Genomic DNA, 57217 nt, shown 5'->3' with positions numbered 1-57217 from the left:
GTACGGCACCGAGGCGAAGGTCAGGTCGGCCTTGTCGGTGGTGATGCCCTTGGCCACCGCCTGCTCCGAGTACAGCCCGCCCAGCGCCAGTTCCATCAGCGATTCGGACGGCGCGATATGGGTCGAGCTGCGCTGGACCATGGTGACATCCGCGCCGTTCTCCCACAGGTCGGCGCAGATGTCATGGGCCGAGTTGTTCGCGCCCAGCACCACCGCCTTCTTGCCGGCAAAGGCGGCGCCGCCGGGATGCTTGCTGGAGTGATGCTGCACGCCCTGGAAGTCTTCCGCGCCCTCGATTTTCGGCACATTCGGAAAGCCCGACACGCCCAGCGCAAACACCAGCTGCTTCGGGCGCAGCGTCACCTCCTCGCCATTGCGCCTGACCAGCACTTCCCATTCCTTCTTCTCTTCGTCGAAACGTGCGCTGACGGCCTCGGTGCTGCTCCAGTAGTTCAGTTCCATCACCTTGGTATACATCTCCAGCCAGTCGCCGACCTTGTCCTTGGGCGCGAACACGGGCCAGTCGTCCGGGAAGGGCAGGTAGGGCAGGTGGTCGTACCAGACCGGGTCATGCAGGCAGAGCGACTTGTAGCGGTTGCGCCAGGAGTCGCCGGCGCGCGGGTTGCGCTCGACGATGATGGTCGGCACGCCCAGGCGCTTCAGGCGCGCGCCGAGCGCAATGCCGCCCTGGCCGCCGCCGATGATCAGGCAATACGGCTGGGTGCCGTAGCCCAGCTCGCGTTCTTCCTGCTGGCGCTTTTCCAGCCAGGAAAGCCGGCCCTTCTGCACGCCATGCTCGGCGCCCTTGGCGCGCCGCTCGCCGGTCTTTTCCTCGTGGCCCTTCAGTTCCGTCATCGTGGTCAGGAGCGTCCAGGCACGGCCGTCCTTCAGGCGCAGGTGGCCGCGGCCGCGCGCCACGCCGGTCTCGAAGGTCAGCCAGGCGTCGACCACGCCATCGGCTTCGGTGGGTTCGCCTTCAAGGCGCCAGTTCGACGGCGCGGTGTCGGCCAGCCGCGCCGCCAGCATGTCGCGCACCTGCTGCCGGCCTTCCATGGTCTTGATGTTCCAGGTGAAGCTGACCAGGTCGCGCCAGTAGCAGTCTTCCTGGAACAGCGCGGCCGCCGCATCGGGGTCGTTGCTCTTCAGGGCCGCGCCGAATTGTTCCAGCCAGTCTGCCGCCGCTTGGGTAGGGTTGTTCGTCATTGTCTGTCTCCGTGATGTCGATAGCCCGGCTCGTGCCGGTCATCCTCTTTCGCAAGCGGCGTGCCAGCCTTGTCGCCGCCTGGCGCCGCCGGTGAAGGGGAATGCAAGCGGTTGAATCGAAAGGATTTGTCAGCGAGGCAAGGCGTGGCGCAGCACCAGCAGGCGGAGTGCTGGCCCGGCTTGTGCTGCCCTTGCGCTGTCACCCGGCCTGTGACAGGTGTCACAGCTGTGACAGCCGCAGGCTCTCCGTGGCAGGCTCAGCCAGCGCTATGGTTGGGACTGACGATGCCCAGCCGTTTCATGCGCCGGTACAGCGTCATGCGCGCCACGCCCAGCCGCGACGCGGCCAGCGTCACGTTCCAGCGGCATTCGCGCAGCAGCCCTTCGAGCTGCATCGCCGGCGTGTCGGCCCCGTCGGCGCCGCCGGGCGCTGCGAGCGCGCCATGCGTCGCCAGGCCGTCCGGCAGGTCGGCCGGCTCGATGCGATTGCCGCTGCAGACCGCGGCCGCATACTCCAGCACATTGCGCAGCTCGCGCAGGTTGCCCGGCCAGTGATGGCTGCGCAGCAGCTGCGCGGTGTCGGCAGCGAGCTCGGGCGCATCCTGCATGCCGTTGCGCCTGGCATGGGCGCGCAGCATGCGGCCCATCATCCAGCCCAGGTCCTGCCGCAGCCGCAGCGGCGGAAGCACGAGGCGCGCGCCGTTGAGGCGGTAGTACAGGTCGTCGCGGAAGCGGCCTTCCCGCACCAGCGCTTCCAGCGCGCAATGGGTGGCGGCGATCACCCGGATGTCGACCTGCACCGGCCGCGACGCGCCGATCGGCAGCACCTCCTTTTCCGCCAGCACCCGCAGCAGCCTGGCCTGAAGGTGGCGCGGCATGTCGCCGATCTCGTCCAGGAACAGGGTGCCGCCGTGCGCCTCGGCGATCAGGCCGCGCTTGCCTTTCTGCGCCGCCCCGGAAAAGCTGCCGGGCAGATAGCCGAACAGCTCGCTCTCGATCAGCGTCTCGGGTATGGCCGCGCAGTTGACGGCGATGAAGGGGCCGCGCCGGCGCTCGCTGCTTTCATGCAGGGCCTTGGCGAAATATTCCTTGCCGGTGCCGGTTTCGCCCGTCAGCAGGAGGCTCACCGGCGTGTTGACCAGCCTGGCGGCACGCTCGATCTGCCGGTCCAGCAGCGCATCGCCGCCGGAGAGCGCGGCCAGCGGCGCCGGGATCTGCCGCGCCTGCAGGGCTTGCACGGCCTGCGCCTGGCGTGCCGGCGGCGGCGACGCCAGCAGGAACAGGATGCGCCTGCTGCCATTGACCACCACCGCTCGCCGGTCGGCCGGCTCGGTCTTCAGGTAGCGGCCGAGGTGGTTGGTATCGAGCTGCAGCAGCTGCCCGATATGCCGGCCCAGGAGCGGCGGCGCGCCCGGCGCTTCCAGCAGCAGCTGGGCGCGGCGGTTGTAGCCGGCGACATGGCCGGCCGCATCGAGCGCCAGCAGGTATTCCGGGCTCACTTCCAGGAACTGCGGCGCCGACGAGAGCCGCAGCACCCATTCCTGCGCGAAGCGGCGCAGGAAGCCCGCATCCTCCACCCGCTGCGCGGCCATCTTCACCAGTTGCAGCGCCAGGTGCTGGCTGGCCTTGGGCTGGGGCGAGGTGAGGGCGGAGATATCCAGCACCGCATTCAGGCGGCCGTCGCTGCCATAGACCGGCGCTGTGCTGCAGGTGAGCGGAATGTGGGTGGCGTCGAAGTGGTCGCCCTGGTGCACCGTCAGCGCTTCGCCGGTGCTGATGCAGGTGCCCACGCCGCAGGTGCCGGCATGGCGCTCGCTCCAGTCGGCGCCGAGATAGAGGCCGGCCTTGCGCAGGCTGCGGTCCAGCTGCAGGTCGCCCATGAAGTCGACCGTGACGCCGCGCGCGTCGGTGAGCAGCACCACATAGCCCAGGCCGGCCACCTGCTGGTACAGCGATTCCAGGCCATGGCGGGCGATGCGCAGGAAATCTTCCATCTGGTCCTGGTGCTCGCGCAGCACCGGCGCCGGGAGTATCACGGCCTCGCGCATGCAGGTCGGGTCGAGCCGGTGGTCGTTGACGCAGCGCAGCCATGAGCTGCGTATCACGTCGTCATGCGGCACCGCGTCAGGCGCGGCTGCAGCGGCCGCGCCGCCGGGGTCGGCCACGCGCAGGACGGTGTCGATGTGTTCGCGTTGCTGATGCCGCATGCTGGTCTCCTTGCGCCGGATCGGCGTCCGGCTGCGTTGTCAGGCTAGGCAAAGTCGCAGGTCCCTAGTGTAAGGGAGTTTCTGCATGCTTTTCCGAAAACACCCGCAGCGCTTGCCTGGCGACGCCGGCTGCGACAGACTTGGCCTGTCGCTTGGCCCACCGCCGCCAATCCCACAGGAGCCCGCCATGGATGTGAACGCGCTTTTATCCCAGCTGGGCGTGCAGCCCGCCACCCTGGACCCGGCCGGCCTGCAGTCGGTCTCGCCGATCGACGGCATGCCGCTGGCCGCGGTGGCGGCCAGTTCGGCGGCGCAGGCCGATGCCGCCATCGGCCGCGCCCACCAGGCCTTCCTCGCCTGGCGCGAGACGCCGGCGCCGCGGCGCGGCGAGCTGGTGCGGCTGTTCGGCGAAGTGCTGCGCGAGAACAAGGCGGCGCTGGGCCGGCTGATCACGCTGGAAACCGGCAAGATCCTGCAGGAAGGCCTGGGCGAGGTGCAGGAAATGATCGACATCTGCGACTTCGCGCTGGGCCTGTCGCGCCAGTTGTACGGGCTGACGATGGCATCGGAGCGGCCGGGCCACCGGCTGATGGAGACCTGGCATCCGCTGGGCGTCGCCGGCGTGCTGTCGGCCTTCAACTTCCCGGCGGCGGTATGGGCCTGGAATGCCGCGCTGGCCTGGGTCTGCGGCGACAGCGTGGTGTGGAAGCCCTCCGAAAGAACGCCGCTCACGGCGCAGGCCTGCGCCGCCCTGTTCGGCCAGGCCTGCGCGCGCTTCGGCGCCGCGCCCGCCGGCCTGCTCGAAGTGCTGCAGGGCGGGCATGCGCTGGCGGCGCGGCTGGTGGAGGATGGCCGCGTGCCGCTGCTATCGGCCACCGGCTCGACCCGCATGGGCCGGGAAGTGGCGCCGCGGGTGGCGGCGCGCTTCGGTCGCGTCATCCTTGAACTTGGCGGCAACAATGCAGCCGTGGTGGCGCCCAGCGCCGACCTGGCGCTGGCCCTGCGCGCCATCGTCTTCGCCGCCGCGGGCACTGCCGGCCAGCGCTGCACCAGCCTGCGCCGGCTGTTTGTCCATGCCGACGTGCATGAGCGCCTGATGCCGCCGCTGAAGGAGGCAATGCAGGCGCTCTACATCGGCAATCCGCTGCTGCCGGAAACGCTGGTCGGCCCGCTGATCGACGGCGCAGCGTTCGACGCGATGCAGCGCGCCCTGGCGACCGCGGCGCGGGAAGGCGGCACGGTGCATGGCGGCGAGCGGGTCATGGTGCCGGGCTGCGAGGGTGGCCATTATGTGCGGCCGGCGCTGGTGGAGATGCCGTCCCAGACTGGCATCGTCCGAGAGGAAACCTTTGCGCCCATCTTGTATGTGATGCGCTACCGCAGCCTGGACGACGCCATTGCCTTGAACAATGCGGTGCCGCAAGGCCTGTCGTCCTCGATCTTCACGATGGACATGCGGGAAGCCGAGCGCTTCATGGCCGCTGCCGGCAGCGACTGCGGCATCGTCAATGTGAATGTCGGGCCGTCGGGCGCCGAGATCGGCGGCGCCTTCGGCGGCAACAAGGAAACGGGCGGGGGCCGCGAATCGGGCTCGGACGCATGGAAAGGCTACATGCGGCGCGCCACCAACACCGTCAATTACTCGGACCAGCTGCCGCTTGCCCAGGGCATCGCCTTCGACCTGTAGGACATGGCACGAGAGGGCTGCTCTGCAGGTCGAAGGCACGCATCCGGCATGGCCATGCAAGCCACCGACGGAAACTTTCCCTCATCCGGGTGACGAAGCCTGTTCATGCCCGAACGACGCCTCTGGCGCGACCGCGTCAACAAGCCGCGCCGGCCAATCTGGTAAACCAATGTCTTGATCACCCAGGAACACGCCGAAATGGACACCGCAAGCGCCATGACCGCCACGCATCCGATGGATGACCGCAGCCGCATCTTCGCCATCGTCGCCGCCTCCTCGGGCAACCTGGTCGAATGGTTCGACTTCTATATCTACTCCTTCACGTCGCTGTATTTCGCGCATGCGTTTTTTCCGTCCGGTAATCCGACCACCCAGCTGCTCAACACGGCCGGCGTGTTCGCCGCCGGTTTCCTGATGCGGCCCATCGGCGGCTGGATGTTCGGCCGCATCGCCGACAAGCGCGGCCGCAAGACGGCCATGCTGATCTCGGTGTTCATGATGTGCGGCGGCTCCTTGCTCATTGCCTGCCTGCCGACCTATGCCACGATAGGCACGCTCGCGCCGGGCCTGCTGCTGCTGGCGCGGTTGCTGCAGGGCTTGTCGGTCGGCGGCGAATACGGCACCAGCGCGACCTACATGAGCGAAGTGGCGCTGAAGGGCCGGCGCGGCTTCTTCGCTTCCTTCCAGTACGTGACCCTGATCGGCGGCCAGCTGCTGGCGGTGCTGGTGCTGGTCGTGCTGCAGCAGCTGCTCACCACCGAACAGCTGCGCGACTGGGGCTGGCGCATCCCCTTCGTGCTGGGCGCTCTGGCCGCGCTGGTGGCGCTCTACCTGCGCCGCACCCTGTCCGAGACATCCACCGCCGAAAGCCGCGGCGCCAGGGAAGCCGGCAGCTTCGCCGGCCTGATGCAGCACAAGGGCGCCTTCTTCACCGTGATCGCCTTCACCGCCGGCGGCTCGCTGATCTTCTACACCTTCACCACCTACATGCAGAAGTACCTGGTCAATACCGCGGGCATGCATGCCGAGACCGCCAGCCTGGTAATGACCTGCGCGCTGTTTGTCTACATGCTGATGCAGCCGCTCTTCGGCGCGCTGTCGGACCGCATCGGGCGCCGCACCTCGATGCTCTGGTTCGGCGGCCTTGCCACGCTATGCACCGTGCCCATCCTGTATGCGCTGGCCGGCGTGCGCAGCCCCTATGCCGCATTCGCGCTGGTGGTTGGCGCGCTGGCCATCGTCAGCTTCTATACCTCCATCAGCGGCCTGATCAAGTCGGAGATGTTCCCGCCGGAGATCAGGGCGCTCGGCGTCGGCTTTTCCTATGCGCTGGGCAATGCCATCTTCGGCGGTTCGGCCGAGTATGTCGCGCTGTGGCTCAAGTCGGCCGGCCATGAAGCCAGCTTCTACTGGTACGTGACGGCGATGTGCGCGATCGCCTTCGTGGTCTGCCTGAGGATGCGCGACCCCGCTCGCGTCGGTTATCTGAAGGATGCTGCCTGAGCGGAGCATTCCGCGGGCAGGGCAGGATCATCCGGGGGATAGTATAAATTCCGACTCGGGAGCGTGCTGCTGCCGCTGGGTTCACCTCCACTTCAGCGGGTTGGCAAGGTTCGCCGAAATAAAGATGCCCCCGAAGGGGCATCGAACGATTCTGGAGTCTGCTTTACCAGCCAGGCAGGGTCAGAACTCTTCCCAGTCGCCGTTGGCGCGGGGCGCTGCCAGCGCTCGCGCCGCCGGTACTGCGGTGCTGCGGGTATGGCTCTGTCCACCCGGCTTGTGCATCGGTGCGGCCATGCGGCTTTGAGCCTTGGCTACAGCCAGTGCCGATGCGCCTTGCGTATCCATATTGCTGACCTTGAACACGGAGACGACCTGCGCCAGGCTGGCGGCTTGCTCCTGCATCGACTCCGATGCCGCAGCGGCTTCTTCCACCAGCGCTGCATTCTGCTGCGTGACCTGATCCATTTGCGTTACTGCTGCATTGATTAGCTCAATGCCGGCGGTCTGCTCAGCACTGGCAGCACTGATCTCGGCCATAATGTCAGTGACGCGTTTGACGCTTACCACGATATCCTGCATGGTCGCGCCCGCGTCGTTGACTAGCCGGCTGCCAGTATCAACCTTTTCTACCGAGTCGCCAATGAGACTCTTAATCTCTTTGGCAGCAGCGGCCGAACGTTGTGCCAGGGTGCGTACTTCACTGGCCACGACTGCAAAACCCCTTCCCTGCTCGCCGGCACGGGCTGCCTCGACCGCTGCGTTCAGTGCCAGGATGTTGGTTTGGAAGGCAATGCCATCAATCACGCTGATGATGTCGACCACCTTTCTCGACGATTCGTTGATCGAGTCCATCGTCGTCACTACCTGAGAGACGACTTCGCCGCCCTTGATCGCTACTTGCGAGGCTGCCACAGCCAATTCATTGGCTTGCCTGGCATTGTTTGCGTTCTGCTTAACGGTAGCTGTCAGTTCTCCCACTGAAGAGGTGGTTTGCTCCAGGGCGCCGGCCTGTTGCTGGGTGCGAGCGGATAGATCCTGGTTGCCGATGGCTATTTCCGCAGACGCTGTAGCAATCGTTTCAGTGCCGCCGCGCACCTGCGCGACGATCTGCACAAGGCTGTCACGCATCTCCTTCATCGCGTACAAGACGCTGGAGCGGTCATCTTTTCGGGTATGAATCGGCACCGCCAGATCCCCGGCCGCAATGCTTTTGGCCAATGCGCTTGCCTGGCTGGGCTCGCCGCCCAAGGACTTCAGTATCCCTCGTACGATAAATCCAGCAATGCCCACGCCAATTGCCACCGCCGCTACAGTGATGATCAGCATCAGGGTCTGAAATCCACTTGCCAAGCCACGGGCTTCGCTGGAGACGGTCTGATTCATTTTTTCCTGCAGGTCGATGAATTTGTTGATGCGCGCCAGCCATTCGACGAACGCTGGTCGTGCTTCCTTGAGCATGACCTCTTTGGCCTGCTCGAGTTGTCCTGCTTTCCGCAGTTCGATCACCCTGTTGATCATCGGTAGCGTACGCGCCTCGATGTCTTTAATGCTCGCCAGAATTTGACGTTCGTCCTGGCTAATATCGGTACGCGTCTTGAACATGTCGTCCATGCGCACCGCTGACTTGGCATAGTCGTCGGCAAGTTTAACGATGTCATTAAGCGCTGCTTGCAGTTCAGTGGGACTGTCAACCAGGGTAACGTCGCGCAAACTGATAGCCCGGTCATGCACGCTGCCGCGAAAGTTGATGGCATAACGCTGCTTGACGCTGTTGACGTCGCCGATGGTGGTCAAACCGTCGGAAATCGAATTGACCCGAAAAATCCCGACTGTGGTTAATGCAATCATGATGGCAAGAACGACAGCAAATCCCAGGCTGACGCGTGCCTTGACGGTGAGGCCGTTGGTGCGAGTAGAGTTCATGGACTTCCTTTCTTTATCCGTAACAGGCGAATTCAAGCCGCAACCGGCTCGCAAAAATCAAGGCCAATGCTTGCCAGCATGGCGCCGATGTCGATGAGAATGAGGGTGCGCTCCGGGAGCGTGCCGATCCCGGTGACATAAGGTACGGCATGCGTCCTGCCTAACTCTGGCGGCGGCAGCGTCTGTTCCGCCAGCAGAATGACGACGTCCGAGACGCTGTCGACAACCATGCCGACAGTTCGCTTGCCAAGGTCAAGGACAATGACAGCAGTCCGCGCGTCGCAAGTTGCCTCGACATTCAACGCGATGCGTAGATCAACGATGGGCACGATGGCGCCGCGCAGGTTCAACACCCCCATGATGAACTCGGGCGCATTGGCGATGCGGGTCACGGTTTCATAGCCCCGGATTTCCTGCACCGTCAGAATATCGATTCCATACTCCTCCGTTCCTGCGCGGAAGGAGAGGTATTCACCTGCTTGGGCTAAGTTCAACTTCTCATGTGGCTGGTCCAAACCGTGACTCCTATGTTGTATTTTGTAATTCTTGTAGCCATGGGAGCGTCTGATCCCTTTATGCGCCAAATCGAATTAGGAAAATTGATGAAAGTGACGAATACTCCAACAAATATTTCCGTTAGTCAACTTTATTTATCAATTTCGTCATTTCTCTCGATGCGCTTTAAAGTCGGTTATGATCTCGCCTCGCTTTCAAGAACGCTCTCCGAGTCATGAGTCAACCAAAGGCAATAGAAGATCTCGCTGATCCCATTCTGACTAGCCGCGCTGTGGCAGCGCTACTTGGTGTATCCGTTAGCACAGCACAACAATGGATCGAGAGCGGCGCGATCGCGTCATGGAAGACGCCCGGAGGACACCGGCGTGTAAGACGCAGCGCCGTGATGGCAGTCATGGGACGTTCAGCTCAACCGCAGAACATCGAGACAGGCGCTGCGAGCCATCCTGATGACAACCGAGGGGAATTTGATCTGCCTGCCGGTCCGACTTATCCGATTGCCCCCGACGAAGGCAAACGGCTGAACGCGCTGCTTGCAAGTGGCTTGATCGACACTGCGCCAGAGCAGGTTTTCGACCGGATTACTTGGCTTGCCACCCGTATTGCCGACACGCCCATGGCGCTGGTTTCGCTACTCACCGCGCGTCGGCAGTGGTTCAAATCCAGGATTGGTATCGACGTTGTCGAAACGCCACGAGAGTGGGCGTTCTGTGGGCATGCAGTTTTGCGCGATACGCCTCTCATCGTTTCAGATGCCAGAGACGACGACCGATTTTCCAGCAATCCGCTTGTCCTCAATGATCCGTTTATCCGCTTCTATGCGGGCTTTCCCGTGTCCGACCGAGAAGGCTATCGTCTAGGTACGCTCTGCGTGCTGGATCGACGGCCAAGAGTTCTTGATCAGGAACAGCGTCGCGGTTTGTCCGAACTGGCGGCAATAGCAAGCGAGGAAATAGCGCGGCGTTCTTAAGCAGGTTCTGAGAGAACCAGCTTTCGCGCGCAATCGTCGTCAAGTGGACGTCAAGCCGCGCTGCCAACTGGCGATGCGGAGGTGGACGGTCACACGGTTTCAGCGCTCCGTCTCCCGCCGCCGCCTGCAACGCATCTGCAATCTGCAAAAACGTGGCCCGCCGTGCACCGCCAATCGCGGCAAGCAGATTGGCAAATTTTCATCTTGTATGGTCTTCAACTGGGACATTTTGTCTCGATGCTTGGAAATGCTTTTAAGTAGAATGCTTCGGAACGTGCGGCAGCATCCTACTTGCATCGTGGTCGCTGATGTTTTCTCCTCCCATCTGCATTCGGTAAACCACTCCGCTGAATGCCATTGTTATTTCATCGGCGGATGTAATGAAGGATTCAAACATCTCGGGCAATCGGCTTCGATGGCTTGAACAAAACATGAAGTTGCTGAAGCAGCGTTTTAAGGTAGTGCTCCTCACGATGGATAGCGTCAAGCAATAGACTGGAAATACTCAAAAAATGGAATGGATTCCTATAGTCCTGGTTACGTTCAAGGTTCTCGTGCTAGGCACGGGCATGTTCTTCGCCGTCAAGTGGCATTACGATCAGGGGAAGAAGGGCAAGGAGAAGGAGAAGCGCGGAGTGCTGCGCGCGGGCGGCAAGGTGGCTGCAGTCTTTGTGCTATCGCTCCTGGGCCTGGGGGTCGTCACCTTCGTCCTTATGAGGACGCTCGGTTTGGACTGGATGCTCGGTTTGGATTATTAACCGGCAAGCCACCAGGCATTACATCGATGCGCTTCATAGCCCTTGCGATGGGCATTTGCAAATTGCCGCTGGATTCGAGTCGGGGTCATATCCGATGATGGTTCGATCCGCCGCGTGCTGAAGGACTTCCCTGATGCCGATGACTCATTACGAAACATTGAGCCTTGCTCCGACGAGGCCAGCTACGGCCAATTGGCGTATTTCCGGGCACTGGAGTACCCATTCAGGTAATCCATATGCCGGCACGGCGAAGAACCTTTAATATTGGCGGGCCGTCCCAAAATGCGGCAACATCCGGTTGAACGAAATTAAAGGTTTGCAATGATTGCCATTTCTCGGGCAGTGGTTTTCCTTGTCCTTGCCGCCGGGCTGGCGCAGCCGGTCCTGGCCCAAGGCAGCGCGGCCGGGCTTCAGGCCGCCATCGATCCGCGCTGGACGTCGAGCTTCGACGCCTTCGCCAATGCCGACAAGCAAAAGATGCCGGCGCCAGGCGGCGTGCTGTTCGTGGGCAGTTCGTCGATCCGCCTCTGGGACAACCTGGAACAACAATTCAACACCGCGCCCATCGTGGTCAAGCGCGGCTTTGGCGGTTCCCGCATGGAGGACTGCGCTGCCTACCTGAGCCGCCTGGTGATTCCCTACAAGCCGCGCACGGTGGTGGTGTATGCCGGCGAGAACGACCTGGCCGAAGGCCGCCGGCCGGAGCAGGTGCTGAAGAGCTTTAGCCGCTTCGTCGAAGGCGTGCGCGCCGCATTGCCCGCCACCCGCATCGCCTATGTGTCGATCAAGCCCAGCATTGCCCGCGTTGGCCTTTTGGCCGACATCCGTGCCACCAATGCCCTGATCAGCGAGTATGTGTCGCACCTGGACAATGCCCGCTATATCGATGTCTTCACGCCCATGCTCGACAGCAGCGGCGCGCCGCGCCCGGAATTGTTCCGCGAAGACAGGCTGCACATGAACCAGGCTGGCTATGCGCTATGGCATGACCTGATCTCGCCGTCGCTCAGGTAGGCAGGTCGGATTCGGCCGCATGGGCGGCCCTGGACCGGCGGCGCCCGGCGCGTTGCAGTTCCTGCGCCTTGCGCGCGGCCAGCATGCGCTGCTGCTCCTCGCGGTCGATGTACAGGGTGATGAGGGCGGTTGCATAGAGCGCGGCCAGGCCAGCCGCCATCATCAGCACATCCAGCAGCAGTGGACGGCCGGGCCGGTATTCCCCGGCAATCGACAGGGCGGCAAGAACCACAACCAGGTGCATGCAGAACACCGGCAATGATGCCGACCCCAGCTTTTCCAGAAAGCCGATGCGCGGCAGCCGCTCGCTCAGGCGCGGGCCGACATGCATGATCACCACCAGCAGCGCGAAGAGGTTCAGCATGCGCAGCGGCCCCAGTTTCCATTTGTCAAACAGCTGGTTGACCACGGATTCGGCATGCCCCGGCACCGGAATCTGCCCGGCCGTATGTCGCCACACCAGCCCAGCCAGCACCACCAGGAAAGCGGCCACTACCAGGGCTTGCGGAAAGGGCTTGCGATGGTCCAGCCTGCCCTGCGCGGTGGCGGCGCCCATCCACAGGCCGAACAGCCAGAGGAATTGCCAGGACAGGGTTTCAAACGAGCCGGTTTCACTGAACGGCACCCGCAGCCCGGTATGCCGCGCCAGCACCTCGTACAAGCCCTGCGACAGCGGAAACTGGCCGCATGCCCACAAGGCCACGCTGATCACGAATATCCAGGTCCAGCCGCGCTGCATCGCAAAGGCGAGCACGAAGGGGCTGGCGAACAGCAGCAGGATGTAGAGCGGCAGGATATCGAGCAGCGGCGGGTTGTAGATCAGCAGCAGCGCCCCCGGCAGCGCGGCCCAGGGGTCGGAAAGATAGAAGCCGATCAGGTTGGTCAGCGCCGGCTGGTCGAGCTTCAGGCCGAGCATGGCAATGGCCGAGAACAGGAACAGCAGCAGGGTGGCATGGCAGGCATAGACCGTGGTGACGCGCCGGAAGAAGGCCTTCTTCATTGCCGGTATGCCTGCCTTTTGCGCCCGCCCGGTGTAGATCAGGCCCGCCATGAAGGCCGACAGCATCACGAACCCCTCGGCGGCCGACACATAGCCGAAAGGCTGGCCAAGCTTGTCGGAAAACCGGGTCGGCAGATGCGTGGTAAACATCATCACCAGCATGAAGCCCCGTAGCAGATCCAGTTCCCACCGTCGATTCATGGTTTTCTACCTGTCGATTAACGGGACAGTCTGCCGGAAAAGGGCAGGGCGGGTTTTGATCGAAAACACCGACGCAAAGTGCATGGATGGCGCGCCTATTGATGCATGAAAAATTGCATGAAGTTAATAATGACACTGAATAAATAAAAGAATGAATTAGGGAAACATCTAATAAAAATTCAAATATGTTTCCTGCAGTAATTATGACTGCGTTCGATAATCTGGTAAGAACTTGCTCATGCCCACAGTTCACAATCATGGCTGATACGGCGCCGACACTATGAATGCTTGTCTGGATCGCTTTCAAAAGAAGGGAAAACGCCAATAATTCTCATTAATTCCTATTTACGTGCGCAAACGCACATACATTTCGTGCATTCCATGCATATTGTAAAATTGTTGTGTCGGATAAATTTACAATATTGAAACTAGTTACATTCAGTAACTTGTTAAGTCGTTGATTTTAAAAAACGTTGATCAGGTGGCACGGTTCCTGCTGAATAAGCCATGAGAGCAATCTCGCCATAATTAATCAAACTGGAATCGGAAAAATGAAAAACGCAATTCGCAAGACCCTGATCGCATGCGCAGTCACCGCCTCGTTCGCCGCCAGCTCGGGCGCCATGGCACAAAGCTTCCCTGATTTCACCGTGAACGAAGGCGCCATCGCCGGCGCGCTCGGCCAGACCTTCACCGCCGACAAGATTACCGGCAACTACGTGGAAGTCATCACCTTCGCCGGCTCCGAAACCAGCGGCACCTTCAATGTGTCCCTGAAGTGGAATGCAGGCCAGTTCGTCGCAGGTAACGGCTCCACTCCGGTGGCAAGCCAGCTCGGCGGTTCGGCCAGCCAGTATGGCCTGTACGCGCTGTACCAGGGCACCGGCACCTTCAACACCACCGGATCCGGCACCGTGTTCAGCTTCACGCCAGGCGGCACCCTGAACCTGTTCGCCGACGCACAATCCAACACCGTGTTCGGCCAGCCGGCCAATGGCGCGCTGGGTTTCTCCACCACCAACACCGCGGATGACGTGCTGATCGCCACCGGCACCCCGACTTCCGGCGAAGGCCGCCTCGACCCGAGCCTGAGCACCTGCGGCGCCACCAACGGCATCAACTGCGGCAGCTTCGGCGCCTCGTCGACCTTCAACCTGACCGCTGCCGGCAGCGAATACTTTGTTGCGCCCAACCCGTTCTATAACATTTCGTTCCAGTCGGGCCAGCTCAACAACTTCAACCCGACCGGCACCCAGGTCATCAACGGTTCGCTCGACGTGATCTTCGGCGGCTCTTCGGAAGTGCCGGAGCCGGCAACCGTGGCCATGGTCGGTCTGGGCCTGCTGGGCCTGGGCCTGGCCCGTCGTCGCAAGCAAGCCTGATGATGCCCGCCGCCGCCTGCACGGCGGTGGCGGGGACAGGCTGCAATCCGAAACCACGGCGCTTCCCGGCCGTGGTTTTTTCTTGCCTGCGCGCGCATGGCCAGGCCCCCGTGCGGACGACATTGTGAGAGGGCGGCGACCTGCCCGGATGCAACGCAAGGGCGGGCAATGCGCCAATACATCAACGCGCCGGTCAGGGCCGCACACATGTACTGTTTCTTGCGGGCGCGTACTTTATACTGCGTGACGTCCAACGAGGTGTTCATATAAGAGACAGGCCCGCGCGGAGAGCCCCGGCGCGAATCAGGCCAGCGTTACCAGGGCAACCCACACCAACCACAACAGCCCGAGATGCAGCCTTCCCACCGCCTGCGACGTTATTTTCCCTTCCTGTCCTGGCCGCGTCCGACGCGGCAATCCCTGAAACGCGATGTGTGGGCCGGCATTACCGTCGGCCTGGTGCTGGTGCCGCAGGCGCTGGCCTATGCGACGCTGGCCGGCATGCCGCCGCACACGGGCCTGTATGCCGCACTGCTGCCCAGCATCATCGGCATGCTGTGGGGCTCGTCGCCGCTGCTGGCAGTCGGACCGGTGGCGCTCACTTCCATCCTCGTGTTCGGCTCGCTTTCATCGCTGGCCGCGCCGGAAACAGGCACCTGGACCGCACTGGCGATCTGGCTGGCGCTCTACTCGGGCCTGTTCCAGATGCTGCTGGGCGTGTTCCGCATGGGCAGCATCGCCAACCTGGTGTCACAGCCGGTGGTCACCGGCTTCATCAACGCCGCCGCGGTGATCATCATGCTTTCCCAGCTGCCGCAATTGCTGGGCATTGCCTTTCATCCGCGGCAGTGGTCCGCGCCCGCCGAGTTCATTACCTTCTCGCGCGGCACGCCCATCACCGCCGCCTTCGGTTGCAGCGCCATCCTGTTGCTGGTGCTGTTGCGGCGTTACGCGCCACGGCTGCCGGGCGTGCTGCTGGTGACCGTGCTGGGCATACTCGCCAGCCGGCTGCTGGACTACGCCGGCCACGGCGGCGCCATCGTCGGCAAGCTGCCGGCCAGCCTGCCAACGCTGGCGCTGCCGCCCGCGATCTCCTTCGACAGCCACCGCGAGCTGTGGCTGGGCGCGCTGATCCTGGCCATCGTCAGCTTCACCGAGGCGATGTCGAGCTGCCGCGTGATCGCCCGCAAGCAGCGCGAGCGCTGGGATGAAAACCAGGAACTGATCGGCCAGGGCCTGGCCAAGATGACCAGCGGCTTCTGCGGCGCCTTTCCCGTCAGCGGCTCGATCTCGCGCTCGGCGCTGAACCTGTATGCCGGCGCCACCAGCGCCTGGTCGTCGCTGGTGGCCGCGCTGTGCGTGCTGTTCTCGCTGCTGTTTTTGACCGGCTTCATCCACGACCTGCCCTACTCGGTGCTGGCGGCGATGATCATGGTGCCGGTGTTCAACCTGCTCGACTTCGGCGCCTTCCGCCGCCTGTTCCATATTTCGCGCGACGACGCGGCGGTCGCCGCCGTGACCTTCATCGTCACCCTGTCGTTCTCGCCGCGGCTGCACTTCGGCGTCTTCGCCGGCCTGGGCCTGACCATGGTGACCTTCCTGTACCGCCGCGCCCACCCCCGCATCATCGAAGTCGCGCTGCACCCCGACGGCACGCTGCGCGACCGCGCCCGCTTCGACCTGCCGCCGCTGGCGCCCGACCTGCTGGCGGTGCGCATGGACTCCGCCCTGAACTTCCTCACCGCCGCCGCGCTGGAGCGCTTCATCGTCGAGCGCCAGAGCGCCGACCCGCGCGTGCGCCGGGTGCTGCTGTCGGCCTCGGGCATCAATGATATCGACGCCAGTGGCGTGGACCTGCTGGAGGCGCTGGCGCTGAACCTGCAGGCGCAGAACGTGGAGCTGAACCTGGCGGCGGTGAAGAAGCAGGTGTGGGAGGTGATGGAGCGTGCGGGGTTGATTGCGATGATCGGGGAGGGGCGATTGTTCAGCACTGACAGGGAGGCGGTGGGGGTGCTGGCGGGGGAGAGGGTAGGATGATGTGCGGGGCGTGCTTTGCACGGCTTGGTTATCGTGGCCTATGACGCATGCTTTGACGGCGCTGGCAGACTGTTGCGTTGCATTTGCTGTGCCGTGCTTCCAGGCGACTGTCGGCCGCGATTGGCAGCCGGCGGAAAGAGCGCAATGCTCAGGACTTTGGATTGGCAAGAGCCAGTAAATCGATATAGCGCTGATATATCGCTATTTTTGCGTCATTGCCGGTAGTGGTTGCTTCGACGAGCGCTTTGCGAAAATAGGCCAGTGCTTGGGCATACACGCCCTGTTTCTGCAGAACCATTCTCAGGGGGAGACGGGACTTGGTGGTAACGGGATGATCGGCGCCGAGGACCCTTTCCCTGATCGTGATCACCTTGAGAAGGTATTCCAGTGCCAGGACATCCTTGCCTTGACCATGCAGCAACGCCCCGATGTTGTCATACGATGCGATGGTAAGGGGATGGTCGATGCCCAGGACCTTCTCCTTGATCACAAGCGCCTTGAGGAGGTACTCCAGTGCCTGGTCATGCTTGCCCTGGCGGTGTAACAGCACGCCGATGTTGTGGTACCCCAGGGCAGTATTAGGATGTTCGGTGCCGGCGACTTTTTTGTTGATGGCGAGCGCCTTGAGAAAGTACTGGAGCGCCTGGGCATGCTTGCCTTGATCTTGTAGCAGCCCCCCAATGTTGTTATACGATGTTGCCGTAGATGGATGGTCAGTGCCGTGGACTTTTTCCCGGATAGCAAGCGCCTTGCAATAGTGCTCCAGCGCCTGGGCATGCTTGCCTTGCGCATCTAGCAGACTTCCGATGTTGTTATGCGACTCGGCGGTCTCGGTCTCATCGATGCCGAGGATCTTTTCCCGGATGTCGAGTGCCTTGCGATAGTGCTTTAGCGCCTCGGGATGCTGACCTTGAGCCTGTAGCACCAAAGCGATGTTCTCATGTGCTTTGGCGGTATAGGCATGGTCAGTGCCGAAGCCCTTTTCCAACAAAGGAAGTGCCTTGAGAAAGTACACCAATGCTTCGGCATGCCTGGCCTGACCGTATAGCAGGGCGCCGATCTGCATATATAACGGGGCGGTAGCGAAAGGGTCAGTGCCGGAGCTCTTTTCCCGGATGGCGAGCGCCTTGAGAAGGTACTCCATCGCCTCGGCGTATTTGCCTTGCGTGTGTAGCGCTGTACCGATGTCATGATATGACGTGGCGGTATCGGTATCTTGGGCACCGGCTACAGGTTTCCCAATGTGGAGCGTTCCGATGGTCGAGAACGGCTTGTCGATGCCGCGACCGTTGCCGGCATCGTCGTTGTCTTCGCCGTCGCTTTCCCTGCCCGTGCCGGGCGGGGGCGCGTCCTTCCTGGATTTCTCCGGTGTTGCGGATGCCGGTGTGCCATTGTCTGTGGGAATCAGCACGGGATGGCTGGTCGACGGCGGTGGGTTTTGCTGGCCTACATGGTCGGCCGGCTGGTGCAGCGCGGACGGATTGCGGCCCGGCACGGTGGCAAGCACCGGGGCGTGCTGGGGGTGGTGGCGGTGGACGTGGTGTCGGTTGTACCTGTGGTGGGAATGAAAACGCCTTTGCCGGCAATTGCGGAAGCGGGGATGGGAGTCGCCATTTTAAGAAGCCTCTTACAAGGGATGCGTTGTGAAGGAAAAGGAGAATGCCGTGGAAATGCCTGGGTGCCGGAGCATGTCGTTCGTGGAGCGGCTAGAGCGAATTTGGCCAGACTAGCCTCATGCCGCAGACCCAGGTGCGGCGCACCTCGCGTCCTGCGCCCTTGGCATGCCCCTGGTGCCGTAGGGTGGAATACCCCGAAGGGGCATTCCACCTTGCGTGGACCAGCGAAGGTCCTTGAGATGATCTTTACGGTATGCGACCGCGGTGCAATGCCCTTCGGGTATTGCACCCTACTCACCCCTGGGCGAATCTTCCAAAGGCAATCTTGCTTGGCCGGCTGATGCCAGTCAGGTTGGAAATGCGCTAGAGGGCAAGGCCGTGGGTGGCTTGTAGCGAGAGATGGTTCAGTGCGGCGCAGAGGAACTGAAAATAGGTTGCGCGGTGAAAGATTAATTAACGTAACGGAAGCGCGTGGAAAGCTGGCGTGATGCGATGGCTTGCCCGCCTCAGATAGGCAGATTGCGTGCCAGCAGCGCCATCATGCGCATCGCATCATGCGGCGCATGGCCATGGATGTCGTTATTGAAGAACACATAGGCCCTGTCCGTTGGCGCAACGCGGTGCGCGCGCAATTGGTCCAGGTCGGCCAGCAGCGCATTGTCGTCGTAGCTGCTGGCATACAGCGCTCCCGGCCCATGGCGGCGCAGGTACAGGAAGTCGCAGGTTGGCACCAGCGGCGTGCTGAACTCGGGCCAGTCGGAGGCCACCAGCGCGGCGCCGTAGCGTTCGAGCAGGGACAGGGTGGCGGCGACGAACCAGGAGGCATGCCGGATTTCCAGCGCTGCCCGCAGTCCGTGTTCGGCAAGCAGCGCCAGCACCGGCTCCAGCCGGGCCAGGTCGATCTGCATCTGGCCGGGCAGCTGCAGCAGCACCGGGCCGCGCTTGTCGGTCGGAATGCGCAGCGCGCCGCTGATGAAATAAGCCAGCAGGTCGGCACCCTGCCGGACCCCGCCCTCGCTGTGCAGCTTGAGGCGCCGCCGGTGCGTGACCGACTGCGGCGCCTTGAGCACCATGCTGCTGCCATCGGGCATCGCAGCGGCCCAGGCCGCCACCGTGTCGGGCGGCGGTATGCGGTAGAAGCTGGAATTGATTTCGATGGCCGTCATGCGCTCCAGCGCATAGGCCAGCCGGTCCTTCACGCCGCGTGGATAGAAGACGCCGTTGTTCCAGTGCTTGTACTGATAGCCGCTGGTGCCGATGTAGATGCGCATGCCGGGCAGGGATCGCTCAGGGCCTGCGGAAGATCACCACATGCTGCCAGGGCAGGGTGGTGACGGTCTGCTGCCAGACCAGCCCGCTGGCTTCCACCTCGCGCCGCATGCCGGCCTCGCTCATCTTGTGCAGCGGCTTGATCGGCACCCGCTCGTCCTCGGCGCGGTACTCCACCAGGACCAGCCTGCCGCCCGGCCTCAGCGCCCGCGCCACGCTTTCCAGGATTTCCCGTGGATGGCTCAGCTCGTGATAGACATCCACCATCAGCGCCAGGTCGATGGCGCCCGGCGGCAGGCCGGTGTCGGTTGCCGTGCCCAGCACCGGCTGCACATTGCGCACGCCGCGCCGGCGCATGCTGTCTTCCAGCAGGGCCAGCATCTGCGGCTGCACATCCACCGCATACACCCGGCCGTCGCCGCCGATGCGCTCGGCGATGCGGCCGGCATGGTAGCCGGTGCCGGCGCCGACATCGGCCACGGCCATGCCCGGTGCAAGACCGAGCGCAGCCAGCAGCAGCTCGGGCCGCTCCTCGCGTTCGCGGCTGCCGCGCTCCAGCCAGTCGGCGCCGGGATAGCCCATCACCTGGGCAATCTCGCGGCCCATATAGGTCTTGCCGATGCCGTCGCGGCTGGGCTGGACGCTGCCGTAGGCCGCCTCGCGGGCGGCGCCTGGCTGCAGCGCGCACAGCAGGCACAGCGCCAGGCAGGCGATCGATCTGCGCATTGCAAGCTCTCCCGGTTCCAGTCTTGAAAGGCAAGCTTAGCCCAAGCGCGCCTGCCGCCGGGCGAGCCTGCGCAATGCCTGCGCGGCCTGGCCATGGAACACTGGGCGGCGACCGCGTCGCCGACGGATGCAACGCGGTCAGGCGCCACTGCAGTTGCTGCACAGGTTTGACGGAGCAATGCGCGGTGGTGGGTAACCAAGCAAGCTGGTCCTGCCACACGGCGGGGCCGGCTGCATGATGCAGGTCTTGCCGCGTTCAGATAGAACCGCGGCGACTGCCTTGCGGGCTTAAGATAAGGCGCGCATCACAACGCAAAAAGGGAGACAGCATGGCATCGAAAATCGGATTCGCAACGCTTGTTCTGGCTGCGCTCGCCGGCTGCGGCGGCGGCAGCGCCTCTGTATCGGTCGACGGGCCGGAGCCATCCAGGCGCACGTTCATCTTCTGGAGCGGCAGCAGCAGCGGCGAACGCGTGGTCGACGTAAACAATGACGCATTCGCTTTCTTCAGCGATACGGGTTGCCTCTATAACTTCCAGACCGGGCGCGAGAACCAGGGATTTTGCCTGAACGCCGGCGGCGACAGGGTGCGTTATGGCGTGCTGGCGATGCGCATCGTCAATGTCACATCAGCTGCCGGCACCTGCATCGCCGCGCTGGTGGAGGAAAGCACTGCCCAGTTCGTCGACATCGCGACCGATGCCTTCGACCGGGAAGTGGTGGCCGTCACCGCGCTGCGGCCAAGTCCCTGCTTCTGAGGCGCCGGGAGGCCGAGGCTGAGCCGGGCAATCCCGGCTTTGCGCCTCGGCGCAGCCAGCGCAGGTCGCCGCGCTCTGGTCGCTCAGGGCGTAATGTCCGAGTCTCCACAGTGCGGATGCTGGAAGCCGGTTGGCGTGCCCGAGGCATAGATGATGTTGTCAGTCTTCCCCGGCCCAACGCCGTTGGGCACTTTTTCGAAGCCTGCGGCGGCCCGCATGCGGTAGGCAATCGCATGGTCGGCGCAGGCAGTGTCGCCGGACAGGCCCAGGCCGCCGATCACCTTGCCACCCACATATAGCGGCACGCCGCCGCCGAAGGTAATGATGCCGCCCGGTACCCGTCCTATGCCGCTGCCTTGCGCCAGGTAGTCAGGATTGAAGGGATTGGAATTGTTGAGCCCATACAGCGAGCCGCCGGGCTGGGTGGGTGCATACAGGTTGGCCGTGGAGAGGGCCAGTGCATCGTTGCTGAAGGCGTTCGCGGTGTTGGCCTTGGCGATCGCAATGGCGCGGCTGCCCGGCCAGGCGTCTCCCAGCCGGATCACGGAGCACAGCACGCCCTGCCTGTCGACCACGGCCGACCACATGCGGCTGGGGCTGGGCGAGAACAGGCCGCCGTTGTCCTGCGCGGCCACGCTGGCGAGCTGATGCTGCAGCCGCGCCACGGTCGCATCCGGGATGCCACAGGGCTTGTTGCCCTGTCCGTTGCCGTCATCGGCCAGGGCAAGGGTGCTGAAGCCTGCCAGTGCAATGGCAAGCAAAGTGCTCGGTGTTCTTGACTTCATGTTGTTCTCCTGATCCAGGTTTTGACACGATGGGTGCAGAGTCGAGACTCTGCGGACGCAACCCGGCACGCCGCCGCGCCGACGGCCTGTCTGGTCGAATGGAAGCGTTGATGCCGGCAGGTGGAAGATGCAAAAAAGAAACCGGCGATCAACTTTAGGATGAAATTAATTGTCGATCACCGAACGAAAAAGCGTTTGTGAAAGATCAAGTTGCACAAATTCGCCCGTAAGGGCTCCAGACGCGCCGACTTCGTCATGATTGTTGGAGATGGATGCGGAAATCACCTGCTTGTGTTCGCCGACGCACCGTGCACCTCGGCATTAAAGGCTATGTTCCACGGCAGAAATCAAATCACCGGTGCCAATCAACGTGGAACAACTCAACTCCCCGACGCCTTCCATGGCGGCGCAGTGCCTGGGCGAACTGGATGAAGACAGCACGCCAGGGGCGATGCTGCGCTGCCTGGCCGACGCCGGACTGGACCGGCTGCCCTTGCCTGGCAGCGGCGCCACGCTGCTGCGCTGGCGCATGCTGGCCGCAGTGTCCGGGTGGGACCTGTCGCTGGCCAAGCTGTACGAGGGCCATGCCGATGCGCTGGCCATCCTGGCCGAACTGGGCAGCCGGGCGCCGGCCGGCAGCCTGTGGGGCGTCTGGTGCGCCGAGGCGCCGTCCGCCCGCGCCATCGTCAGCGGCCATGCCGCCGCCGGCGCGCCGGTGCGGCTGGACGGCGCCAAGGCCTGGTGTTCCGGCGCGGCCGACCTGAGCCATGCGCTGCTGAGCGCCTGGGATGCCGACGGCCGGCCGTGGCTGGTGGCGCTGGACCTGCGCCAGGACGGCATCCGGATCGACGACAGCGGCTGGGAGGCGGTCGGCATGGCGCGCACCGGCACCGCCTTTCTCACGTTCTCGGGCGTGCAGGCCCATTGCGTCGGCGACAGCGGCGCTTACCTGCGCCGGCCCGGTTTCTGGCACGGCGGCGCCGGCATTGCCGCCTGCTGGTATGGCGCCGCCGCCGAACTGGCGCGCATGCTGCACGCCGCCCCGGGCACGCCCGATGCGCACCGGCTGGCCCACATGGGCGCGGCCGATGCCTGCCTGAGCGCGGCGCGGTCGCTGCTGCATGCCGGCGCGCAGGCGATCGATGCCCGGCCCGGCGACGATGCGGCGGCGCTTGCGCTGCGCCTGCGGCTGGCGGTCGATGCCTGCGCCGTGGAAGTGATGGCCCAGGTCGGCCAGGCGCTGGGCGCGGCGCCGTTCTGCCGCAACCGGCGGTTTGCCCGCCTGATGGCCGACCTGCCGGTGTTCCTGCGCCAGGGCCATGCGCGCCGCGACCAGGCAGCGCTCGGGCAGATGGCCCTCGACGCGTCGCATTGGGAGCACAGCCTGTGACGGCCGCGACCGGCCGCGAGATCCGGGGCCCGGGCACCGACGAGCTGCGCTGGCAGTCCTGGGCTGGCCTGCGCCGGCTGCCGCAGGCCAGCGCCGGCGAGCTGGTGCCGGCCGGATCGCGGGCGCTGGTGCTGGCGCCGCATCCCGATGACGAGCTTCTGGGCTGCGGCGGCCTGATCCGGCAGCTGGTGGCGCTGCGGCGCGAGGTCATCGTTCTGGCCGTGACCGACGGCGCGGCCAGCCATCCTCATTCGACGCTATGGCCCGCCGCGCGCCTGGCGCGGGAGCGGCCGCGCGAAAGCCTGCGCGCGCTGCGCCGCCTGGGCGCGGGCAGCGTCACGGTGGAGCGCCTCGGGCTGGACGACGGGCGCATCGGCGAGCAGGCGCCGCGGCTCGATGCAGCGCTCGACAGGCTGCTGGTGGACACCGACGTGCTGGTGTCCACCTGGCGGCTGGACGGCCATCCCGATCATGAGGCAAGCGGCAGGGCAGCCGCGCAGGCGGCGGCGCGCCACGGCGCTGCGCTCCTGGAGATGCCGGTCTGGATGTGGCACTGGGCCGCGGCCGGCGACGCGCGGGTGCCGTGGGAGCGCGCCTGCCGCCTGGAGCTGGACGACGATAGCCATGCCGCGAAATGCGCGGCGGCAGAGGCTTACCGCAGCCAGCTACTGCCCGATCCGTCGACCGGGAGCGGACCAGTGGTCGCGCCCGGCGCGCTGGCGCGCCTGATGCGGCGCGAGGAGGTGTATTTCCGATGAACGCCACCGGCCTTTCCTATTTCGACGGGCTGTACGCCCACAGCGCCGATCCCTGGTCCATGGACCAGCGCTGGTATGAGCGGCGCAAGCGCGAGCTGCTGCTGGCCGCCTTGCCGCGCCCGCGCTTCGGGCGGGTGTTCGAGCCCGGCTGCGGCGCCGGCCACCTGACCGAGGCGCTGGCGCCGCGCTGCGCCCGGCTGCTGGCCACCGATTTTTCAGCCGATGCGGTGCGGCTGGCGCGGCTTCGCCTGCAAGCTGCGCCGCATGTGGAGATCGACCGCCTGCATACGCCGCGGCAGTGGCCGGCCGGCCGCTTCGACCTCGTGATCCTGAGCGAATTTGCGTTCTATCTCGACGATGCCGACCTGGCGCTGCTGCAGCAGCGCAGCGTCGATGCGCTGGCCGATGACGGCGTGCTGCTGGCCTGCCACTGGCGCCGGCCCTTCGCGGAACGCACCCAGGACAGCGAGGCCATCCATGCCTGGTTCGACCAGGCTCCCGGCCTGGCCCGGCTGGCGCATCACGAGGAAGCCGATTTCCTGCTCGACCTGTGGGGCCGGCAGCCGCAGTCGGTGGCGCAGCGGGAAGGCTTCGCATGATCGGCGTGCTGATCCCGGTTCATGACGAGGAGGACGGCCTTGCGTCCTGCCTGGAATCGGTGCTGCGCGCGGCCACGCATGGCGACCTGGCCGGCGAGCCGGTGATGATCGCGGTGGCGCTGGACGCCTGCACCGACCGCTCGGCCCAGATCGCCGCCGCCTATCCCGTGACGGTTCTGCGCCTGGAGGCGCGCAATGTCGGCGCCGCCCGCGCCGCCGCGGCAGCCTGCCTGCTCGCCGCCGGCGCGCGCTGGCTGGCCTGCACCGACGCCGACACGGTAGTGGCGGAAGACTGGCTGCAGCGCCAGCTGCAGCTGCATCATGAAGAGGGGGCCGACGTTGTCTGCGGCACGGTGGGCGTGTCCGACTGGACGCCGCACCTGGCGCGGCTGCAGCAGCTGCTGCAGCGCTTCCATGCGGCCTATACCGATGCCGACGGCCATGCGCATATCCATGGCGCAAACCTAGGCGTCTGCGCGCGCGCCTATCTGCGCGCAGGCGGCTTCCCGTCGCTGGGCTGCAGCGAGGATGTGGCGCTGGTCAGGGCGCTGGAGGCGGCCGGCGCCCGCATTGCCTGGAGCGCGGCGCCGCGGGTGGTGACCAGCGCCCGCATCGCCAGCAAGGCGCGGGGCGGCTTCGGCGACACGCTGTCGGCCTGGAGCCAGGCGCTGCCGCTCTGAACCCGGCTGCGCGTCAGCGCCGCACGCTGCTTTCCACCAGGCAGCGCGTCACCAGCGGCGGCGCGTCGCCGACATGGAAGGCCAGCTTCCTCTCGCGCAGCGCGACGTCCGCCGCCGTCACTCGGTCGAAGCGGCGCAGGTGCTCGGTCCAGGACTCGTCGACGATCTGCTCCACATAGCGGCCCGGCTCGCCGAGGTCGCGCAGCAGATCCCAGGACAGCGCGCCCTGGCGCAGGCGGCTGCGCCGGCTTTCCTGCATCAGCGCCATGAACTCGGCCGAGCGGGCCGGATCGATCAGGTAGGCGATCGTCACCTGCACATGGCCGGCGCGCGGCGGGTCGCTTGCCACCGGCACCTTGAATTCACGGGACGGCGTCAGGTCTTCCTCGATGCCGAGGTCGGTCACCAGCAGGTGGGCGCCCAGCATCGCGGTCACGCCGGTCACCGAGGCGATCAGCAGGCTGGTCTGCACCGAGGTGACGGTTGCCACCTGGCCCCACAGCGCCGCGCCGAGCGCGCTGCCGCCCATGATGGACATCTGGTAGATCGACATGCCGCGCGCCCTGACCCAGTCCGGCAGCGCCAGCTGGGCCGATACGCTGAGCGAGTTGGCGGTGGTGATCCAGGCCATGCCGGCGACGAACATCGCGGTGGCCGCAAGGTAGATGTTGGGCGCCAGCGCCACCGCCGCGGTGGCCAGCGACTGCAGCGCCGCACCGCGCATCACCAGCGTGTCGCGCGCCATGACCTGGCGCAGCCGCGGCAGGAACATCGCCGCCACGATGGCGCCGCTGCCCATGGAGGCCAGCAGCACGGTGTAGGCCGCGGCATTGCCGCCGCCGAGGCCGCGCGCCACCAGCGGCAGCAGCGCCAGCAGCGCGGTGGAATGCAGGAAGAACAGCGAAATGCGCAGCAGCACCGACTTCAGCCGGCCGGACTGCAGCACGAACTGCACGCCGACCCGCATTGCGGAAAACAGCCGCTCGCGGCCCAGCGGGCTGGGCTTGTGCTCGCGCCGCCAGCGCATGATCACGAACGCCGACGCCACCGACAATGCCGCGTTGAGCACGAACACATAGGCGCTGCCCACGCTGGCGATCACTGCCCCGGCCACCAGCGGGCCGACGATGCGCGAGGCATTCATCGCCACGCCGTTCAGGGCCAGCGCGGCCGGAAGCTGGGGACGCGGCACCAGCTCCGGCACGCTGGCCGCGAACACCGGCCAGCGCATCGCCAGGCCGATGCCGTTGGCAAAGGTCAGGGCCAGCAGCAGCGGCGCGGTCATCGCGCCCGAGAGGACGGTGACGCACAGCACCAGCGCCACCGCCGCCACCCAGAACTGGGTCAGGATGAAATAGCGCCGGCGGTCGAGGATGTCGGCCAGCGCGCCGCTGGGCAGGCCCAGCAGGAACACCGGCAGGGTGGACGCGGTCTGCACCAGCGCCACCCAGATCGGCGAGGACGACAGCGAGGTCATCATCCAGGCCGAGGCCACGTCGTTCATCCACATGCAGATGTTGGCCGCCAGCCAGACGCACCACAGCATGCGAAACACAGGCTGGCCCAGCGGCGCCAGCGCCGACTGCGGCCGCGCCGCGGGGCTGGACGCTGCGGGCGCTTCGGCCTCGGGAGTCTCCGGCATGGCCATGGTCAGGACTTGTAGCCGGGGTCGGTGCGGTCGAGTTTCCTCAGCAGCGCCGGCCATTCCATCAGGCCGTAAGGGCGGCGGGTGCCGGGCTGGTAGTTGTTCCAGGTTTCCTCCAGCACCTGCTGCGGCACCCTGGCATAGGGGCTGTTGGCCGCCATCGCCGCCAGCTGCGAGCGGCAGGCCAGTTCCAGCCGGTGCATCCAGTTGAAGGCCTCGCCGACCGAGCGGCCCACCGTCAGCACGCCGTGGTTGCGCAGGATCAGCGCCTCGCCGGTGCCGAGGTCGGCGATCAGCGACTCCTGTTCGGATTCATTCAGCACCACGCCCTGGTAGTCGTGATAGCCGATCTTCAGGAAGCGCATCGCAGTCTGGGTCAGCGGCAGCAGGCCGCATTCCAGCGACGACACCGCCATCGAGGCCCAGCTGTGGGTGTGGATCACGCAGCCGACATCGGGCCGGGCCGCATGCACGGCGGTATGGATCACCGCGCCGGCCTTGTTGACGCCGTACTTCAGTTCGCCGAAGTCCGGCCCGGACAGGATCTTGCCATCATGGTCGACCTTCAGCAGGCAGGAGGCGGTGATCTCCTCGTACATCATGCCGTAGGGATTGATCAGGTAAGTGCCTTCCTCGCCCGGCACGCGGGCCGAGATATGGTTGGCCATCATGTCGGACATGCCATACATCTCGACCAGGCGATAGCAGGCTGCCAGGTTGACCCGCGCTTCCCATTCCTCGGGCGAGCACTGCCCCTTCATCGATGGAATCTGCAGCACGCCGTCTTGCACCATGTCGTCTCCTCCAGTGTTGTGTTGATTTGTGGTTCGCCTTCAGGGCGCCAGGTTGTTCATGGCACGGCCGTCGCGCCAGCGCGCCAGGTTGTCCAGGAAGATCTCGGCCACCGCCGCATAGTGGCCGCTGGTATGGCCGGCGGTATGCGGCGACAGCAGCACATTGCCCAGCTCCCACAGCGGCGACGCGGCCGGCAGCGGCTCGTGCGCATACACGTCCAGGAAGGCGCCGGCCAGGCGGCGCTCGCGCAGGGCGGCGACCAGGTCGGGCTCGACCACGACCTCGCCGCGCGCCACGTTGACCAGGTGCGCGCCTGGCGGCAGCAGCGCCAGCCGGCGCGCGTCGATCAGGTTGCGGGTGTCGTCGGTCAGCGGGCAGGTCAGCACCAGCCAGTCGGCCTGCGGCAGCGCCTCGTCCAGTCGCGCCAGCGGCAGCACCTGGTCGCAGGGCGGCGCCGCGGCATCGCTGCGGCGCACGCCGATGACCCGCAGCCGCAGCGCCTTGAACAGCCGCGCCGTTTCCAGGCCGATCGGGCCCAGGCCCACGATCACGGCGGTCTGGCCGCGCAGGTCGCGCGGCGCCCGGTCGCCCAGCAGCGGCTCCCAGGCGCGGCGGCGCTGGGCGTCCAGCAGTTCGGGCAGGCGCCGGTTCAGCGCCAGCATGCCGGCCAGCGCCATCTGCGCCACCGCTTCCGCATTGGCGCCGGACGACGTGGTGACGGTCACGCCGCGCCCGCGCAGTTCAGGATAGATCGGCCGGTCCGCGCCGGCCGAATGGGCATGCACCCAGGCCAGGCGCGGCGCGGCCCGCAGCACCCGGTAGAACTGCTGCAGCGATTCGGTCAGTTCATGCTTGGTCGACTTGCCGGTCACGTCGCGGCTGATGAAGGCGATGTCGATGTCCTTGCCGGCGCCGTCCTGCGCCGCCTGTTCCGGGGTGACCAGGCGGTAGGGCATGCGATTGAAGAGTTGCGCGATGCGCGGGCCCAGGTAGCGTGCCGCCTGGTCCGACAGCAGGATGACCGGCGCCTGCCGGTCCTGGCCATACAGATTCATGTTGCTTTTATCGGGTTGGTGTTGCGGATGAGCGTGGCCGATTGTACAGACCGCGGGTTGGCCAGAGTTGACGAAACGGAAAAGCAGCGTTCTCGCTTGCGCCTCGATCGGCGATAATCGCGTCTGCCGCGGCGCCGCGGGATCTCCCATGCATCACGGCCCGCCAAGCACCGGCAACTTCCCGAACGGCACAATCACATCAATCGCATGACCAAGAAGCTGGACACCCATCTGCTGGAAATCTTCGTTGCCGTAGTGGAGAGAAAGAGCCTGACCCAGGCCGGCATCGACATGCACCTGGTGGTGTCGGCCATCAGCAAGCGCATGGACGAGCTGGAGCGCCATGTCGGCAAGGCCTTGCTGAAGCGCCATGGCCGCGGCATCGTGCCGACCGCCGCCGGGGAGCTGCTCTACCTGCACGCCAAGCGCATCCTGAAGAGCCTGCGCGCGGCCGACCAGGCGCTGGCCGAATTCGACAGCAGCGGCGTGCACAAGATACGGCTGTTGGCCAACCAGACCAGCATCGTCCAGAGCCTGCCGGCCGAGATCGCCCGCTTCCTGGCCAGCCATGCCAACACCTCCATCGAACTGACCGAGGGCCACAGCGCCGACATCCCGGCCGCGGTGCATGAAGGCCATGCCGATGTCGGCATCTATCATGCGCAGCATCCGGCGGCCGGCGTGCTGTCCTGGCCTTACCGGCAGGACCGGGTAGGGCTGGTGGTGCCGGCCGGCCATCCGCTGGCGTCGCGCCGCCAGGTGCTGTTCGAGGAGGCGCTGGACTTCCCGCTGGTGGGCGCCTTCCCGCGCCACAGCCTGGACCGCTTCCTGGAACTGGCCGGCAATTCCCTGTCGCGCCCGCCCACCGTGGTGCTGTCGGTCTCGAACTTCGAGGCGCGCTGCCATATGGTCCGGCACGGCGTGGGCATTGCAATGCTGCCGGAAGACATTGCCAGTCGCTATACCGGCGGGCTCGGCCTGGCGCTGGTGCAGATCGCCGATGCCTGGGCGCGGCGCCAGTTCTATGCCTGCATGCGCGAGCCCGAGGCAGGCGACAGCCATGCGGCCAACCTGCTCGGGCATCTGTGCGGCGTCGGCAGTGGCACCGGCAGCGTTAACGCCACGCCGGCCTGAAGCCGTGCCGCTTAAACTTGGTTACAGGCGCAGCGCTGACTTAAGATCCGCCAAGGCCCGCGCCTAGGAACCTGCGCGGCAGCAATCCATTACAACAAACCAGGAGACAGCTTGATGGGACAGATCATCGTGCGCCGCGACGGCGCCGTCGGCACCGTGGTGATATCCAACCCCGCGAAATTCAACGCGATGACGGCCGAGATGTGGCGCATGCTGCCGATCCGGGTGGCCGAGCTGGATGCCGACCCCGAGGTGCGGGTGATCGTTTTGACCGGCGACGGCGACCGCGCCTTCGTGTCCGGCGCCGACATTTCCCAGTTCGGCGACGAGCGCACCGACCCCGAAGCGCTGGCCGTCTACAATGCGGCGCTGGACGACGCCTTCAGCGCGCCGCTGAAGGCCGGCAAGCCCACCATCGCGAAGATACGCGGCATCTGCATGGGCGGCGGCCTGGGTCTGGCCGCCGGCTGCGACATCCGCATCTGCGCCGACGACGCCCGCTTCCGCATGCCGGCGGCGCGGCTGTCGCTGGGCTACAACCAGGCAGGCGTGCATCGCTTCGCCGCCCTGATCGGCGTGCAGAACACCTACGACATCTTCTTCACCGCGCGCATCTTCGACGCCCAGGAGGCGCAGCGCATGGGCTTCGTTGGCCGTGTCGCCAGCACCGATGGGCTGGATGCGGCGGTGGCCGAATTCACCGGCGCCATCGCCGAGAATGCGCCGCTGACCGCGAAGTCGGTGAAGCTGACGATGAATGCCTACCTGGACCGGCTTGGCGAAGTGCAGCGGCCCGAGGTGCAGGCCGCGATCGATGCGGCCAACCTGAGCGAGGACTACCGGGAAGGCGTGCGCGCCTTCGGCGAGAAGCGAGCGCCGCGCTTCACCGGCCGCTGACGCCGCGGCCGCCGGTGGCCTGCACCGCCGCCGGCGTCTCCCAAACCGTCCGCCTTACTTTCACGCTTGCACTGGACAGCGCCTCAAGACCATGACCACCAGACCCACTCCTGTCCAATGAAGACCCGGACCCCTTCCGGCGCGGCGCCGGCCCCGGCGCCGGCGGGCACCGCATCCCCGGTGTCGCCCTCCCACAACCTGCGCGCCCAGCTGGTGCTGACCGCGGCCATGGCCCTGTGGGGCCTGAACATTCCGGCGGTGCGGGTGCTGGCCGGGCGCTTCGACTTCACCACGCTGGCGGCGGTGCGCATGTTCTTCACCTGCTGCGTGTTCGCGGTGCTGGCGCTGCGCGCCGGCGGCCGCCTGCCGCGCATGGCGCGGCGCCACTGGCCGCTGCTGCTGGCCTGCAGCATGCTGATGGTGTACGGCAACCAGGTGTTCTTCACCAGCGGCATGGCGCGCACCAGCGCCACCAACAGCGCGCTGATCGTGGCGCTCGGGCCGCTGGTGTCCTCGCTGCTGGCCGCCATCGCCTTCCGCGAGCGCCTGGCGCTGCCGCGCCTGGCCGGCATCGCGCTCGGCCTGGCCGGCGTGGCCGGCGTGATCCTGCATCGTCCGGGCGCCGGCGTTGGCGCGGCCGGCATCGGCGACCTGCTGGTCGGCGCCTCGGTGCTGAGCTTTGCGCTGGGCGGCGTGCTGGTGCAGCGGCTGGCGCGCCAGCTCGACGTGCTGTCCATCAGCCTGAGCATCTACCTGGTCGGCACCGCGCTGCTGATGCTGCATGCGGCGCTGGCCGGCTTCGACCAGCGCATCCTGTCCTCCGGCTGGCAGTCCTGGTCGCTGATCCTGTTTTCCGGGGTGTTGGCATCGGCCATCGGCAACCTGATCTGGAACCGGTCGATCGGCATCCTCGGCATCAGCCGCACCGCGCTGTTCCTGAACTGGGTGCCGCTGTTCGCCATCGCCTTCGCGGTGGCCTTTCTCGGCGAGCCGTTTTCATGGTGGCTGCTGTTCGGCTTCGGCTGCGTGGTGTGCGGCACCTGGCTCGGCGCCTTGCGGAGGACCTGATGGAACTGCGCCAGCTGCGCTATTTCGTGCGCGTGGTCGAACTGGGCAGCATGGGCCGCGCCGCGCTCGACCTCGGCGTGGTGACCTCGGCGCTGAGCCAGCAGATCAGCCGGCTGGAGGGCGAACTCTCGACGCGCTTGCTGCAGCGCACGTCCACCGGCGTGGTGCCGACCGACGCCGGCCTGGCCTTCTGGCGCCAGGCCCAGCTCGCGCTGCGCCATGCCGACGACGCGGTGCGCGCGGCCCAGCTGGCGCGGCTGTCGGGCCATGTCAGCGTCGGCCTGCCGCCCAGCACCAGCGCGGTGCTGGGCCTGCCGTTCATGGCGGCGATGCGCGAGCGCTATCCGGAAGTGCGGCTGCACCTGGTGGAAAGCCTGTCGGGCAACCTGACTTCCATGCTGCGCGCCCGCCAGCTCGACCTGGCCGTGCTGTTCCAGGCCGACCGCGGCCAGCGCTGGAGCGTGCTGCCGGTGCTCGACGAGCGCCTGTTCCTGATCGCGCGCCCCGGCCTGGCCGGCTTGCCGGATCGTGAACGGGTCGAGGTCGGCGAGCTGGCCGACCTGCCGCTGATCCTGCCCAGCAACCAGCACGGCCTGCGGGCCTTGCTCAATGCCGCCTCCAGCCGCGGCCGCTATGCGTTGAACGTGGTGGCCGAGATCGATGGCCTGGCGGTGCTGATGGACGCGGTGCGGGCCGGCTATGGCGCCACCATACAGCCGGGCGCGGCGCTGGCGCGGCTGGGCGGGGAGCCGCTGGTCACGCTGGAGATCGCCGACAGCGCGGTGCGCCGTCCCAACCTGCTGACCAGCCTGTCGGACGATGAACTGTCGCCGGCCGGGCTGGCGGCGCGGGTGGTGCTGCAGAGCGTGATGCGCGACCTGGTGCTGCAGGGACGCTGGCCGGGCGCCACCCTTCACGAATCCTGAAGGCCCGTTGCCGCCGGTGGTCTGGCGGCAAACCGCATGGGCCGCTACAGTCCCCGCCATTGAGCCGGGAGACTGACGATGTACGACGTACTGGTAATTGGCGGCGGAAACGCCGCCCTGTGTGCCGCCCTGATGGCGCGCGAGGCGGGCGCCTCGGTGCTGATGCTGGAATCGGCGCCGCGCGCATGGCGCGGCGGCAATTCCCAGCACACCCGCAACCTGCGCTGCATGCACGATGCGCCGCAGGACGTGCTGGTGGACGCCTATCCCGAGGAAGAGTACTGGCAGGACCTGCTGAAGGTGACCGGCGGCCTGACCGATGAAAAGCTGGCGCGGCTGGCCATACGCGCCTCGTCGAACTGCCGGCCGTGGATGCAGAAGCATGGCGTGCGCTTCCAGCCGCCGCTGTCGGGCGCGCTGCACGTGGCGCGCACCAACGCCTTCTTCATGGGCGGCGGCAAGGCCCTGGTGAACGCCTATTACCGCAGCGCCGAGGCGATGGGCGTCAAGGTGCTCTACGAGACGCCGGTCGATGCGATCGAGCTCGATGAAGGCCGCTTCGCCGCCGCCCGCAGCGGCGAGCGCCGCTTCGAGGCCCGCGCCTGCGTGCTGGCGGCCGGCGGCTTCGAGTCCAACCGCGAATGGCTGCGCGAAGCCTGGGGCCAGAACGACGCCGGCGAATGGCCGGCCGACAATTTCCTGATCCGCGGCACCCGCTTCAACCAGGGCGTGCTGCTGAAATACATGATCGATGCCGGCGCCGACGTGATCGGCGATCCGTCGCAATCGCACTGCGTGGCGATCGACGCCCGCGCGCCGCTGTACGACGGCGGCATCTGCACCCGCATCGACTGCGTCTCGCTGGGCGTGGTGGTGAACCGCGATGCCGAGCGCTTCTACGACGAGGGCGAGGACTTCTGGCCCAAGCGCTATGCGATCTGGGGCCGGCTGGTGGCCGGCCAGCCCGGGCAGATCGGCTACTCCATCATCGACGCCAAGGCCGTGGGGCGCTTCATGCCGCCGGTGTTTCCGGGCACGGTGGCGGGCAGCCTGCCTGAACTGGCCGACAAGCTCGGCCTGCCGCGCGAGCAGTTCATGCGCACCCTGTCGGACTACAACGCCGCCTGCCGCGTCGGCACCTTCGACCACACCGCGCTCGACGACTGCCATACCGAAGGCCTGGCGCCGGCCAAGACCCACTGGGCGCGGCCGATCGATACCGCGCCGTTCTATGGCTATCCGCTGCGGCCGGGCATCACCTTCACCTATCTCGGCCTGAAGGTCGACGAGCATGCCGCGGTGCATTTCGGCGGCCGGCCCAGCGACAACCTGTTCGTCGCCGGTGAAATGATGGCCGGCAATGTGCTGGGCAAGGGCTATACCGCCGGCGTCGGCATGTCGATCGGCACCGCCTTTGGCCGCATTGCCGGCACCCGCGCCGCCGCCGCGGCGCTCGAAGCGAAACAAGGAAAACACCATGCAGCAGCTTGAAGCGCTGGTGCGCGACGCGCGCGACCAGGTATCCCCCTCCGAAGACCGCGTGCTGCGCAATGCCGGCGGCCCGCAGCCCGAATTCCGGGTGCTGGCCCTGACCGGGCCGGAGGCCGAAGTGGCGCGCCAGATGCAGATCTGCAATGCCTGCCGCTATTGCGAAGGCTTCTGCGCGGTGTTCCCGGCCATGACGCGCCGGCTGGAATTCGGCAAGGCCGACGTCAACTACCTGGCCAACCTGTGCCACAACTGCGGCGCCTGCTATCACGCCTGCCAGTACGCGCCGCCGCATGAGTTCGCGGTCAACGTGCCGCATGCGATGGCCACGGTGCGCGGCCAGACCTATGCCGAGTATGCATGGCCGCCGGCATTGGGCGCGCTCTACAAGCGCAACGGCCTGACGGTGGCGCTGGCGCTGGCGGCCGGCCTGGCGCTGTTCCTGGTGCTGGCGCTGGCGCGCAACGGCACGCTGCTGCATGCGCCGCTGGCCGGCAATTTCTATGCGATCTTCCCGCATAACCTGATGGCAGCGATGTTCGGCGCCGTGTTCGGCTTCGCCGTGCTGGCGCTGGGCATTGGCGTTACGCGCTTCTGGCGCGACGTGTCGCCGGGCCAGGTCTCCGCTCCGGCGGTGGCGGAAGCGGCGAAGAACGCGCTGACGCTGAAATACCTGGACGGCGGCCATGGCGACGGCTGCAACGAGGAAGACGACCGCTTCACGCTGGCGCGGCGGCGCTTTCACCATTTCACCTTCTATGGCTTCATGCTGTGCTTCGCCGCCACCTCGGTGGCCACGCTGTACCACTATCTGCTGGGCCTGCCTGCGCCGTATGCGCTGACCAGCCTGCCGGTGCTGCTCGGCACCGCCGGCGGCATCGGCCTCCTGGTCGGGCCGGCCGGCCTGCTGTGGCTGAACCTCAGGCGCGATCCGGCCCAGGGCGACGTCAAGCAGCGGCCGATGGACCGCGGCTTCATCGCGCTGCTGCTGCTGACCAGCGCCACCGGCCTGGCCCTGCTGGCCTGGCGCGACAGCGGTGCGATGGGGCTCCTGCTGGCGGTGCACCTGGGCGTGGTGATGGCGCTGTTCGCCACCCTGCCATACGGGAAATTCGCGCATGGCATCTATCGCAGCGCGGCGCTTCTGAAGTCGGCCATCGAAAAGCGGCAGGCCAACAAGCTGCAGCTGGGATCGGACTGAGCACTTCTTTCCAAAGCGCCCGACCCCATCGCCCGCGGCGCGCCAGCCGCCATGCCGCCGGGCGCATTCATCAGAATCAACAAGGAGACCTCCATGACTTTCCGTACCGGCCGCCGTTTCGCGCTCAGGGCCATCGCACTCTCGCTGGCCGCCATGCCGCTGATGGCAGCAGCCCAGGACTACCCCAAGCGCCCGATCACCCTGGTGGTGCCGTTCGCCGCTGGCGGCGGCACCGACAGCATCGCCCGCGAGCTGGGCAAGTTCCTGTCCGACCGCCTTGGCCAGCCGGTGGTGGTGGACAACCGCGGCGGCGGCGGCGGCGCGATCGCCGCGAAGTCGGTGGCCCGCGCCGACCCCGACGGCTACACCCTGCTGTTCGTGACCTCCACCTTCGTCACCCATGCGGCCACCGAGAAGAAGGCATCGTATGACGTGAAGAAGGACTTCACGCCGATCGCGATGATAGGCCGCGGCCCGCTGATGGTCGTCACCAGCAAGGGCATGGGTTTCAAGAGCGTGAAAGACCTGGTGGCGGCCAGCAAGGGCAAGCCCGAAGGGCTGGACTTCTGCTCCTCCGGCGCCGGCAGCGTCACCCATCTGGCGGGCGAACTGTTCGTGCAGAAGACCGGCGCCAGGCTCACGCATGTGCCCTACAAGGGCAGCGGCCCGGCCACGGTCGACTTCCTCGCCGGCCGCACCCACGCCTTCTTCGCCACCTTCCCGACCATGCTGCAATACGTGAAGTCAGGCGCGGTCGACATGATCGCCGTCACCGGCGCGCAGCGCTCGCCCCTGTTTCCCAACGTGCCGACGGTGGCGGAAGCCGGCATCCCGAATTTCAACATCACCACCTGGTGGGGCATCGTCGCACCGGACGGCCTGCCTGCGCCGATTGTCACCAGGCTCAATGCGCTGATCAACGAGGCGTCGGCCAAGGAGCCGTTGAAGGGACGCCTGGTTAGCGAAGGCGCGGAGGCTTACAGCGCCACGCCGGCGGAGTTCGGGACCATGCTGGGGACGGAGCTGGCGATGTGGCGGGAGGTGGTAAGGACCGGGAACATCAAGGTGGATTGAGGGGCATGCAGGGGCACGATCAGCTGCAGTTGCCTTTTGAGGGGCCGTTGCAGTTGAATCCAGTTGAGCGCGCCGTGTCAGCGATGCCTGAGGCGGATGCGGTGCAGCGTCTATGGCCCAACGAGCCTGCCGGTGCCAGTTCAGTATTCCAGTCCTGTTTTCCAGGCGGGTACCGCAATCGGTTCAGACCCTGATCAAGGGCGCCATCGTTGCCGTGGGTGCGCGCACGGTGACGGCTATCCTGCGCGTCACGGGCCTGTCTGAAGATCGCCAGCTCCAGCGGTTCCACCGGTGCTCGACCGCAAGGTCTGGCCGTCCCCGAAGGCAAGCGGGCGCTTGCTCGCCGCCATGGTCGAGACCTTCGCGCCGTCGTGCTCCTTGCTCATGGCGCTGGATGACACCATCGAGCGTCGCCGCGGCGCAAAGATTGCCGCCCGCGGCCTTTACCGCGCCCCGGCCTGAACGAACAAAGCCCAGCAAAAAAGTGTGAAAAAATCCACAAAGCAAAAAATTTCCATATGGATATACTTAAAATCCCTGATAATTCATCCTCCAAGTTCATCGGGCGCACGAACAGATACGAGTTATGGCAGAGCAGGCTACCGACGATTACGAAACATTATTGCAATTCCTGTATCGGACCCCGATCGGCCTGATGCAGACCGCCAGCAATGGCGACGTGGAAATGCTCAATCCGATGGCGTCGCGCCTGCTGATGCCGCTGGCAAGGCAAGGCAACCTTGACAATCTTTTCACGGTCATGGCGCCGTATGTTCCGCAACTGCAGCAGATGATTCGCGACTTTGCGCCGGCCTCGGGCATCGTTTGCGAGGCAGTCAAGGTCGAACTGGGCATCGGCCTGCCCCATGAACGGTCGCCTACCGTGCTCGCGCTGAGCGTTCTGAAGCTCGACAACGCGCGGCTGATGATCTCGCTGACCGACGTCACGCTCGAAATGCGGCGCGAACAGGACCAGCTTGCCCGCGAGCTCAGCCATGCCGCGCGGATCGACTCGCTGACCGGCATACCTAACCGGGTCGAACTGATTGAACACCTGCAGTCCATGATGGACAGCAGCCCGGCGGCCGCGCGACGCGGCGCATTGCTGTTCCTGAACTGCGACCGATTCCGGCAGATCAACGACATGCTCGGCACGACCGCCGGCGACGACATCCTGAGGTTGATGGGTGAACGGCTGCGAACCGCCTTGCGCCAGCATGCGCTGACCGACGCCGAAGCCGCCGGAACCGGCGACCTGGTTGCACGGATCGGGAGTGATGAATTCGTGGTGGTGGTGGATGGCGTCCGTGCGCCGGACCTGGCCGAACGGGTCGCGCAGCGGCTGCTCAAGGCGCTTGCCGTGCCCTGCAGCGTGGGCGGAAAGCAGATCGTCTGCCATTTCAGCATGGGCATCGTGGTTCTGGACGGGGATGCCAGCGGCGCGGAACGCATCCTGCAGGATGCCAGCATTGCCATGCGCGAGGCCAAGCGTTCAGGCGGCGCGATGTACGCGCTGTTTGACCACGCGATGCGCGGCCGCGCGGAGCACCGCGGCGACATCGAAGTGGCGCTGAGGCGGGCGCTGGCGGAGGACGAGCTGTTTGTGGTCTACCAGCCCGTGGTGGGCTTTCGGCCGGACGGCGTCATCGAGCAGGCGGCCGGCGTCGAAGCCCTGGTCAGGTGGCTGCACCCGGTGCGCGGTCTGGTGCCGCCGGTGGAATTCATTGGCATTGCCGAAGAATCGGGGCTGATCGGCGCTCTCGGGCATTTCGTTCTGGCCACCGCATGCCAGGAATTCATGCGCTGGCAAGCCGAACTCGGGACACGCGCGCCACGCAGGCTGGCAGTGAACCTGTCGCGGGCACAGCTGGCGCAGCCGGATCTCGTCGAAAGCGTGGCTGCGGTTCTGCAGGCCACCGGCATGCCGGCCGGCCTGCTGCAGCTGGAGGTGACGGAAAGCCTGGCGGCGCAAGACGCGGAAGTGCGCGACTGCCTGATGCGCCTGCAATCCCTGGGCATACAGCTGGCGCTGGACGACTTCGGCACCGGCTATTCATCGCTCGCCTGTCTGCACCAGATGCCCGTCAATACGGTGAAGATAGACCGCTCCTTCGTCTGCCACGCCGACACCAGCATGCATCACCGGGTTCTGATCGAGGCTACCGTGATGGTGGCCCACAGCCTGGGCATGGACACGGTGGCGGAAGGCATCGAGACCACGGCCCAGGCCGCCGTCGTCATGCAGCTCGGTTGCGACAAGGGACAGGGCTACCTGTACGGCAAGCCCATGGAAGCGCGGGAACTGGTGGCATGGGCGCTTGAAGATCTAGGGGTCTTCTGCCGCGCAGGCTCCTAGAAGCTGCGCTGGCGCTCGCTTGAGGCATCGTCACGCCGGTGGCATGCATTCAAGGCAGCATTGCTCAGTGCCGGCGCTTCGGTGCATCGACCCCAATCAGCGTAGAATCACGGCTTTTTGCCGGCCGGGCAGGGGATGTGGATGGTTAAGTGGAGCGTAGTGAAGTGGGATAACGCAGGCGGGATGCAATTGCTGGCGACTGCGCCGATTGCCGCCGGCGAGGAAATCCTGCGCGAAAAGCCCCTCGTGGCAGTGGCCGGCAGCGATGTGGAGCTGGGCAGCCCGGCCTGGGACTTGACCCACCGGCTCATTGCCGATACCCGACTGCGCGACGCCTACTATGCATGGCAACTGCGCAGCACGAACGTACATGAGAACACTCGCCAGGACCGGGAAATCGAGCGGCTGATGGCGCGGCGCTATGGCTTGCCGCCGGCGATGGTCGGCAAGCTTCATGCCGGTATCAGCGCTTGTCAGGTCGGCTATGGTCCCGGCGAAGGCGAGCACCTGGGCCATGGCCTGTACCAGACGCTTGGCCGCGTCAACCACTCCTGCGATCCGTCCGCCGAACTGACGGTGATCGACGGCGCGAGCGGCGAGCAGGGCCTGCGCGCACTCAAGGACATACAGCCCGGCCAGGAAATCACCAGAACCTACATTGACGACGCCAGCGGTTTCCTTGGCCGTAATTTCCTCGTGCGTAACGTGACGCTGGTCAGTCGCATGGGCTTCGTGTGCCGCTGCCCGCGCTGCCACAGCGAGCGTCCGCAGGACTTGAAGAACGTGAACCTTCTGCAGTTCTTCAAATCCTTCCTGAAGGAGCAGGCCGAGAAGGAAGCGATGAAGGCAGGCATCCAGGGGGCGGGCAAGGACTGACAGCGTCGCTTTCCCAAGGTGGGCCGATCCGGCTGCCAGCTGCTGGTTCGATCACAACGCCCCTTGCAGCGGCAAGCACGTCCCACCTTCAGCACCGATCGAGAGAAATGTCATGGCCTTGCGCGCCCATGGCGTGGAGGCGCCTCGCAAGCGTGCCGGTGTCTGCAAAAATATTCACCCGAAGTTGTTCTTGCGTCATTTGTTTTCGGCGATGAAAGCCGATAGAAGCTCGAGGGTCCGAGCGGGCGCCTTACTTCGACGGCGACTGGCCGGACCACTGACCCAAGAGACAACAACATGCAATTCAAGGATTGGAAAATCGGCACCAAGCTGTATGCCGGCTTCGGCGCGCTCGTCGCTGCCATGATCATTCTGGTAACGGTCGCCTACGGCAATTTCGCCAGATTGGGACAAGCCAACACATGGAACGTCCACACCTATGAGGTGATGGTTGAGGTGAAGGCCATCCTGGAAAGCCTGATCAACATCGAGACCGGGGAGCGCGGCTTTGCGCTGACCGGCAAGGAGGCGTCGCTGGAGCCCTACAGAGCTGGCGTGGAGCAGTTCCAGGCGCATTTCGACAAGGCGAAATCGCTGACCGCTGACAATTCGGCGCAGCAGGAGCGCTTTGCCAGGCTTGCCGAATATCGTCGGCAGTGGATGCAGGAGGCCGTCGAGCCGGTCATAGAGGCGCGACGCAAGGCGTCCGACGACGACATGAAGGACGTGGTGGCGCTGGTGCGGCAGGGTCGCGGCAAGAAGGGCATGGACGCCATGCGCGAGGAACTGCGCCAGATCTATGACGCGGAAGCCTCGCTGCTCGCGCAGCGCGAAAAGGATGCCGCGGCGCTGAAGTCCATGACCAGTGCCACGCTGATCGGCGGCGGCGCGGCGGCGGCATTGATCGGTCTGATGCTGGCAGTCTGGATCAGCCGGCGCATTACGGTTCCGCTGCAGGAAGCCGTGACGGCGGCCAAGCTGGTAGCGCAGGGCGACCTGACGGCCAATCTGACGGTACGCTCGCGGGACGAGACCGGTGACCTCATGGCGGCGCTGCGCGACATGAATGCCAGCCTCGTACACATCGTCACGGACGTACGCAACAGCACTGACATGATCGGCACCGCTTCCGCGGAAATCGCCAGCGGCAACCAGGACTTGTCGGCCCGTACCGAGCAGCAGGCGTCCAGCCTGGAGGAGACGGCTTCCTCGATGGAAGAACTGACCTCCACCGTGCAGCAGAATGCGCAGAACGCCGGCCAGGCCAATCAACTGGCGCGTGCCGCCTCCGAGGTGGCCCAGCAGGGCGGCACGGTCGTCAGCGAAGTCGTCGGCACCATGAGCGCGATCGAAGCGTCGTCGAAAAAGATTGCGGAGATCATCGGCACCATCGATGGCATCGCCTTCCAGACCAACATCCTCGCGCTGAACGCGGCGGTGGAAGCGGCCCGTGCCGGCGAGCAGGGGCGCGGCTTTGCGGTGGTGGCCACCGAGGTGCGCACCCTGGCCCAGCGCTCGGCTGCGGCGGCGCGCGAGATCAAGGGCCTGATCGAAGACTCGGCTTCCAAGGTCGAAGTCGGCATGGACCAGGCGCAAAGGGCCGGCTCGACAATGCACGAGGTGGTATCGAGCGTAAAGCGCGTCTCGGACATCATCAGCGAGATTGCTGCCGCCAGCGGCGAGCAGCGCGTCGGCATCGAGCAGGTCAATGAAGCCGTCTCCCAGATGGACCAGGTCACGCAGCAGAACGCCGCACTGGTCGAGCAGGCAGCCGCCGCAGCCGAATCGATGAAGGACCAGGCTGCGACGCTGGCGAAAGCGGTCGGCATCTTCCGCGTACAGGGCGGTGCGCAGGCAGCGGCGGCGCCGGCCGCACGCACGGTCAGAACAGTTGCGCAGGCACCAAAGGCGCGACAGGTGACCGTGCAAGGAAAAACAACCACGCAGGCGGTGTCGCAACAGGCTGACTGGGAAGAGTTTTAACCTTCCGCACCTGCCATCTGCCATCTGCCATCTGCCATCTGCCATCTGCCGAGGGCGGCCGCGAGGTGCGGCTGGCAGGTTCATCGATGGATGCGCTACCCGCCCGGGATATCATCCCGGGCGCCGTCATTTGAACGGTATTCCTGCTCGCCCTAGCATGCGCCGGCGACGCGCGGCCGGAGACGACGCGCGGTCAACACCCTGACATCGTGCTGCCTGTTTTGACGACACTGGCGTCATGTGCGCGCCGGGATGATTTCCCAACAGCGGCGTCGACCCGGCAAGGCAAACGGCCGGCCACGGCAATTACACCTGGTATTGCTCCTCTGCGCCTGCTCAATGCCTTGGCGCCTGCGTGACTGCGCCACTGTTCAGAGCAACTAGAATGGGCATCCTTAACAGGACCGCCTTCACCTTGTGCGCGACCAGCTATTTTGTCGGTTGACTCGATCCGGCACGGCCAGAGGCAATGGCGGTTCGACCAACCTTCATTTGCATTGGAGCCCGAAAAGATGCGAACCCGCAGCCTGCTTTCCTCCGCTTTGATTGGCGCCGTGGCGAGCGCACGTTCAATGACGCCCATGGCTGCCATCGCGGCTGCACGCCTTGCGGGACGGCATACAAGCGGGCAACTGTTCCTGCTCGATCGTCCGCTGTTCAGATCCGGCGCGCTGGCCATGGGGGTTGCGGAACTGCTTGGCGACAAGATGAAGACCGCGCCTGACCGCACTGTCTTTCTCGGACTGTTGGCGCGTGTGATGAGCGCCGGGATTGCCGGCGCGGCATTGGCGCCGCGCGGTAGGGAGCAGGCTGGCGCCGCCTTCGCGGTAGCCGCCGCGGTGCCGCTCGCCTACCTGACGCTGGCTGGGCGCAAGCAGGCAATGGCGCATATCGGCCAGACCCGCAGCGGCCTGATTGAAGATGCGCTGGTCGTTGCCGCGGGGGCTGCGGTAGTGGCTCTTGCAACCCGGGCAATGAGCGATTGAGGGATTCAACCCAACGCAGAACGTCCACGGCGGGCCGATGACCGCCGTCGCCAGCGGCCCATGGTGCTTACTTGGGGCAGGCCGGCAGCCAGTCAGTGTCAGTGACCAGTCGCCAGGCCGCTGTCATTCTTGTCGTGAACACCAAACTTGCCCACCATCGTGGCGCTGGCTTCGTTCAAGCCATGTACTTCCACCTCGGCACCGGCACGCCGCAGCTTCAGCACAATCTTGTCCAGCGCTCCGGCCGCGGTGATATCCCAGAAATGGGCATGGCTGAGGTCGATGTGCACGCGCCGGGCAGTCTCGTTGTAGTCGAACGAGTGAAACAACTGGTCGGAGGAGGCGAAGAAGACGTGCCCGCTGACGCTGTATCGGCGCGCACGCCCGCTGTCGTCGGCATGGGAAATGACCTTTAGCATCCGGCTGACTTTCTGCGCAAAGAAGACGCCGGACAACAGCACGCCAGTCAGCACACCCTTCGCCAGGTCGTGGGTCAAGACGGTGACGATGACGGTGGCGACCATCACGACGCCCGAGCTGGCTGGGTGCGCGCGCAAGTTCCGCAGCGACTGCCAGTTGAAGGTGCCGATCGATACCATGATCATGACTGCGACCAGCGCTGCCATGGGAATGCGTCTTACCCATTCGCCGAGGAAGACGACCAGCACCAGCAGGACAACGCCGGCAGTCAGCGTGGACAGGCGGCCGCGCCCGCCAGATCTGACGTTGATGACGGACTGCCCGATCATTGCGCAGCCTGCCATGCCGCCGATGAATCCGGTCGCGATGTTGGCGATGCCCTGGCCGACGCATTCGCGGTTCTTGTCGCTGCGCGTGTCGGTAAGGTCGTCCACGATCGTTGCCGTCATCAACGACTCGAGCAGTCCCACCACCATCAGCGTGGCCGAATACGGCAGTATTGTCCGCAGTGTTTCCAGGTTGAGTGGCACATCCGGCATCAGGAAGGATGGCAGGCTGTCGGGCAGGGTGCCCATGTCGCCCACCGTGCGGATGTCCAGTCCGAGCGCAATGGACAGCGCGGTCAGCACGACGATTGCCACCAGTGGCGACGGTATGGCGCGCGTCAGGCGGGGAAAGCCGTAGATGATGGTCAGCCCGGCCGCGGTCATCGCATGGACATGCCACGTAACATTTGTCAGCTCGGGCAATTGAGCCATGAAGATGAGGATGGCCAGGGCATTCACGAATCCCGTGACCACTGAACGCGAGACGAAGCGCATCAGGCGGCCAAGCTTAATCCAGCCGGCACAGACCTGCAGGATGCCCGTCAGGATCGTGGCAGCCAGCAGGTAATTCAGGCCGTGTTCCTTGACCAGGCTGGTCATGACGAGGGCCATTGCCCCGGTCGCCGCCGAGATCATGCCCGGGCGGCCGCCAAAGAAGGCAATCAGGGTCGCGATGGAGAACGAGGCGTAAAGGCCTACTTTGGGATCGACACCGGCGATGATGGAAAATGCGATCGCTTCGGGGATCAGGGCGAGCGCGACAACGAGGCCGGCCAGAAGATCATTGCGGACATTGGAAAACCAGTCCTGGCGGATTGTTTGTAGAGACATAAGTATCCTTTCCGCCAGCATGACCGGGCGGAAGACGAGTAAATGAGCGCGCTGTGGCGTGCAAGGCAGCAGGAACTCCGGCATCGATGGCATGAAAAGACATCGGCACGGAAACCAGGGAAGCAGACTCTGTTAAGGCGGAGTGACCGAGAAGAAATGGCCGCGGGGCAGTCCGGCGCCCGGAAAGGAGACGGCTTCCAGGCACTTGCGTCTGAAGCAAGCGCTGCCAGCGCTGTCGGGCGCATGCATGTTGCGGGTGGAGGGCCAGGCGGAAACGATCATGGGGCCGCATTCTGCGGCGCAGCATAGCCTCGCGTCAAGATGTCTTTGCTGTCGCCGTGTCGTGCACGCCCTCGACCGCTGGGTGGCGCGGGGTACGGCGCCACCCACACCGACAAGCACTCGGCTGGCCAAGGGCACGGGCAACAGGACCTGCCACCTGTACCCATATCCACAGGTGGCGAAATACAAAGGCAGTGGCAGCCTGGACGTTGCGGGCTGCTTCGGCTGCGTCAATCTGTAAGTCAGACTGAAATTAAGGCGTGCCAAGCAAGGTTCAGGGAAACTGGGGCCTTATCGTTTGTTTTGCGTCGTCTGACATGACTTTTATCAGCGGTTTCTACGGAGAACCTAACTGCAAGAAAGAGAAAGCACATTGTCAAAGCAAAGTTCAGATGTCCGCTTCCTGGCAAAGTTGAAATGTCCGATATTCGGCGACCGGTTCAGTCAGCAAATCTCGCGCTTTAAGCAGCGCCTGCTGTTTAATTGCGAGTGCGATGTCGTCTGACGCAAGGGATCTTTGCGACTTCTTGCCTGGTGCTGCCTTGGAAGGAACCGGGCCAAGACCGCGATGGTTGCGCGACGGAGCAGAACTGCCATGCCGGCTATCGCGCTGTTCCTGCACCATCTGAGCGATCTGAAGAACGTGACCAAGGCGTTTGTTATCGACCACGGCTCCGGAGCTGACATTGGGCAGGCGGTCATAGGTTGCATAGGGCAGGGCGCGGCCACCGGCACGCGGCTCAATGCGACCATCGGGATATTCGTAGACCTCAATGTATTTACCGATGGATTGCCGGCTTTCCGGCGTATCGGCTAGCAAGTACAACACCTTGTCATATTGCACCGTCAGGCTGTGCGAGACCCGACGGGGCTCTCTGACTGCAAAGATCAAATCGAGCGCTTCATCATGGCGCACAGGACGGTGGGCATTGAAGTCGTTGCGAGCGGGCTTGGCAAAGCGCCGGTTGTAATCGGCTATGAAGGCAGGCGCGTATGCATTGGCGGCAGCCATCGTCGAAATGCCTTGCAAACGCAGTTCCTTCACCAGACGGTCCTGCAGTGTCAGATTGGCGCGCTCTACGCGGCCCTTAGCCTGGCTGGTATTGGCACAGATGCCTTCGATGTTGAGCTCAAACAGCGCTCGGCCATACTGTGTATGGCCATTGCCACCGGTGGCATGCTTGTGGTTGACGCGAAAGACACTGGCCTTGTCGCTGTAGAAGGCTTGTGGCTTGCCATGCTGCTCGATATAAGCACGGGTCGCTTCGAAATAACTGAAGGTCGATTCTGACGGGGTGAAATGCAGCTGCAGGATCTGGCTGGTGGCATCATCCACAAACACGAGCAAGGTACACGCCGGCGCCCGGTCCTCAAACCAGCGATGGTCGCTACCATCAATCTGGACCAGCTCGCCAAAGCAGTGCCGGCGGTTGCGTGGCTGGTAAATCCGTGCCGGACGCTGGCTACGCGGTATCCATAGGCCGACGTCGGACATCCATTTGCGGATAGTTTCCTTCGATAAATCAACGCCATGCAGCTCGCGCAGCTTCTCGCACGCCAAGGTCGGCCCGAAGTCTGCATAGCGCTGGCGAATGATGGTCAAGGCGATTTGCGCAATCTCGTCGTCGGTCTGGTTGTTACTTGGCCGATTACGCCGACGCGATACGAGGCCCGAAGGACCTTCAGCGCGATACCGTACGACCAATCGATGTACTTGACGGACTGTCAGCCCGAGCTTGCGCGCAGCACTACCAGGCTTCAATAAGCCATCGACCAAGGCTTGCACCACCTTGAGCCGGTCGAGTTCGCCCATACTCATCGTAATTGTTCCAGGTTGATCCAAAACCGCTCCCATTTGCTATGCCAAGCGGCGTAGCGTAGGGAACATCAGACATTTCAACTTTGCTGGAATCGGACATTACAACTTTGCTGCTACACACATAATCCTGATAATCAGCCTTATGTAAAATAAAATCAGAGCCAAGCGCCCTTCTTCTACTGCTTTCTCATATTCTTGTTCTCCTATATGCCCTGTTCTTTCTGAACATTTCCAGCAAAGACAGCCAGGCGCATGGATCTGACTGGTCAGCTCGCTGCGTTAAAACTGCAATCTTGGTTAGCCAAAGTGCTTAATCATGCACGGATACCTACTTTTGGCCTCTCAAGTTGCCCACTACCTAGCTCATGTGGAATGTCTATCACCCGCAATCAAGTTTTCCGATGGCAACGATCATTAAACGATGTCAGGCATTATTTCCTATTTGAAATATTGAAAATCGCTTTGACGATATGTTTCTTAAAAACATTTTTTTGTAATGTTTCTTACGTGCATGTTGAGCCAATGAAATAATATGTGTACGGCCTACAATATTGCCGCATGATGACCACCGCGCTGTGCAAGGCATTCTCTTCTGTTGCCAAAAACAACCGGTCGACCGAATCGCCTTTACTGCGTGGTCGGCGTTGGAACGCCATCATGACGGCCTGATGTTCAAGGATGTCGACTCGGAAATCGTGTATATCGCTACAAGCATGTCGGAAACCTGCTCTGCGGCATAATGTCCTTTAAAGTGCGCACCGCGCATGATCTCTGGCTGTCTGTGCAGCATCCTATAGTTAATTTCGTTTTCCGTACCTCACCTGCTGGCATTGACGTCAGTGCCCCGGCATCAGTCCTCGGCCAGCATCCTTGCGGCGGAGTTCTCAGCAAGCTTCATCCATGATAGCGAGCTGAAGAGTCATGCAAGCACGCTGAACACGCTAACCGATAGCCAATTCTCTTGCCGACGGGAATTGCACTGATTTCTTCCGACGGCATGCTGCTTTCGAAGTCGACCACGGGGCTGCTGCAGAGGGCACTCCTGTGGTTTTCAGAATCCCTCTGCTTTTAAAGCCATCCTTGATTAGGCTGTGCATCCTGCGCTCAGGTACGCAGATGCGTCCCTGCGTTAGCACAGGACAGGCAAGCTGAATAAAGCGTCTTTAAAAGGCGTCATGCCACCGACGGAAGGCGGCACCGACATCAGAATGCAATGAATACAAGAGTTTTTGTATACAGGATGAAGCTTAACAAATACCATGTAGCTTCCTCTGTCGACAAAGAGCCCCTGTGGCCTTCCTGGTGTTCCATGACAAACCGATCTCATTTGCTCCGTGACGCGATCGAAGACCTGATCGCAACCGGCCAGTTTCGTCCGGGAGACCCTTTGGACGAGACCGAGCTGGCAAAGCGTTTCGATGTGTCGCGCACGCCGATCCGTGAGGCGATGATCCAGTTGGCGTCTATGGGGCTCGTGACGATGAGACCGCGACGCGGAGCAATCGTCGCCACCGCGGCTCCCGAGCAGCTGGTGGAAATGTTCGACGTGATGGCAGAGCTGGAAGCCATGTGCGGCAGACTTGCCGCACGCCGCATGTCGGCTGCGGACCACGGCGCCCTGAAGTCAGCCCATGACGCTTGCCGGGAGGCGTGCCTTGCAGGGGACGCAGACGCCTACTATTACAAGAATGAAGCATTTCACGACACGATCTATGCCGGAAGCCATAACAACTTTCTCGCGGAGCAGGCGCGTGGGCTGCACCGGAGGCTGCGCCCTTATCGTCGTCTGCAACTGCGGGTGCGCAATCGCCTTCCCACTTCATTCGAAGAGCATGAGCAGGTAGTCAATGCGATCCTGGCTGGGGACGGTGAACTGACCGCCAGGCTGCTGCGCCAGCATGTCCTTGTTCAGGGCCAGCGCTTTGCCGATCTTATTGCTTCCCTTTCGCAGTTGGGAACACGCGCCGCCTGAACTTGCGATGCTTTTTAAAGGACGGGCCTCACCGTCCCCGCCGTGGCATGCTCCGTTGCGGCCCGCCGCGTACGATGCGTTTTTGTACCTGCTTCCATAAGAAGCTCGCTACAGCCAGCATGATCATCTTTCGCATGACAGTGCTCCGTTGACTGGAATAGGGAACTGCCATTCTTGCACCGGCGCGATGGTCGCCGGTGCACCGCGCTGCGTGCATGACGTTTCGCGCAAACCAGGGGGCGGCCGGCGATGCAAGGTGCACCGTCAGCCACTCAGACGACATCCTGGTAACTGAGCACGATGCGTCGATAACGCGTCATGCTGTTAATGTCCAGTAATCCCAACCAGCGCGCGACTTCTTCTTCGCTCTTTCCTTTTCGCAGCTGACGCAAGGCAAAAGTGTGCCGAAGCTTGAACAGGCCGCCGGCATCCTTGCTGATTTTTGCCGATTCGAGGACATCCCGGCTGGCCTCGAAGCAACGGGTATGCGACCACTGCGTGCCGTTCATCGTCGATGGAAAAACATAGTTGCCGGGTATGGCCTGCTGGGCACGGATGCGCAGCCAGAACGCAAGCTGGCGTCCAGCCCAGTCCGCCACCGGCGTTTCCCGCGCCGGCGAATTGCCGTTGCCTTCAACCGAGAGCTTCCATGGCACGCCTGCCCTGCGGCCGCCGGTCGTGATCACGCCATCAAGTTTCAGGCTGCGTATATCGCCTGGGGCCAGGCCGGCGCCAAGCATTAACGCCACCGCGGTCCGGTCTCGCACTGTCTTCCAGGTCATCTTTTCCTTCGATTCTGGCTGCGGAGCACGCGTCAGGTAGGCTATCAAGACGCGTGCCTGCATTTCGTCGAGGTAGTCTGGCGGCGGATCCTTGTCAGCGGCCTCGGCATATTTGTACTCTGGTCTTTCCCTGAGCAAGGCTGCCGCATGGTTGACCTGAACGCCGTCGACCCGGGCCTGATGCTGGCTCACGCGCTGTATCAGCATCAGGTAGCGGTTCGCATAGCGCGCAGAGAGGTAACCGCCACGGGTGGTCTGACGTGGTTGCTCCGGGTCCGGACCGGTACCCCGGATGGCGAGAAAGGTTTCGAGGTCCGATACCGTCAGGTCGGCCAGCAGAATTTGCCGTTCAGCACAAAATTTCGCGAATGCCTGCCACATCTCGCGGTAGACATTAATCGACTCCTCCGACAAGGCTCGCTCGCTCTTGGCACGCGAACGGGACGTCTGTCGATGGGCAAGCCACGCCTCGAAACTCTGGTTTAACGCCTCTTCGGTCTGGCCAGAATCGATATCAAAAAGCGTCAGGTTCTTTGTCATCCGGAATTACTCCTTAAAAACGGCTTCAACCAAGCAGCATTCTTGAACCAATATCATAACCGAATTAACGCCAAACGACGTTTCCATCCCTGCGACAAACTCGTAAAGCCACAAATAATTAAAAGACCGAACGTCTGAATAAATTTACAGATGTTTAATTTAATGTTTGCAATGTAACAACACATTGAAAACTTGTTCGTACTAATTGGTATCAAACAAACCGGGGAATGGCATTGCCGCAACGGCTTGGCGTTAGTACGGAATTCGAAGGGGGGATTGGCGATTGTTGGGGTTGGCGCATTTAAGGAAGGGCTGTGGAATTTAAGGAAGGGCTGTGTACTTATCCTCGCTGACCTGATCTTTGAAAATCATATTTCCTGCATCGCTTCCAAGGGCGTTGCCGATACCATCCCTTTCCCTTGCTTGAAAACAGCTGGTCCTTATTCGCTACGGCCGGCGTTTTAAGCTCGGTAGGGTTTGGCTTTATCTGGCTGTCTGTTGCATCAGGGTTGCTAAGGGCATGGGGCGTTTATCCTGCTTGGCTTGTTCAGACATCTGCAAAATCGTTCCTCCGTTCCACGTCACGGGAAAGCACTGGCATTCGGAGTTAAGCGTTTGGCCTGGAATATTCCCCGAGGAATACCGCCGAGTTGTCTACCCCGTTCCGTTTCTTCCCGCTTTGAACCCATGATGATGAGCGACCAGTCCGCATTTTTTGAGCGGGGTTTTCCATCTTTTGTCAGAACGTCTTTGGACGCGATTGCCGCTGGTCATGAAATCTGTTTGGCTGGAAACAGCTAAAGACAGCCATTTTCCATATTCTGGTAGCTCACAAATGTCTCTCTGTCCGATGTAGCACTCCCGCGACCTGCCCTGCCATGCACTTCCGGGTAATAATGTCGATCTTTTCCTCTTCAGAAATATCCATGCCCGTCACCGCGCATGTGTCGCCGTTATGCAAATTGAAACAATCCGCCAGCGCCTGAGGGAACTGGGCGCCCTGCCCTTGCACGAGCAGAGGGTGCTGCGTGACTGGCTCCAGGTCAGGCCGCATGATCAGGGACGGCGGCGGCCTGCTGATTTCCTTCCAAAAACATTGCGCAATGCATTGCCCGGTATCGATACCGAGCTGCTTGCTCTCGCCCGCCTGATCTCCAGCCACGCTGCCGAGGGTGATGCGGCGCGCCTGCTGGTTGGGTTGGGCGATGGCCAGATGGTGGAAAACGTGCTGCTGCCGCGCGGCGGCGTGTGCGTGTCCAGCCAGGTTGGTTGCGCAGTGGGCTGCCAGTTCTGCATGACCGGGCGCAGCGGCCTGATACGCCAGGTAACCAGCGGCGAGATCGTTGCGCAAGTCGTGCTGGCGCGCTCGATCAGGCCAGTGAAGAAGGTCGTATTCATGGGAATGGGAGAGCCGGCGCATAACCTGGACAACGTGCTGGAGGCAATCGACCTTCTTGGCACCGAAGGCGACATCGGGCACAAGAACCTGGTGTTTTCCACTGTGGGCGATGCCCGTGCCTTCGAGCGCCTGGCCATGAGCAGGGTCAAGCCGGCGCTGGCGCTTTCGCTGCACACCACCAGGCCTGAGCTGCGCGCAACCTTGCTGCCGAAGGCGCCGCGCATCGACCCGGCTGATCTGGTTGCCCTTGGCGAGGACTATGCGCGGCAGACGCATTATCCGGTGCAGTACCAATGGACGCTGATGGAAGGCGTCAATGACGGACAGGATGAGCTTGATGGCATCGTTGCACTGCTGAAGGGGAAATATGCGGTCCTCAACATGATTCCCTACAACACCGTGCCGGGACTGCCGTTTGTACGTCCCAGCTGGGAACGTGCAAAGGAAATCGCGCGTGCGCTCCATCAACGGGGCGTGCTGACGAAATTGCGCGATTCCGCCGGCCAGGACGTGGACGGCGGATGCGGCCAGCTGCGGGCACGCGCCACCGCGCCGTTCAGGAAAACCATTCCGCTGCGGGAGGAAAGTCATTCGCCGGCGTGCGGCAACGCCGCACGCTGAACCCGGTCACGCCCCGCGGCGCCGTCAGACCGGATCGACAGGCGACGGCGCAACGCCGCCCTGCTCTATCGCTTCGCCGGCAAGCAGGCAGATGTCCTCGCGATAACGCGCCGCCACCAGCTGCACGCCAAGCGGCGAGTTGCCATGCATGCCGGTGCAGACGCTCAATGCAGGCAGCCCGAGGAATGGCAAGCCGATCTGGGTCATCTGCGCAGCCCATACGCGGGCATAAGCGGCGTCGCCCTGCAGATCGAGTTGATCCGGAAAAGGCAGCTCGGCCGAGACGGGCAGCAGCAGCAGCGGGTAGTCAACCAGAAACTGCTGCCACTGGCGCAGCAGCGTGGCCCGGCGCGTCAGCGTCCGGGAGAACCCGGCCAGGTCGAGCTCGGCGGCGCGGGCCTTGTGCCCGGCCAGCGCTGCCAGCGCGCCGGGATCGTTTTCCCGGATGGCGGCGGCCTCCATTGCCGCATAGCCGTCGCCCAGCCACATCGTGATCTGCAGATCCGCCGCTTCCTTCAGCGGCGGCAACTGGTCGATCTCGTCCACACGCCAGCCGCGCTCGCGCAGCCGCCGGGCGGCATCCTGCAAGGCGGCCTCGACTTCCGGCGCAACCTGCAGGCCGTCGGGCCGCACGCAGAGCGCCGCCACCTTCGGCAATGCCGGGCCTTCCAGCGGCACTGGCACCCACCACGGATCGCGCGGATCCGGCGCGGACATCGCGGCAAGACCAAGCCGCAGATCCTGGATGGTGCGTCCTATCGGCCCCGACACCGCCGTGAGCTGCGCGCCGATGGCGCGTTCGGGTGACGATGCGTTGTAGGCAGGCACGCGGCCCAGGGTCGGGCGCAGTCCGTGCACGCCGCAGGCATAGGCCGGGTAGCGGATCGAGCCGGCGATGTCGGTGCCGTGGGCCAGATGCCCGATGCCGCTGGCCACAGCCGATGCCGCGCCGCCGGAAGAGCCGCCGGGCGTGAGAAGCCGGTTGCGCGGATTGCGGGTGGTGCCGTGCAGCTGGTTGCTGGTGAACCAGCGGTAGCTGAATGCGGGCGTGTTGGTCCGTCCGAGGATCACGGCGCCCGCCTTGCGCAGATTGTCGACGACCGGGCTGTTGCTTGCCGCGATCAGGTCACGCTGCAGGGTCACGCCATTGGTGGTGGCATGGCCGGCCTGGTCGATGTTGACCTTGACCGTCACCGGAACGCCGGCCAGGATGCCCGGATCTTCACCACGCGCAAGTGCCGCATCGACCGCGTCGGCCTGCGCCAGTACCTCTTCCGGCCGGCAGTCGACGACCGCATTGATAGTTGGGTTCACCGCAGTCAGCCGGTCCAGCGCCGACTGCGCCGCTTCCCGCGCCGAGAGTTGCCTTGCCTTGATGCGGTCAGCCAGTTCCGCCGCCGACAGGCGCCATGTTTCCGTCATGTCTCCTCCTTGTTATTGGCGGGCGGCCGGCTTGATGGCGGCTGCCCGCGTGTTGGGGTCTGGAGGATTATGCCTGTGTTCAAGCGCCGGCTGGGTGATCTGCGTCACACGCTTCAGGTCGTCAGGCTGTTCTCCGGCCTGCGCCCCGCGAGCGCGTCGGCCAGGCTGGCCAGCACCATCTCGCCCATGGCAGTGCGGCTTTCGATGGTGGCGCTGGCGCGGTGGGCCTGCAGCACGACCTGCTCCATGCCGCGCAGCGCGGCCGGCACGTGCGGCTCATCGACGAAGACGTCCAGCCCGGCCCCGGCGATCACGCCGGCTTGCAGCGCCTGCACCAGATCGGGTTCATTCACCAGCCTGCCGCGTGCGATGTTGACGAGGAAGCCGCCGCTGCCGAGGGCCTGCAATATCTGCGCATCGACGATGCCCTCGGCCTTGTCCGCGGCCGCGCACAACACCAGCATGTCGCTGCCTTCAGCCAGCCGCCGCAGTTCGCCGACGAAGTGCCATGGCAGGCTGTCGATAGCCGCCAGGTCGGTGTAGGCGATCGCGCAGCCGAACGCGGCGGCGCGGGTTGCCACGGCGCGGCCGACGCGGCCCATGCCGACGATGCCGACCCGCATGCCGCTCAGGCGCCGCGCCAGAGGGATCGCGCCCGGTTGCGGATGCTGCACCCACAGGCCGTCGCGCACGAAGCGGTCGACGCTACAGAGATTGCGGCATACCGCGAGCATCAGGCCCAGCGCCATATCGGCCACGTCCTCGGTCAGCGCGCCGAAAGTGCCGGTGACCGGGATGCCGCGTTCCCGCGCATGGGCCAGGTCGACCGCGTCGGTGCCGACGCCATTGACCGCCACGACCTGCAGCACGGGCAACTGCGCCATCAGCGCCCTGCTAATGCCGGTATGGCCGCCGGTGATCACGCCGCGGATGCGCGGGCCGATTTCGCGGATATAGGCGTCCTTGTCGTCCTGCTCGTAGTAGCGGCGCATGGTGTAAAGGGCGTCGAGCTTGTCGTTGATCGACGGGACCAGGATCGGGTTGAGCTGCAGGATTTCGGGTTTCATTGTTGTCCTTGCTGGTGGCTTGTTGCTTGGCTATGAGAGACAGCGCGGGCGGGGCGGCCGGGCCGGTGATTACTCGGCCTCGATGCCCGCCGTCCGGATGATCTTGCCCCAGCTTTCCAGTTCAGCAGCCTGGAACTGCTTCAGTTCTTCCGGCGACGAGGTGAACACCTCCATGCCGTTCCGGAAAACGAAGCGCTTCACCGCGTCCGACTGCATCGCCTTCTGCATCAGTTCGTTCAGTGCTTTCACCACCGGCTCGGGCGTGTTGGCAGGCGCATACAGCGCATTCCAGTAGCTGATCTGGTAATTCGGCAGGCCGGTTTCATTCAGGGTCGGCAGGTCGGGCACCAGCGGCGAGCGCTGCAGGCTGGTCACGCCCAGCGCATTGAGGCGGCCGGAGCGTACCTGCGGCAGGCTGGTGGTCAGGTCGACGATCATCATGTCGATCTGGCCGCCCACCAGGTCCAGCACCGCGTTGGGGTTGGCTTTGTAGGGCACGTGGGTCATGCGCACGCCCGTCATCTGCTGGAACAGTTCGCCGGCGACCCGGGCGGAAGAACTGCCCGAGCCGAAGGTCAGCTTGCCCGGCTCCTTCCTTGCCAGCGCGATGAAGTCGGACACGGTTTTCGCCTTCACGCTCGGATGGGTGACCATCAGCAGGTAACCCTTGACCAGCGCGCCGACGGGGGTGAAGTCCCTCACCGGGTCGTAAGTCAGCTTCTTGAACAGGAACGGGTTGGCGGCCTGGGTGGTGTTGGTGGTCATGAACACCGTGTGGCCGTCCGGCGCAGCGCGCGCCACTGCCTGCGCCGCGATGCCGCCGCTGCCGCCGGGCTTGTTTTCCACGATCACGGGCTGCTTCGTCGCCGCCGTGACTTCCTGCGCAACCGCCCTGGCCAGGCCGTCGGTGGTGCTGCCGGGGCTGGAGCCCACCACGATGGTGATGGCCCGTGACGGGAAGCCCTGCGCCCAGGCCGCGCCTGAGGCGCCGGGTCCAAGACAGGCAAGCGCAATCAACGATGCACCGGCGGCATTCCAGTTCTTCATGCTTGATCCTTCAGGATGATGGGTCGTGACTGGCCAAGCTGACCAGCAGGAAAAATGACGCGCTGTGCGCCATCTGCTTACGCTGGTCGTGACGCCGGGCGCAGCGGGATGAAGGGCATTGTAGAAAGGGGATTAAGTTTAGTCTAAGCTAGATGCTGTATCGATTAATCCATAAAATGCATAAATGTTCGAACTCTTCCAGTTGCGCTGCTTCGTTGCCCTTGCCGAGGAACTGCATTTCGGCCGCGCGGCCGCGCGCCTGTTCATGACGCAGCCGCCGTTGAGCCGCCAGATCCAGTTGCTGGAGCATGTCGTCGGCGTGCGCCTGCTCGAGCGCTCTACCCGCTCCGTTGCGCTGACCACCGCCGGGCAGAGCTTCTACCTGAATGCGCGCCAGTTGCTGAGGCAGGCCGACCAGGCCGCCGTCGAGGCGCGCCGCATCGACAAGGGCCAGGCCGGCCGGGTGATCTTCGGCTTCACCGCGGTGGCCGGCTATGAACTGATTCCCGACCTGGTTGCCGCCGCGCGCATGGCGCTGCCGGAAATCGACATCGTGCTGAAGGAGATGGTGTCGCTGGAACAGGCCGCGGCGCTGTCCTCCAACCTGATCGACCTGGGTTTTACACGCCCCTTGAGCGCGCAATCGCCTTTTTCCAAAACGCTGCTGCTGTCGGAGCCGCTGCTGCTGGCGGTGCATGGCGCGCATCCGCTGGCGGGCAAGGCCGGCATCGAGCCGGCAGACCTGCGCAGCGAACCACTGATCATGCATTCGCCGGACGAGGGAAAATACTTCTACAACCTGATCACGGCGCTGCTGACCGCCGCCGGCATCGATCCGCCGCATGCGCAATACCTGGAACAAAACCACACCATCCTGTCGATGGTGCGCAAGAGCCTGGGCGTGGCCATCGTGCCAGCCTCGGCCGGCCACCTGCAGTTTCCCGACATCGTGTTGAAGCCGCTCTGGGAGAGCCCGATCCGGGCCGAGATCTATCTGGCATGGCGGCCCGACAGCCATAATCCGGCGCTGGACACGGCGCGCCGCTTCGCGCTGGAGCACTGCGGCCAGCGGGCATGATGCGGGCGCCGGGGCCGCTCAGATGAAACGCCTGGCGCGCAGGCGCCGCAACACCAATACCACCAGCACCGCGCTCGCCGAGCCGGCCAGCAGCGGCGACGCGCCGATGACCTGGCAGAGCCCGTCCAGCGCCTCGACGCTGGCCTGCTCCAGGTAGCCGACCAGGTCGGCGACATGGGCAGCCGATATTGCCTGGACATCGTCCGGGCTGACCCGAAGCTCGCTGGCGCCGTTGCGCAGCCAGATGCGGGCGAATGCGCCATCGGCCAGCGCAAACAGCGACAGCAGGCCGAGCGGCCGCAGCAGCGGTTCCAGCAATCGGCTTTTCTCGGACGGCGGCGCATCCGCATACAGGCGCGCCACCAGTTCGGGGACCGGCCGCGCCGCCAGGTCCTGTGCCGCGTCGTTGATTTGTGTGTGGGATGACATCGATTGCTTCGTCATGCTCGCATCCTCCTGTTGTTATCGGCCGCCGGACGACGGCGGCCTTTCTGCCCGCCAAAACATCATTTTCCGCGCCGATTGTCACGGCAATGTGTCGGGAATGTATCCGGCATGCCTGCAGGGATTTCCTTTGTATGCTAATATTTGGTATGCAAACTAATTTTTCTTGCGGATTTTTAAATGGAAAATTTCGACCAGGAACTGATGCGTCTCACGATGGCCCTGACCGCGGTGTCGCGCAGCTACAAGGCGGTGGCCGACCAGGTTGCATCCGGCTTCGGGCTGTCGCAGGCAACCGCCTGGCCCGTGGTGATGATCGCAAGGCTGGGTGACGGCGTGCGTCCCGGCGCGCTGGCCGAGGCTTTGGGCCTGGAGCCGTCGTCGCTGGTGCGGGTGATCGACCAGCTGATCGCATCCGGCCTGGTCGAACGGCGCGAGGATGAAAGCGACCGCCGCGCCCGCACCCTGCACCTGACCGAACGCGGCCGCGACTGCGCGGCCCGGCTGGAACAGGCGCTGGTGCCGTTCCGGCGCACCCTGTTCGACGGCATACCGCGCGAGGACATCGCGGTCTGCGCCAGCGTGCTGAGCCGCCTCGATGCGGCGATCGCCGACTATGAAGACGCCGCCGGGAGCCGGCGCGTGTCGTGAAGGCTCCCAGCCGCGCCGAGCTGCTGTTCTCGGCCAAGTCCTTCGCGGCG

At 64.4% G+C, this 57217-nt stretch carries 49 protein-coding genes and 1 pseudogene (2 of these 50 running past the window's edge); 30 read left to right on the top strand and 20 right to left on the bottom strand.

What is annotated here, in order from left to right; all coding sequences use genetic code 11:
• Both IGW04_RS08375 and IGW04_RS08370 read right to left on the bottom strand, forming a co-directional pair.
• Positions 1–1203, bottom strand: partial view of an NAD(P)/FAD-dependent oxidoreductase gene (locus tag IGW04_RS08375; protein WP_194712606.1) — the 5' portion only. Its footprint begins 591 nt before the window's first position; the window shows 1203 of its 1794 coding nt (coding positions 1–1203); it begins with the start codon at positions 1201–1203; the stop codon falls past the left edge of the window.
• Positions 1204–1460: 257 nt separating this feature from the next.
• Positions 1461–3410 (bottom strand): sigma-54-dependent Fis family transcriptional regulator, encoded by a 1950-nt coding sequence (locus IGW04_RS08370; protein WP_194712605.1) that lies wholly within the window; start codon positions 3408–3410, stop codon positions 1461–1463.
• A gap of 187 nt (positions 3411–3597) precedes the next feature.
• On the opposite strand from IGW04_RS08370, the gene amaB reads away from it, so the two are divergent.
• Together amaB and IGW04_RS08360 are read left to right on the top strand one after the other, a co-directional pair.
• On the top strand, positions 3598–5097 hold the full coding sequence (amaB, locus tag IGW04_RS08365; protein WP_194712604.1) for an L-piperidine-6-carboxylate dehydrogenase: 1500 nt from the start codon (positions 3598–3600) through the stop codon (positions 5095–5097).
• A gap of 198 nt (positions 5098–5295) precedes the next feature.
• The gene (locus IGW04_RS08360) at positions 5296–6600 is read left to right on the top strand and encodes an MFS family transporter (protein ID WP_228526942.1); all 1305 of its coding nucleotides are present in this window, start codon (positions 5296–5298) and stop codon (positions 6598–6600) included.
• 180 nt (positions 6601–6780) lie between these two features.
• Here the strand turns inward: IGW04_RS08360 and IGW04_RS08355 are convergent, their stop codons facing one another.
• Positions 6781–8523, bottom strand: coding sequence for a methyl-accepting chemotaxis protein (locus tag IGW04_RS08355; protein WP_194712603.1), 1743 nt, complete (start codon positions 8521–8523; stop codon positions 6781–6783).
• Positions 8524–8555: 32 nt separating this feature from the next.
• Entirely contained in the window at positions 8556–9038 is a 483-nt protein-coding gene (locus IGW04_RS08350) for a chemotaxis protein CheW (RefSeq protein WP_194712602.1), read from the bottom strand.
• 215 nt (positions 9039–9253) lie between these two features.
• Here IGW04_RS08350 and IGW04_RS08345 point away from each other — a divergent pair, with 215 nt between their 5' ends.
• A complete protein-coding gene (locus IGW04_RS08345; RefSeq protein WP_194712601.1) occupies positions 9254–10009 on the top strand; it encodes a GAF domain-containing protein in 756 nt (251 codons plus the stop codon).
• A 25-nt stretch (positions 10010–10034) separates the two neighbouring features.
• On the opposite strand, the pseudogene IGW04_RS25645 reads toward IGW04_RS08345, so the two are convergent.
• Positions 10035–10237, bottom strand: a pseudogene (locus IGW04_RS25645) (PLP-dependent aminotransferase family protein); the annotation flags it as partial.
• 284 nt (positions 10238–10521) lie between these two features.
• Between IGW04_RS25645 and IGW04_RS08340 the strand changes: the two are divergent.
• Positions 10522–10767 carry a hypothetical protein gene (locus IGW04_RS08340; protein ID WP_194712600.1) on the top strand — a complete coding sequence of 82 codons (246 nt, stop codon included), beginning with the start codon at positions 10522–10524 and terminating at the stop codon, positions 10765–10767.
• Positions 10768–11088: 321 nt separating this feature from the next.
• Complete coding sequence (locus IGW04_RS08335; protein ID WP_194712599.1) at positions 11089–11781, top strand: SGNH/GDSL hydrolase family protein; 693 nt, start codon at positions 11089–11091, stop codon at positions 11779–11781.
• On the opposite strand, the gene opgC is transcribed toward IGW04_RS08335, so the two are convergent.
• Complete coding sequence (gene opgC, locus IGW04_RS08330) at positions 11774–12982, bottom strand: OpgC domain-containing protein (RefSeq protein WP_194712598.1); 1209 nt, start codon at positions 12980–12982, stop codon at positions 11774–11776. The genes IGW04_RS08335 and opgC overlap by 8 nt on opposite strands.
• Before the next feature lie 551 nt (positions 12983–13533).
• On the opposite strand from opgC, the gene pepA reads away from it, so the two are divergent.
• Both pepA and IGW04_RS08320 read left to right on the top strand, forming a co-directional pair.
• Positions 13534–14364, top strand: a complete 831-nt coding sequence (gene pepA, locus IGW04_RS08325; RefSeq protein WP_194712597.1) for a flocculation-associated PEP-CTERM protein PepA — start codon at positions 13534–13536, stop codon at positions 14362–14364.
• A 351-nt stretch (positions 14365–14715) separates the two neighbouring features.
• Positions 14716–16401, top strand: a complete 1686-nt coding sequence (locus IGW04_RS08320; protein ID WP_194712596.1) for a SulP family inorganic anion transporter — start codon at positions 14716–14718, stop codon at positions 16399–16401.
• A gap of 148 nt (positions 16402–16549) precedes the next feature.
• Here IGW04_RS08320 and IGW04_RS08315 read toward each other — a convergent pair whose 3' ends face one another.
• The 3 genes from IGW04_RS08315 to IGW04_RS08305 form a co-directional block, all read right to left on the bottom strand.
• Positions 16550–17908, bottom strand: a complete 1359-nt coding sequence (locus IGW04_RS08315; protein ID WP_194712595.1) for a tetratricopeptide repeat protein — start codon at positions 17906–17908, stop codon at positions 16550–16552.
• Positions 17909–18523: 615 nt separating this feature from the next.
• Positions 18524–19288 (bottom strand): DUF72 domain-containing protein, encoded by a 765-nt coding sequence (locus IGW04_RS08310; protein ID WP_194712594.1) that lies wholly within the window; start codon positions 19286–19288, stop codon positions 18524–18526.
• A 16-nt stretch (positions 19289–19304) separates the two neighbouring features.
• Positions 19305–20012: a class I SAM-dependent methyltransferase gene (locus tag IGW04_RS08305; RefSeq protein WP_194712593.1), complete on the bottom strand. Its 708-nt coding sequence runs from the start codon at positions 20010–20012 to the stop codon at positions 19305–19307.
• 329 nt (positions 20013–20341) lie between these two features.
• Between IGW04_RS08305 and IGW04_RS08300 the strand changes: the two genes are divergently transcribed.
• Entirely contained in the window at positions 20342–20770 is a 429-nt protein-coding gene (locus tag IGW04_RS08300) for a hypothetical protein (protein WP_194712592.1), read from the top strand.
• Between the two features lie 83 nt (positions 20771–20853).
• Here the strand turns inward: IGW04_RS08300 and IGW04_RS08295 are convergent, their stop codons facing one another.
• Entirely contained in the window at positions 20854–21555 is a 702-nt protein-coding gene (locus IGW04_RS08295) for a GlcG/HbpS family heme-binding protein (protein WP_194712591.1), read from the bottom strand.
• A 370-nt stretch (positions 21556–21925) separates the two neighbouring features.
• Between IGW04_RS08295 and IGW04_RS08290 the strand changes: the two genes are divergently transcribed.
• From IGW04_RS08290 to IGW04_RS08275, 4 genes are read left to right on the top strand one after another with little or no spacing between them, the layout of a single operon-like run.
• Complete coding sequence (locus tag IGW04_RS08290) at positions 21926–22945, top strand: acyl-CoA dehydrogenase (RefSeq protein WP_323744833.1); 1020 nt, start codon at positions 21926–21928, stop codon at positions 22943–22945.
• Positions 22942–23703 carry a PIG-L deacetylase family protein gene (locus tag IGW04_RS08285; RefSeq protein WP_194712590.1) on the top strand — a complete coding sequence of 254 codons (762 nt, stop codon included), beginning with the start codon at positions 22942–22944 and terminating at the stop codon, positions 23701–23703. The genes IGW04_RS08290 and IGW04_RS08285 overlap by 4 nt, the downstream gene beginning before the upstream one ends.
• Entirely contained in the window at positions 23700–24302 is a 603-nt protein-coding gene (locus tag IGW04_RS08280; protein WP_194712589.1) for a class I SAM-dependent methyltransferase, read from the top strand. The genes IGW04_RS08285 and IGW04_RS08280 overlap by 4 nt, the downstream gene beginning before the upstream one ends.
• Positions 24299–24982 (top strand): glycosyltransferase, encoded by a 684-nt coding sequence (locus tag IGW04_RS08275; RefSeq protein ID WP_194712588.1) that lies wholly within the window; start codon positions 24299–24301, stop codon positions 24980–24982. The genes IGW04_RS08280 and IGW04_RS08275 overlap by 4 nt, the downstream gene beginning before the upstream one ends.
• Positions 24983–24995: 13 nt before the next feature.
• Here IGW04_RS08275 and IGW04_RS08270 read toward each other — a convergent pair whose 3' ends face one another.
• The 3 genes from IGW04_RS08270 to IGW04_RS08260 are packed head-to-tail and all read right to left on the bottom strand — an operon-like array spanning position 24996 to position 28477.
• Complete coding sequence (locus tag IGW04_RS08270) at positions 24996–26624, bottom strand: MFS transporter (RefSeq protein WP_194712587.1); 1629 nt, start codon at positions 26622–26624, stop codon at positions 24996–24998.
• An 8-nt stretch (positions 26625–26632) separates the two neighbouring features.
• Positions 26633–27421, bottom strand: a complete 789-nt coding sequence (locus IGW04_RS08265; RefSeq protein WP_194712586.1) for a class II aldolase/adducin family protein — start codon at positions 27419–27421, stop codon at positions 26633–26635.
• Positions 27422–27460: 39 nt separating this feature from the next.
• Positions 27461–28477 (bottom strand): D-2-hydroxyacid dehydrogenase, encoded by a 1017-nt coding sequence (locus IGW04_RS08260; RefSeq protein WP_194712585.1) that lies wholly within the window; start codon positions 28475–28477, stop codon positions 27461–27463.
• 207 nt (positions 28478–28684) lie between these two features.
• Between IGW04_RS08260 and IGW04_RS08255 the strand changes: the two genes are divergently transcribed.
• The 12 genes from IGW04_RS08255 to IGW04_RS08205 all read left to right on the top strand — a co-directional run bounded on the left by IGW04_RS08255 (position 28685) and on the right by IGW04_RS08205 (position 42466).
• Positions 28685–29611, top strand: a complete 927-nt coding sequence (locus IGW04_RS08255; RefSeq protein ID WP_228526940.1) for a LysR family transcriptional regulator — start codon at positions 28685–28687, stop codon at positions 29609–29611.
• 114 nt (positions 29612–29725) lie between these two features.
• Positions 29726–30508, top strand: a complete 783-nt coding sequence (locus IGW04_RS08250; protein WP_194712584.1) for an enoyl-CoA hydratase — start codon at positions 29726–29728, stop codon at positions 30506–30508.
• A gap of 117 nt (positions 30509–30625) precedes the next feature.
• Positions 30626–31576: a DMT family transporter gene (locus IGW04_RS08245; RefSeq protein ID WP_194712583.1), complete on the top strand. Its 951-nt coding sequence runs from the start codon at positions 30626–30628 to the stop codon at positions 31574–31576.
• Positions 31576–32502 carry a LysR family transcriptional regulator gene (locus IGW04_RS08240; RefSeq protein WP_194712582.1) on the top strand — a complete coding sequence of 309 codons (927 nt, stop codon included), beginning with the start codon at positions 31576–31578 and terminating at the stop codon, positions 32500–32502. Before IGW04_RS08245 ends, IGW04_RS08240 begins: the two co-directional genes overlap by 1 nt.
• 78 nt (positions 32503–32580) lie before the next feature.
• Positions 32581–33993, top strand: a complete 1413-nt coding sequence (gene tcuA, locus IGW04_RS08235; protein ID WP_194712581.1) for an FAD-dependent tricarballylate dehydrogenase TcuA — start codon at positions 32581–32583, stop codon at positions 33991–33993.
• Positions 33980–35191, top strand: a complete 1212-nt coding sequence (gene tcuB / locus IGW04_RS08230; protein ID WP_194712580.1) for a tricarballylate utilization 4Fe-4S protein TcuB — start codon at positions 33980–33982, stop codon at positions 35189–35191. Before tcuA ends, tcuB begins: the two co-directional genes overlap by 14 nt.
• Positions 35192–35284: 93 nt before the next feature.
• Positions 35285–36265 (top strand): tripartite tricarboxylate transporter substrate binding protein, encoded by a 981-nt coding sequence (locus IGW04_RS08225; RefSeq protein WP_194712579.1) that lies wholly within the window; start codon positions 35285–35287, stop codon positions 36263–36265.
• Positions 36266–36601: 336 nt separating this feature from the next.
• Positions 36602–36727 (top strand): hypothetical protein, encoded by a 126-nt coding sequence (locus IGW04_RS26030; protein WP_267253684.1) that lies wholly within the window; start codon positions 36602–36604, stop codon positions 36725–36727.
• Between the two features lie 124 nt (positions 36728–36851).
• Positions 36852–38621 carry a putative bifunctional diguanylate cyclase/phosphodiesterase gene (locus tag IGW04_RS08220; protein WP_194712578.1) on the top strand — a complete coding sequence of 590 codons (1770 nt, stop codon included), beginning with the start codon at positions 36852–36854 and terminating at the stop codon, positions 38619–38621.
• Positions 38622–38780: 159 nt separating this feature from the next.
• A complete protein-coding gene (locus IGW04_RS08215; RefSeq protein WP_194712577.1) occupies positions 38781–39497 on the top strand; it encodes an SET domain-containing protein in 717 nt (238 codons plus the stop codon).
• A 297-nt stretch (positions 39498–39794) separates the two neighbouring features.
• Positions 39795–41480 carry a methyl-accepting chemotaxis protein gene (locus IGW04_RS08210; RefSeq protein WP_194712576.1) on the top strand — a complete coding sequence of 562 codons (1686 nt, stop codon included), beginning with the start codon at positions 39795–39797 and terminating at the stop codon, positions 41478–41480.
• A 581-nt stretch (positions 41481–42061) separates the two neighbouring features.
• Positions 42062–42466, top strand: a complete 405-nt coding sequence (locus tag IGW04_RS08205) for a hypothetical protein (RefSeq protein ID WP_228526938.1) — start codon at positions 42062–42064, stop codon at positions 42464–42466.
• A gap of 98 nt (positions 42467–42564) precedes the next feature.
• On the opposite strand, the gene IGW04_RS08200 is transcribed toward IGW04_RS08205, so the two are convergent.
• On the bottom strand, positions 42565–44043 hold the full coding sequence (locus IGW04_RS08200) for a SulP family inorganic anion transporter (RefSeq protein WP_194712647.1): 1479 nt from the start codon (positions 44041–44043) through the stop codon (positions 42565–42567).
• 247 nt (positions 44044–44290) lie between these two features.
• On the opposite strand from IGW04_RS08200, the gene IGW04_RS26205 reads away from it, so the two are divergent.
• A complete protein-coding gene (locus IGW04_RS26205) occupies positions 44291–44566 on the top strand; it encodes a tannase/feruloyl esterase family alpha/beta hydrolase (RefSeq protein WP_407672082.1) in 276 nt (91 codons plus the stop codon).
• 147 nt (positions 44567–44713) lie between these two features.
• On the opposite strand, the gene IGW04_RS08195 is transcribed toward IGW04_RS26205, so the two are convergent.
• Positions 44714–46180 carry an ISNCY family transposase gene (locus IGW04_RS08195; RefSeq protein ID WP_407672078.1) on the bottom strand — a complete coding sequence of 489 codons (1467 nt, stop codon included), beginning with the start codon at positions 46178–46180 and terminating at the stop codon, positions 44714–44716.
• 1273 nt (positions 46181–47453) lie between these two features.
• On the opposite strand from IGW04_RS08195, the gene IGW04_RS08190 reads away from it, so the two are divergent.
• Positions 47454–48116 (top strand): GntR family transcriptional regulator, encoded by a 663-nt coding sequence (locus tag IGW04_RS08190; protein WP_194712573.1) that lies wholly within the window; start codon positions 47454–47456, stop codon positions 48114–48116.
• 272 nt (positions 48117–48388) lie between these two features.
• Here IGW04_RS08190 and IGW04_RS08185 read toward each other — a convergent pair whose 3' ends face one another.
• Entirely contained in the window at positions 48389–49438 is a 1050-nt protein-coding gene (locus IGW04_RS08185) for a tyrosine-type recombinase/integrase (protein ID WP_194712572.1), read from the bottom strand.
• Positions 49439–50393: 955 nt separating this feature from the next.
• Here IGW04_RS08185 and IGW04_RS08180 point away from each other — a divergent pair.
• Complete coding sequence (locus IGW04_RS08180; protein ID WP_194712571.1) at positions 50394–51458, top strand: RNA methyltransferase; 1065 nt, start codon at positions 50394–50396, stop codon at positions 51456–51458.
• A gap of 24 nt (positions 51459–51482) precedes the next feature.
• Here the strand turns inward: IGW04_RS08180 and IGW04_RS08175 are convergent, their stop codons facing one another.
• The 3 genes from IGW04_RS08175 to IGW04_RS08165 form a co-directional block, all read right to left on the bottom strand.
• On the bottom strand, positions 51483–52880 hold the full coding sequence (locus IGW04_RS08175; protein ID WP_194712570.1) for an amidase family protein: 1398 nt from the start codon (positions 52878–52880) through the stop codon (positions 51483–51485).
• 113 nt (positions 52881–52993) lie between these two features.
• Positions 52994–53947, bottom strand: a complete 954-nt coding sequence (locus tag IGW04_RS08170) for a 2-hydroxyacid dehydrogenase (protein WP_194712569.1) — start codon at positions 53945–53947, stop codon at positions 52994–52996.
• A gap of 69 nt (positions 53948–54016) precedes the next feature.
• Positions 54017–54994, bottom strand: coding sequence for a Bug family tripartite tricarboxylate transporter substrate binding protein (locus IGW04_RS08165; protein WP_194712568.1), 978 nt, complete (start codon positions 54992–54994; stop codon positions 54017–54019).
• A gap of 184 nt (positions 54995–55178) precedes the next feature.
• On the opposite strand from IGW04_RS08165, the gene IGW04_RS08160 reads away from it, so the two are divergent.
• Positions 55179–56072 (top strand): LysR family transcriptional regulator, encoded by an 894-nt coding sequence (locus IGW04_RS08160; protein ID WP_194712567.1) that lies wholly within the window; start codon positions 55179–55181, stop codon positions 56070–56072.
• A gap of 18 nt (positions 56073–56090) precedes the next feature.
• Here the strand turns inward: IGW04_RS08160 and IGW04_RS08155 are convergent, their stop codons facing one another.
• The gene (locus IGW04_RS08155; protein ID WP_194712566.1) at positions 56091–56516 is read right to left on the bottom strand and encodes a hypothetical protein; all 426 of its coding nucleotides are present in this window, start codon (positions 56514–56516) and stop codon (positions 56091–56093) included.
• A gap of 180 nt (positions 56517–56696) precedes the next feature.
• Here IGW04_RS08155 and IGW04_RS08150 point away from each other — a divergent pair, with 180 nt between their 5' ends.
• Positions 56697–57167: a MarR family winged helix-turn-helix transcriptional regulator gene (locus tag IGW04_RS08150; protein ID WP_194712565.1), complete on the top strand. Its 471-nt coding sequence runs from the start codon at positions 56697–56699 to the stop codon at positions 57165–57167.
• On the top strand, positions 57164–57217 hold the 5' portion of the coding sequence (locus IGW04_RS08145; protein WP_194712564.1) for an FUSC family protein. The gene runs 2028 nt beyond the window's last position; 54 of the gene's 2082 nt are visible here — the first part of the coding sequence; the start codon lies at positions 57164–57166; its stop codon lies off the right edge, out of view. Before IGW04_RS08150 ends, IGW04_RS08145 begins: the two co-directional genes overlap by 4 nt.

The organism is Noviherbaspirillum soli, assembly GCF_015352955.1.
GTDB classification, from domain to species: Bacteria; Pseudomonadota; Gammaproteobacteria; order Burkholderiales; family Burkholderiaceae_D; genus Noviherbaspirillum_A; species Noviherbaspirillum_A soli.
The sequence above is the reverse complement of the archived record's forward strand: the minus strand, read 5'-3'. Positions and strand labels throughout refer to the sequence as shown.

Bases quoted from the DNA above. Each gene is read 5' to 3' on its own strand.
- IGW04_RS08370 (WP_194712605.1), bottom strand. From the start codon at position 3,410: ATGCGGCATCAGCAACGCGAACACATCGACACCGTCCTGCGCGTGGCC.
- amaB (WP_194712604.1), top strand. From the start codon at position 3,598: ATGGATGTGAACGCGCTTTTATCCCAGCTGGGCGTGCAGCCCGCCACC.
- IGW04_RS08360 (WP_228526942.1), top strand. From the start codon at position 5,296: ATGGACACCGCAAGCGCCATGACCGCCACGCATCCGATGGATGACCGC.
- IGW04_RS08355 (WP_194712603.1), bottom strand. From the start codon at position 8,523: ATGAACTCTACTCGCACCAACGGCCTCACCGTCAAGGCACGCGTCAGC.
- IGW04_RS08345 (WP_194712601.1), top strand. From the start codon at position 9,254: ATGAGTCAACCAAAGGCAATAGAAGATCTCGCTGATCCCATTCTGACT.
- IGW04_RS08340 (WP_194712600.1), top strand. From the start codon at position 10,522: ATGGAATGGATTCCTATAGTCCTGGTTACGTTCAAGGTTCTCGTGCTA.
- IGW04_RS08335 (WP_194712599.1), top strand. From the start codon at position 11,089: ATGATTGCCATTTCTCGGGCAGTGGTTTTCCTTGTCCTTGCCGCCGGG.
- opgC (WP_194712598.1), bottom strand. From the start codon at position 12,982: ATGAATCGACGGTGGGAACTGGATCTGCTACGGGGCTTCATGCTGGTG.
- pepA (WP_194712597.1), top strand. From the start codon at position 13,534: ATGAAAAACGCAATTCGCAAGACCCTGATCGCATGCGCAGTCACCGCC.
- IGW04_RS08320 (WP_194712596.1), top strand. From the start codon at position 14,716: ATGCAGCCTTCCCACCGCCTGCGACGTTATTTTCCCTTCCTGTCCTGG.
- IGW04_RS08310 (WP_194712594.1), bottom strand. From the start codon at position 19,288: ATGCGCATCTACATCGGCACCAGCGGCTATCAGTACAAGCACTGGAAC.
- IGW04_RS08305 (WP_194712593.1), bottom strand. From the start codon at position 20,012: ATGCGCAGATCGATCGCCTGCCTGGCGCTGTGCCTGCTGTGCGCGCTG.
- IGW04_RS08300 (WP_194712592.1), top strand. From the start codon at position 20,342: ATGGCATCGAAAATCGGATTCGCAACGCTTGTTCTGGCTGCGCTCGCC.
- IGW04_RS08295 (WP_194712591.1), bottom strand. From the start codon at position 21,555: ATGAAGTCAAGAACACCGAGCACTTTGCTTGCCATTGCACTGGCAGGC.
- IGW04_RS08280 (WP_194712589.1), top strand. From the start codon at position 23,700: ATGAACGCCACCGGCCTTTCCTATTTCGACGGGCTGTACGCCCACAGC.
- IGW04_RS08275 (WP_194712588.1), top strand. From the start codon at position 24,299: ATGATCGGCGTGCTGATCCCGGTTCATGACGAGGAGGACGGCCTTGCG.
- IGW04_RS08270 (WP_194712587.1), bottom strand. From the start codon at position 26,624: ATGCCGGAGACTCCCGAGGCCGAAGCGCCCGCAGCGTCCAGCCCCGCG.
- IGW04_RS08265 (WP_194712586.1), bottom strand. From the start codon at position 27,421: ATGGTGCAAGACGGCGTGCTGCAGATTCCATCGATGAAGGGGCAGTGC.
- IGW04_RS08260 (WP_194712585.1), bottom strand. From the start codon at position 28,477: ATGAATCTGTATGGCCAGGACCGGCAGGCGCCGGTCATCCTGCTGTCG.
- IGW04_RS08255 (WP_228526940.1), top strand. From the start codon at position 28,685: ATGACCAAGAAGCTGGACACCCATCTGCTGGAAATCTTCGTTGCCGTA.
- IGW04_RS08250 (WP_194712584.1), top strand. From the start codon at position 29,726: ATGGGACAGATCATCGTGCGCCGCGACGGCGCCGTCGGCACCGTGGTG.
- IGW04_RS08245 (WP_194712583.1), top strand. From the start codon at position 30,626: ATGAAGACCCGGACCCCTTCCGGCGCGGCGCCGGCCCCGGCGCCGGCG.
- IGW04_RS08240 (WP_194712582.1), top strand. From the start codon at position 31,576: ATGGAACTGCGCCAGCTGCGCTATTTCGTGCGCGTGGTCGAACTGGGC.
- tcuA (WP_194712581.1), top strand. From the start codon at position 32,581: ATGTACGACGTACTGGTAATTGGCGGCGGAAACGCCGCCCTGTGTGCC.
- tcuB (WP_194712580.1), top strand. From the start codon at position 33,980: ATGCAGCAGCTTGAAGCGCTGGTGCGCGACGCGCGCGACCAGGTATCC.
- IGW04_RS08225 (WP_194712579.1), top strand. From the start codon at position 35,285: ATGACTTTCCGTACCGGCCGCCGTTTCGCGCTCAGGGCCATCGCACTC.
- IGW04_RS08220 (WP_194712578.1), top strand. From the start codon at position 36,852: ATGGCAGAGCAGGCTACCGACGATTACGAAACATTATTGCAATTCCTG.
- IGW04_RS08210 (WP_194712576.1), top strand. From the start codon at position 39,795: ATGCAATTCAAGGATTGGAAAATCGGCACCAAGCTGTATGCCGGCTTC.
- IGW04_RS08205 (WP_228526938.1), top strand. From the start codon at position 42,062: ATGGCTGCCATCGCGGCTGCACGCCTTGCGGGACGGCATACAAGCGGG.
- IGW04_RS08200 (WP_194712647.1), bottom strand. From the start codon at position 44,043: ATGTCTCTACAAACAATCCGCCAGGACTGGTTTTCCAATGTCCGCAAT.
- IGW04_RS26205 (WP_407672082.1), top strand. From the start codon at position 44,291: ATGTTGCGGGTGGAGGGCCAGGCGGAAACGATCATGGGGCCGCATTCT.
- IGW04_RS08195 (WP_407672078.1), bottom strand. From the start codon at position 46,180: ATGGGAGCGGTTTTGGATCAACCTGGAACAATTACGATGAGTATGGGC.
- IGW04_RS08190 (WP_194712573.1), top strand. From the start codon at position 47,454: ATGACAAACCGATCTCATTTGCTCCGTGACGCGATCGAAGACCTGATC.
- IGW04_RS08185 (WP_194712572.1), bottom strand. From the start codon at position 49,438: ATGACAAAGAACCTGACGCTTTTTGATATCGATTCTGGCCAGACCGAA.
- IGW04_RS08180 (WP_194712571.1), top strand. From the start codon at position 50,394: ATGCAAATTGAAACAATCCGCCAGCGCCTGAGGGAACTGGGCGCCCTG.
- IGW04_RS08175 (WP_194712570.1), bottom strand. From the start codon at position 52,880: ATGACGGAAACATGGCGCCTGTCGGCGGCGGAACTGGCTGACCGCATC.
- IGW04_RS08170 (WP_194712569.1), bottom strand. From the start codon at position 53,947: ATGAAACCCGAAATCCTGCAGCTCAACCCGATCCTGGTCCCGTCGATC.
- IGW04_RS08165 (WP_194712568.1), bottom strand. From the start codon at position 54,994: ATGAAGAACTGGAATGCCGCCGGTGCATCGTTGATTGCGCTTGCCTGT.
- IGW04_RS08160 (WP_194712567.1), top strand. From the start codon at position 55,179: ATGTTCGAACTCTTCCAGTTGCGCTGCTTCGTTGCCCTTGCCGAGGAA.
- IGW04_RS08155 (WP_194712566.1), bottom strand. From the start codon at position 56,516: ATGACGAAGCAATCGATGTCATCCCACACACAAATCAACGACGCGGCA.
- IGW04_RS08150 (WP_194712565.1), top strand. From the start codon at position 56,697: ATGGAAAATTTCGACCAGGAACTGATGCGTCTCACGATGGCCCTGACC.